The organism is Paraburkholderia sp. MM5477-R1, assembly GCF_050436385.1.
GTDB classification, from domain to species: Bacteria; Pseudomonadota; Gammaproteobacteria; order Burkholderiales; family Burkholderiaceae; genus Paraburkholderia; species Paraburkholderia tuberum.
The window spans coordinates 57,672-113,882 of record NZ_JBNDMC010000001.1 but is presented as its reverse complement, the minus strand read 5'-3'; the positions used below and the strand labels follow the sequence as shown (position 1 = coordinate 113,882).

Sequence of the window (56,211 nt, the reverse complement as noted above, 5' to 3'; positions counted from 1 at the left end):
GACGCTCGCCTGCATGGCGGCCTGATCGCGGGCCGTTCAGCACCGGCTTGACGTACGACCAGTTGCAGGGCACTTCGATTGCGACGCAGAGCAATGCGCGGTAGCGCGCGCTGGTCGGCGTGTCGTACAACTTCGGGCCGGTCACGACACTGGCGGGCCCGCGCTGGCTGAACACGTGCAATGCGGATCTGCCTCCGAGCTCGCTGCTCTGTTCGGGTGGCGTGACCTAGAGGGTGAATGCGCCGCTTTCCGTTTCCGCCAGCGTCTATCACACACAGTTTCGCAATCCGCGCGGCGGCCCGACGATGGGGGTATTGCTCGTCGACTACTCGCTGTCCAAGCGCACCGACGCGTATGCGAAAGGGGCGCATGTCTCCAATCGCTCATTTTCCAATGTCGGTATTCGCGGCACGGGCGTGGACATTGCACCAGGCATGAACCAGGCGGGCGTGACCATGGGCTTTCGCCACGCCTTCCAGGCGGCTTTGACGATGCGCTCCAATGCCTCTCGCGCGGGCTAAAGCGCTATGATTATTACCGGTGTGGTCCCAATAACAGCGAGGAAGGCATGGCAGCAGCACGTACTTCGGGCAAGGGCAAGGGCGGGGTCCCGAGCGAGGACCCCATTCTGCGGCATTGGCGCGAGGCGGTTCCGGATGATCGTCTTGCTCACCTGGTGAAGGATGCGGGCCGCGCGATGATTCGCGGTCTGCAAATGCGCCTGGCGCAGCATGAAGTCTCGTTCGGCCACTGGGCGTATCTGCGTGTCCTATGGGTCACCGACGGGCTCACGCAGAAGGAGCTCAGCGACGAGACGGGCACCACCACGCCCACCACGTTCAGTGCGGTGTCGGCAATGGAAAAGCTCGGGTATGTCGAGCGCCGCTACGAGCCCGGCAATCGCAAGAACACGCACGTCTATCTGACGCCGCGCGGCCGGAGCCTGAAAAACAAGCTCGTCCCGCTCGCGGAAGAAGTCAACGAAATTAGCGTCAGGGGCCTGAAAACCACCGAGATCAGTGTCGCGCGGAAGGTTCTGCTGACGATCATCGAGAACATGGCGCGCGACGAATCGGAGTCGGACAACCCGGCGTTGCGCATTCCGTCGACGCGGGAAGTGGGCAACCTGATAGCGGCACGCGGAGAAGAAATAGATCAGGAATGAGGCGCAGCTCGGCGCTTCAGGTCATTCCCGAGTAGCATATTCATTATGGATCTAATAATATTGGCGGGCGTGCCAAGTCCACTACAGGCACGACGGCAGGCCACGGCATGCTGCTCTTTCGCTCAAAAAAATACGGATCTGGAATGGATGGAATGACCCGCGCGGCGATGACGCGCAACGTCCGCGATGCGCTCGCGGAAGATGTCGGCGAGGCTGACTGGACGTCGCTACTGATCGACCCCGACGCTTCAGCCGAAGCCGTCTTGACCGTACGCGAACCCGCCCTGTTGTGCGGCAGACCGTGGTTCGATGAAACACTCCAGCAGGTCGACCCGCACATCACGATTAACTGGTTTGTCGGCGAGGGCGAACGGATGCACGAAGGGCAGACCGTCTGCCGGATCGCTGGCCCGGCGCGCGGTATGCTCACCGCCGAGCGTACCGCGCTCAACTTCATTCAGTTGCTTTCTGGCGTGGCCACCGAGACAAGCGTGATGACGCGGATCGTCGAAGGCACGTCTGCGCGGATTCTCGACACGCGAAAGACGCTTCCCGGCTTGCGCCTGGCGCAAAAGTACGCAGTGCGTATTGGCGGCGGCGAAAACCATCGTCGTGGGTTGTACGACGGCATCCTGATCAAGGAAAACCACATTGCGGCGGGCGGCGGCATTGCGGCGACCCTTCGCGCCACTCAAGCATTGGGTGCGGGTGTGCCGGTGCAGGTCGAAGTGGAGACGCTCGATGAGTTGAGCGAAGCGTTGGCTGGGGCGCCGCGGCGATTCTGCTCGACAATTTCTCAATCGAGACGATGCGCGAGGCTGTGCGTGTCACCGCAGGGCGCGCCGAGCTGGAAGTCTCGGGCGGTGTGACCGAGCAGACGCTGCGAACTATTGCCGAGACCGGCGTGGACCGTATTTCGATAGGTAAGCTGACGAAGAACGTCAGGGCGATTGATTTTTCATTGCGTTTCACGGCGTTCGCCGGGTAGCGAGATCGCGGCGCATATGTGCGCCCCGTTTAAGGAAGCGCCGATAAAAAATCCCTCGTTGTGACTGCGCATGGCTCAGCTCAAAACGAGGGCAACGAGGTAGTGCCGTTCAGTTAAGCGAAACGCGGCGCGGCGATGTTTTAACTTGCATCGCCATGCTGGTTGATGATCTGCGCCTTCTTGTCGAATCGCATCTGCCGTATGAATGGATCGAGCCTGCAGTACGGGGAGTGGCAGTGCCAGCGTTCGCCGGCGTCGCCTTCCCGCGCAACAGGTGATCTGGCTTGTAATCGCGCTCGCGTTGTACCGGCATCAGTCGATCAGCGAGGTCGTCGGTGAACTGGACCTCGCGCTACCTGTGGCCGATGCGTGGTTTGTCAGTAAGAGTGCCCTCAGTCAGGCGCGGCAGCGCGTGGGCGCGGGGCCGCTGGCATGGCTTTTCACGAATCAGCCAGAAACTGGGTTGCGCAGGATCAGGACCAGTACCTCTTCAAGGGATTCTCGTCGTTCGCGATGGATGGCACCACGCTGCGCACCGCCGACAGTGCCGCCAACCGCAGACATTTCGGCGCCTCTGCCGCCGCTCATGGCCGCGTTGGCAGCTATCCCAAACTGCTCGCGGTTACGCTCACCGCGCTTGCCACGCATCTGGTGCGCGATGCAGTGTTTGGGCCTTACGACATCAGCGAAATGGTCTCGGCGCGCGAACTCATTGCCCGTGTGCCGGCCAATTCCATCACCGTATTCGACAGGGGGGTCATGTCGGCCGGACTCCTGTGCAATCTGGTCTCGGGCGGCGAGAACCGGCATTTCATCATTCCGGCCAAATCCAATCTGCGGTGCGAGGTTGTGAGCGGGCACGACGGTGACCAGATCGTGCGTATGCGAGTCTCGCCGCAGGCCCGCACGAAGTGCCCGGAGCTGCCCGAATCCTGGCAAGCGCGCGCGCCGTGCTTGCCGTGTATGCAAGTGGGCGGCAACGGACGCTGCTGACGTCGCTGACTGATCGAAGAGATTTCAGGGCCGCCGACATTGTCTCGTGCTACGGGCGCCGCTGGCAGATAGAGACCAGCTACCACGAGTTCACGCAGTCGATGCTGGGTATGGAGCTGACCCTTCGCAGCCAGACCGTGGAAGGGTGTCTATCAGGAATTCCGGGGCACGCTGATCGCCCACAACCTGATACGTCTGGAGATGGCCAAAGCCGCACTCGCGGCCGGACACGCCCCCGATGAACTGAGCTTCGTCCGCGCGTTCCACACCCTTCAGTACGAAATGACATGGGCAGCCATGACGCGCTCGTACGGCAAACTGCCCGCGCTGCTCAAGCGTCTGCATCAGCGGCTCAAACAACTTCCCAATGAGAAACGGCCCGGGCGCAGTTGCGCTCGAGCCGTCAAATCGCGACCGTTTCGCTACACCGTTCGAGTCCTCAAGAGAGACCTCGACTGAATGGCATTTAAAGGGCAACGAGGGCTTTTTGCGCTTACCTCGAACTGTTAAAGCGCTACATCTGCGCCCGTTTCGCTCGACTTCAGAATCGCGATACAGATTTCCAGCGTGCCCTTCGCCCATTCGCCATCGTGAAGGGGCGAGCGTCCGTCGACGACCGCGCCATATAACTCGTCGATGACTTCGGCGCGCGGTACGACGGCTGCAGGCAGTGGCAGCGTTTGCCGCTGCTCGTCGCCGTAGATGACGATCGAATCGGGCAGCGGGCGCAGGTCCGCATTCTCGCAAGACACGATGACCGGGCCGAAATGCTGATGAAATTGCTGCGGCTCGGCCGCGGCAGCCGTTAGCGGCTTGTATGCCGATCCGCCGTAGGTGCCGGCCGCCTTGAGCTTTGCCTCGTCGCCCGACGAGGCGAGGGTTTCCAGACGGCGGCGGGCACTGCCGTATGTGTCGGGGCTTGTGCGCTCGCCCATCTCGCCGATCCAGCCGCTCCACTCTTCGGTGTTGAAGTGGCCGTAGCCGTTGTACGAGAGCGAGGCATAGGCCCCGTTCTCGAACCAGATCAGCGCCGAATAGGCCCCCTCGGTCGGGCGCGACGGATCCCATCGGCCGACACTCGCGCGCAGCCGGATCGCGCGCGAACCGGCGAGCATGCGCACGATGTCGACCTGGTGCGCCGCCTGGCTGAAGACGGCACCGCCGCCTTCAGCCGTCGCCAGTTCCTCGGGCCGGCGCGGGCGGTACAGGTAGTCGGTGTAGTTGACAGCCTGAATCATTTTCACCGCGCCGAAATCGCCGCTGCTGATCAATTCGCGCGTACGCAGGTACGGCGTATCGAAACTGTGGCAATGGCCGACGATCAGGTGCACGTGCGCTGCAAGGCATGCAGCGATCATGCGATCGCAGTCCGCAGCGGCGAGCGCCATCGGCTTTTCGACCAGCACGTGCTTGCCTTTTGCCGCGGCAACTTCAGTGTGCCGCGCGTGGAACTGGTGCGGACTCGCAACGTAGATGATCTCGACGTGGGGGTCATCCGCCAACTCTGCCACGTCCGCGTAGGTGGGCGCCGCGAAGTCGGCGGCGAACTGCCGCCGCGCATCGTCACGCGGATCGCACGCAGCGACGAGCTGGACTCTGGGGTCGCGCAGGAAGGTCGGCAGCATCAGCGAGAATGCCCGTCCCAGTCCTGCGACCCCGATGCGCAAACGGCGCTGCTCCATGACCGTGTGCCTCCCGTTATTGCTTGACCTGATAGTCCGTTGCGAGCACGGACGGCTGGTCGGCCGGTTCGGCATTGTTTTTGCTAACGTAGCGCGCGGCATACGTGCGCCAGTCGATTTCCTTCGGCACGACAGCCTGGTACGAGCACACATCCCGGGAAATCGCCTTTGCACCGGTGCCAATTGCTTCGCCATCCTTCTCGAATTCGTCGATCGCATCGATCATGCGGCGACGGAATTCGACGATGGCAAAATCGCTGGCGCCGAGGCGCTCGTCCGAGCGGTTCGCGATCGGACCCATGGTGACCCACATGGCGATGTCCTGGTTCGGGAAGCCCGAAATACCCGTGAAATTGCCAGCCTTCATCGCCTGACGGTCCTGCCAGAAGCGGTTGTCGTGATTGCGCAGCGGACGATAGTACTGGTCGAGATCAACACCGACCTGCTGACGCAGGAACTTGCGCCACGTTTCATTTTCCGGCGTCGTCTCCGGATCGCCCCAGGCGATGAAGTAGAACGCCGTATTCGTATCATCCATCGGCACGTTGATGTTCGCGACGTTGTAGAGATTGTTCGGCGGAATCAGCACCGTGCCAGGCGCCACGAACACCGTCGAGCGCACGTAGTCGTGCGTACTGGCATTGAAGATCGGGCGGCGCAGCGCGGCGTAACGGAAGCCGTAGTCGGTACGCTCGACCTGCAGGCGCGGGGCCTTGTCTGTGGAGGGGCGCAGCCAGTTCTTGTCGGTCGCTTCGGCGCCGCCGACGCGTGCCGGTACGAAGTCGGACGAATGCAGGCTGGAGCTGTGTGCGGAGTCGATCGCGCCTTCGAGGATTTGCGCCCAGTTGCACGGCAGCAGTGCTTTTGCGATGCTTACGCGGGTGTCGGCGGTCGGCGCCCAGGCCGGCGGCACGAATTCGGGGATGGCATCTTGCGGGCCCATATATGCCCACACCATGCCGCCCCATTCCCGCACCGGGTAGGCCTTGTGCTTGACCTTGTCGGTCATGCAGCTCGCGGCCGGCTCGGACACCATTTCAAGCACGTTGCCTGAGACGTCGAACTTCCAACCGTGATACAGGCAGCGCAGGCCGGCGTCTTCATTGCGGCCGTAGACGAGCGATGCGCGACGGTGCGGGCAGTACTCGTCCAGCACCCCAACGCGGCCTTCCGAGTCCCGGAATACGACGAGGTCCTCGCCAAATACGCGCGCTTTGACAGGCGCGCCATCTGGCTCGCTGACTTCTTCGATCAGGCACACCGGCGTCCAGTGGCGGCGCATCAGTTGGCCCATCGGGGCATCGCCTTCGACGCGGCACAGCAATTCGTTTTCTTGGTGGTTCAGCATGTCATGTCTCCCGGCGACTGGGTCGCCTTCATCAGCAGGTGTTGCTCTACTATATTAGAGATCTAGGGAAAATGGCAAGCGCCTTTCAGGGGCATCCGGGAAACTACGCATGGTCAGACGTGCCGCTGGACCAGGAATATTCGATCCAAATAAATAGGTGGGATTCATCGCCTATGGAACTGATTAGCGAGGCGCTGGCTGCGCTTCGTGCGATGCGCTTCGGTCGGGCCGGCTATGTTGTCGTCATCGATCCCGGGAAGCACGCTGGGATGAATCCGTTGAAACCGGAAACGGAGGTATACCGGCGCGAAAGGGCGCGCAACGATAAGCGGCGACCGGGTGCTGCAGATCGCGGTATCGATAAGCCTGAAGACTTGAAGGGCAAGCGCATCGCGTGCCTGAATGCCGGCCGAATCGTTCCACCCGGCTAGCCTCGAAAGACTTAAGGATTTAAGCCGCGCTGACGGTCGAATGCTGGGGAATTCGCGGCGTTCTATGTTTCGCGGCTATGATATAGATCTTGATAAAGCCGGATTGATCGAACATGACGGACTCTGTATTGAAAGATGTCGAAGCCCCTGTGCGGGAAAGTGACAACAGCCTTGTGTGGTCGGACGCACGGCTACTCGGCTTCACGCCGATGGATGACGTGCATAAGGAATTCTATGAAGTCGCGCTACGGCTCGTGACCTGCTCCGATGCGAACGCCCTGTCCGCGATAGCGGAATTCGAAAAACATGCCGTCAGCCATTTCGAGCAGGAAGATGAATGGATGCGCACGACAAACTTTCCCCCGCGCGATTGCCACATCGACGAGCACGAAGCCGTGCTGAAGTCAGTCCGAGACGTTAAAGCAGCGGTCGAAGCAGGGCAGGCCGGTTGCGCGCTGGTGCATGACATCGGCATGCATCTGTACAACTGGTTTCCGGGACACGCCGACTACCTGGATTCGGCGCTCGCCGCATGGATGACGAAACAGAAGATGGGCGGAAAGCCTGTTGTCTTAAGACGGACGATTTGAAGACGATCGAGCCGCTGCGGCAGGTCATCGTTCGAGGCCTGGGGAAGTGGATCGATTACTGACGCAGACGATGGCGGCCTATAACCTGAAGCGCCTGAGATCGTTGGCCGCGCTGTGCTTGCAGGGCTCCTGATGCACCGGAACGGGCGCCGTGAGGCGCTTACCGTTAACCGGTTCGCATTGAAATCCGGCGATTGAACAGAAACCGAGTGCTGCGCGGCGATCGTCCTGAGCGGCGAAAGGGGGAATGCGTCAAGGCGAGAAGCAATTCAACGGCCTGCTGCTTCCGCGCGAGCGAGGTTTTCGATAATGGCGACAAGCGTCTTGCGAAGGAGCGTGACGTCTTTCGCCGGAATGTCGGCCAATGCGATGTCGTTGACCTCCTCGGCGGCTGGCACCAGCACTGCGCGCAACGCCGCACCCTTCGGCGTAAGGAACACGCGGACCTGCTTGCGGTTGTCCGGCATTTTCTTGCGCGTGACATAACCGAGCTTTTCCATCGACTGTAATGCTGAGAAGGTGGTCGGCTCCATGACGCCGGCCTGCTCGCTCAACTGTCGCTGAGTGATTCCGTCGGTTTGCCAGAGGATCCGCAAGAACGTCCAATGACCGTACATGACGTCACGCTCCTTCAAACGGATCTGTAACGCCTTCGACAACCCCCGATACGCATCCTTGACCAGGTGTGCTATGCGTTCATCGGCGGCCGCCGGCTTGCGCGGTGTGGATTTCGCCGCACCCATTTCGACTTTGGCTGGTTCCTGTTTTGTCATGTGTGTGCCTCTACCCCGGAAATCGCAGTAGCAGTGATTATCGCAAATCAGCTCCGGGTCCGATTCAGTAGACGGCATATTAAGCTGATTGACGCTGGGCGCATCGCTGAAGCGAACGATATGGGCGATCTGAAGCGCGGGTACGTATCGACGCAGAACGCTTATAGCATACGTGTAAGACTCAGCGCCGCCGCAGCCCCAGCAAAGATCGCGCCGGTCGTCAATGCGACAGGCCCGGCGTGACTCGGCGCAACCACCAGGATAAGTGCGGTCAGCACCGCGCCGAGTGTCTGGCCCAGCGTACGTGACGTGCCGATCATACCGCTTGCGTTACCCGTTCGGCCCGGCGGCGCGACTGCGAGAATTGCCCGGTTGTTCGGCGTCTGGAAAAGCGCGAAGCCTGTGCCACACACGGCCATCCGCCAGCCGATATCGAACGATGCAGGGTGCGCGGGCATCAACGCGAGCAACGCGAGACCGAGCGCGAGAATCGCGAGTCCGACACCACCGAGCGCTCCTGCCTCGTAGCGGTTCGACAGCGTGCCAGCGAATGGTGCCACGACAATAACAGCGACCGGCCACGGTGTAATGAGCGCGCCAGTCTCCATCGCACTGCGGCCGAGTGCGTCCTGTAGCATGAAGGGCAGCGACACAAACGCAAGCATCTGCGCGGTGAATGAGCAGATGGAGGTGAGCACGGCCAGAAGAAATGCGGGCTTAAGCAGCAGATCGACGGGAAGCAGCGGCTGTGTGCGACCCCGCTCGCGACGCACGAGCAGCCATGCGCAGGTTGCTGACGCAGCCAACTGGATCACGACACTTGCGCTGATACCGTTGCCATGACCCATGCGATCCACGCCCAGCACGAGCAGGCCGAACGTTGCCGCATTCAGCAGCGCACTCCCGTAGTCGTAGGCCGCTTTCGAAATAGGCGGGCGGGGCAGCGCCATGAAGCTGACGAGGAATGTGATCATTCCAAGTGGCACGTTGATTGCGAACAGCCATGGCCACGGCCCGACAGAAAGGATCGCCGCTGCAATCGTCGGACCGGCCGCGGTCGAAATCGAAACGACCGAGGCGCTGATGCCTACACCCCGGCCGAGCAGCCGCGACGGATAAATCGTCTTGACGAGCGCGGTATTCACACTGCTGATACCGGCCGCGCCAAAGCCCTGCAAGACGCGCGCAACAATGAGCATGTCTAGTGAGCTCGACATCGCGCACATCAGCGATGAGCACGTAAAGATCGCGAGCCCCGCCATATAGACGCGCGCATAGCCCACACGGTCGCCTAGCGACGACAGCGGCAGCAACGACATGATGATCGAGAGCTGGTAAGCGTTGATGATCCACACCGAATCCGAGGGACTGGTGTGCAGCGTTTTTGTAATAGTTGGCAACGCTACGTTTGCGATCACGCTGTCAAGCATGCCAAGTGCAGTCGCGAGCGAGATTGCAAGTATGCCAAGATATAGGCGACTGCCCGTCAACCCGTCATGATGTGTCGTGGTCTGAGGCATAACGTGCTACTGGGTAGCGCGAGGTTGTCGTTGATCGCGAGCAGCGTTTCACGCGTGATCGCAACATTCCTCGCCGGAATGCCAATGAGCGCCATGTCGTTGACTTCCTCGGCAGCCGGTACCAGCAACGCGCGCAATGATGCGCCTTTGGGCGTGAGGAACACGCGAACCTGCTTGCGGTTGTCTGGCATTTTTTGCCGTGTGACATAGCCCAGCTTCTCCATCGACTGCACTGCCGAGAAAGTCGTGGGTTCCCTGACGCCTGCCTGATCGCTCAGTTGCCGCTGAGTGATTCCGTCGGTCTGCCAGAGGATGCGCAGGAACGTCCAGTGACCGTACATGACATCGTGCGAGCGCAGGCGCGCTTGCAGCGCACTCGACAGTCCACGGTATGCATCCTTGACCAGATGTGCGATGCGTTCGTCACTACCCCTGTGCGCCGCTGCAACCGGACCGCGCGCGGATTTCGTTGCATCCATGAAATTAGTAACCTAAGTAAAACTACCGATGGTATGAACATGAGATATTGACTTCTCAAACGAAGATCGCGAATTGAATCCCATAAAAGACGCGTTTACCACTAGTTAGGCCCGGGTTGACGCTGATGCGTCCAGTGCTAATATATTAACTTAGGTGACTAACTATATCAAGGCGGGACGCCCCAGATGGGCATTCTGCTTGACGCAGGACAAGAATTTTTAACGGGTGGAGACAGAATGAACGCGGTCAAATGGATAGCTGTTGCCGGATTAGGTGTGGTCGGCAGCACGGCTTTTGCGCAAAGTAGTGTGACGCTGTACGGTTTGCTTGATGTGGGAATCAACTACACGAGCAACGCAAACGGCAAACCGCTTGTCAACATGACTTCGGGCATGCTGAACGGCAGTCGCTTCGGGTTACTGGGCAAGGAAGACCTTGGTGCCGGGCTCGCTGCGGTATTCCGGGTTGAGAACGGATTCGATATCACGAACGGCAAACTCGGTCAGGGTGGCTTGATGTTCGGCCGTCAGGCCTGGGTCGGGCTGTCGGACAAGCACTACGGCACAGTGACGCTGGGTCGCCAGTACGATTCGATTGTCGATTTCGTCAACCCGTTTGCCGTTGCCAACTCGTGGGGCGGGCCGCCCCTTGCGCACCCTGGTGACGTTGACCAGATGGCGCACACCAATCGCACCAACAATTCCGTCAAGTACCTGAGTCCAGAATTCTACGGCTTTCGTGTAGGCGGCATGTACGGGATGGGCGGCACGGCGGGCGACTTCACGCGCAACCAGATTTATTCGCTCGGCGCAGACTACAGCCAGGGTCCCTTGACCGCGGGCATCGGCTACCTGAACGTGCGTCAGCCTAACGTATCATTCTGGGGCGACACGGGCTCGCCGGCTGCCACATCAAACGGCGTGCCAGGTGCGAATTTCGCGGGTTCGCCTGTGACAACGGGATTTGCATCCGCGAATTCCTTGCAGGCGATCGCGGCCGGTGCAGCGTATCAGCTCGGGCCGGTGAGGCTCGGCGCGAACTACTCGAATACGCAGTTCCGTGGCCTCGGCAAGAATTCGGCTGGACCGGTGCCCGCTGGCGGCATCAGTGGCACGGCAACCTTTAACACGGGCGAAATTAACGCCACGTGGCAGGTAACGCCGGCCGTCCTGCTTGGTGCGGCGTATCAGTACACAAAGACATCCGGCGTCAGTGGCCATACAGGCGCGTCGTACAATCAGGCGGGACTCGCTGCGCAATACGCGCTTTCGAAGACAACGCTGCTTTATCTACTCAGTGTCTACCAGAAGGCAAGCGGTACCGATTCGACCGGGCACGATGCTGTCGCGTCGATCTACAACATCACGCCATCGACAACGAACCATCAGGTGTACGTGCGCCTCGGTATTCAGAAGCGGTTCTGATGTTTCAGTCGCGGTGATCCAGTCGGGAACCACGCAGCGTAGGATCCCGGCCACATAAAAATATATGGAGACGTGATGCAGGAGCTTACACCCATCAACCGTCGCAGGTCATTTGCGCGAGGCTTGCGGCACGCCGTGATCATCCCCTGGGTAGGTAGTGCGCTTTTACTCCCGGCTATGTCTGCGGTTGCCAAAGCATTGCCGCAGATTCATGTCACGAGCGGCACGATTGTGGGTGAGACTACAGCCGATGGCGAGATTCATATCTTCAAGGGTGTACCGTTCGCGGCGCCGCCGGTCGGACCGTTACGCTGGCGCGCGCCGCAACAGGTGCAGCCATGGGCTGGCGCGCGCACGGCGACGGCATTCGGTCCGACCTGCATCCAGAGAGATGAACCGCCCGATTCGATGCAACGTCGTCTATTTTTCACGGGTAGCGGCGAGCTGCGCAGCGAGGACTGTCTGTACCTGAACGTCTGGGCTGGCGCAAACTCGGGAACGAAGCGACCCGTAATCGTCTGGATTTATGGCGGCGGCTTTCACGGAGGCATGTCGTCGAACCCTATGATTGATGGCAAGGCACTCGCACGCGAGGGCGTTGTGGTGGTCTCGTTCAATTACCGCGTCGGAAGGTTCGGCTTTCTCGCCTTGCCCGAGCTAGCCGAGGAATCGCCACAACATAGTTCGGGCAATTACGGGCTCCTTGATCAAATCGCTGCGCTTCAGTGGGTCAAAAATAACATCGCAACGTTTGGCGGCGATCCGGATAATGCGACGGTGGCCGGGCAGTCGTCAGGGTCTATCAGCATCAGCTACTTGATGGCATCCCCGCTGGCGCATGGATTGTTCCAGCGCGCGATTGGCGAGAGCGGTGCGAGTTTCGGACCACCTGCGCATGCAGCCGCCGTTGATGCGGTCCAAGATCTGCATAGTGCAGAGCAGAGTGGTATTGCGTTTGCACACACGCTCGGCGTATCGACACTTGCCGAGCTGCGTGCACTATCTGCGGATGCAATACTTGCTGCGCCCCCCTTCGTCAAACCGGTTCGACTCCGCGTGGCCGGTCATCGATGGGTATATGTTGCCGCGTTCGCCTGAGGAAACATTTCGGCGCGGCCTGCAAAACGATGTCCCGCTGATGACGGGCTCGAATGCAGACGAAGGCACGATGTTTGCGCACGTGTCGAACGCTCACGATTTCATCAGTCAGTCCAAAGAACGTTTCGGTGGAAACGAAACCGCCTATCTGCGGGTATATCCCGCCGGCAACGATGTGGAAGCGACCGTTTCGAGCGAGGGCAGCTTGCGCGATGATTGGTTCGGCTGGCAAAACTGGACTTGGGCGCGCCTTCAGGCGAGCACGGGAAAGAACAAAGTCTATTACTACTACTACGACCAGCCGCTACCTGTTCCGCAGCAGCAGATATTTCACGAGAATCCGGGTTATGCTTTCAAAGCCTCGCATGGCGCTGAGATTCCCTACATTTTTCACACGCTCTCCATACCCGGCGGCCCTGTAACGGCCGCGGATACGCGTCTGTCGGGAATCGTGTCACGTTACTGGATCAACTTTGCGAAGCACGGCCATCCGAACGGCAGTGGCTTGCCATTATGGCCGGCGTTTCAGTCGCGTGCGCCGCGTGCGATGTACCTAGTGGTCTGCGTCAAACGGATTGCATCTTATTCAGCTTGGTGCGGGCACGCGTGACTTTCGCCAGAATGTCGGAAGCTTTAGCGGTCCAGATGAAGGGTTTTGGATCACCATTGTGCTTTTCAATGTACTGCTCGATCGTGCTGACCAACTCGGGTACCGAGCGAAAGGCTGACCGCCGTAGCTGGTTCTCGGACAGATCACGAAAGAAGCGTTCGACCATATTGAGCCAGGAAGCGCTGGTGGGCGTGAAATGCATGTGAAATCGTGGGTGCTTGGCCAGCCACGCCTTCACCTCGGGATGCTTATGAGTGGCGTAGTTGTCGGCAATCAAATGTAGTTCCTTACCCTTGGGGGTGCTGCGATCGATCTTGCGCAGGAAGCCCAGCCATTCTTGATGACGATGCTTCGTCTGGCACTGGCCAATGATGCTGCCATCGAGCGTGTTCATCGCGGCGAACAACGTCGTCACACCATTGCGCTTGTAATCGTGCGTCATCGTCTGACCTCGACCTCGCTTCATCGGCAAGCCAGGCTGGGTCCGGTCCAGAGCCTGAATCTGGGACTTCTCGTCACAACTGAACACCAGTGCGTGCTCAGGTGGATCGAGATAAAGGCCGACGATGTCCTCCAGCTTCTCGGCAAAGTGCTTGTCGTTCGAGACTTTGAAGGTTTCTATCCGATGCGGCTTGAGTCCATGCGCCTGCCAGATGCGCCTCACGCTCGCCTCGCTGACGCCGGCCACTGCCGCCATGCTGCGCGTACTCCAATGCGTCGCGTTATCGGGACGCTGCTGCGTGGTCATCGCCACGATGGCCTTGACCTTGCGCGCAGAGATCTTCGGCTTGCGCCCGGGTCGCGTCTCGTCCCGCTCGATCCCCGCCACACCGTCCGCGATGAAGCGCGCTCGCCAGCGCGCCACCGTGCCTCGCCAGATACCCAACTGCACACCGATCTCTTTGTCTGTGTGGCCCAGTGCCGCGAGCAATATCATCTTGGCACGCTCGGCCAGTCGTACCGGAACCCTCCGCCCAGCCGCCCACGTTTCCAATTGTTTGCGCTGGCCTTCGCTCAGCTCAACTTTTGCCGCGATTCTCATGGGTTCTCCCTCATCACCTGGAAGGAGACTCGCAAATCGCGATTAAGTTGCATTATTTACGACGCACTACACTAGGTCCAACCATCGGTCCGGGCGCGATACATGATCGCGCGCAGTACGATTTCTGGGACAGCTATTTCGGCTGGAAGTCTTTGAATCAATAAAGAGAAACGCCGGGAGATTTCCGGCGTTTCGTTTTTATGGAGGGTTTTTAGAGGCGTTGTTGCAGAAATCACGGCGGTCGGCGATGACGTTTGCGCACAACGCTGGGGTTGACCAGGATGTTAACTTCACTCTGAACTGCGTAGATTCTCGACTTTTTCACCGAGAAGATGCGCAAGGACGAACGCAAGGCAAGCGAGCCCAAAGGAACGTACCGCGTCAAGAACTGGCGTGAATACAACGCGGGCTTGATTGCGAGAGGCGATGTGACCATGTGGATTGATGAAAGCGTACTGACGCAGCTGCCCGAGGCTGGCTTTGCCAGGCGCGGCCGACCGCGCATCTACAGTGATGCGGCAATCCAGATGCTGCTCGGCCTCAAGCAGGTTTTTCATCTGCCGCTGCGCGCTGTGCAGGGCTTCGCGCTCAGTCTGCGCAAACTCGGCTATCCGGGCTTGCCGGTGCCGAACTACACGACCTTGAGCCGCCGCGCACAGACACTGAAGGTTGTACTGCCAACGCGGCGCGCCAACGAGCCCTTGCACCTGGTAGTCGACAGCACCGGCCTGAAGGTCTACGGCGAAGGCGAGTGGAAGGTACGCAAGCACGGCTGGTCCAAACGTCGCACGTGGCGCAAGGTGCACCTGGCGATGGATGCGAACACGGGCCAGATTTGCGCCGCGCTTATGACCCATCAAGACGAAGGCGATGGCGAAGTTCTGCCCGATCTGCTCGACCAGATTCCTGCAGATGTGGCAATCGATACCATCGGCGGCGACGGTGCCTACGACACCAAGGCATGCCATGCGCGAATTGCGGCGCGCACAGCGGTCCCTTCGATTCCGCCACGTGAAGGCGCGACGCCGTGGCCAGTGAGCACGCCGGGCGCGGCTTGGCGCAACGCTGCCATCGACGCGATCGCGGCAAGCAGCAGACGTGAATGGAAGCAGGCGAGTGGCTACCATCGTCGCTCGCTGGCAGAGGCCCTGATGTACCGGCTCAAGATCCTCACGGGCTCCTGCCTGTGGGCTCGCGAGATTGGCTCCCAGGCAACCGAAGTCTCGATTCGTGCAGGCGTGCTCAACCGCATGGCGGCCATCGCACGCCCGCAGTCCGTCCGTATCGCCTGAGATCGACATCACAGAGGGCATGTTGTCTCTACGCCTGATTTACGCAACAACGCCGTTTTTAGATGCTGAAGCTCTCGACACTCGACGGATGGAACAGTTCCTTTGCATCGAGTTGGCGGCTCGACAGCCCTTCCTCATGATGCCGCTTTAGGAAGCGGTTCACGGTATTCTCATTTGCGGCGAAACCATACGACCAGAAGTCATCACCCATGAGTTGACGTGCTGCGCGTAGCTGGTTTTCGATGAACGGCAGTGTGACCTTGGTAGCGGATGTGTCGGTCAGCCGGTGCAGGGCGAGCGCTTTCGATTGCTCGAACGCCTTCATCACCGACATCGGTAGCCACGGATGCTGATCGACCAGCGTGCGACGAATGCCGAGCGTGTGCATGATCGGGAACAGCTTCGTGCGTCGGTACCAGTCAGCAGCGCTTGCCTGCGGATCGTCGAACAGATACTTCACATTCGGGGAGCCGAGATCGAAATACGATGGTGCACGCGGGCCGATCAGCGCATCAATTTCACCCGCTTCGAGCATGCCGGAAATCGTCTTGCCTTCGGGTGCGTTCTCCAGCTTCACATCCGCAGGCAGGTTCAGTATGATCTTCTCAACACGCGTGGGGTCTTCGTAGCCGCCGCGAATCCAGTGAATATCCGAAGCCTTCACGCCGTATTCCTCTTCGAGGAACAGACGCACCCACACGTTGGCGGTCAGTTGATATTCCGGCACGCCGATACGCTTGCCCTTCAGGTCTTCCGGGCTGTTGATGCCGACATTTGCGTTGACGTACACGGACGTGTGACGGAACGCGCGCGATGGGAAGACCGGCACTGCGATGTAGGGTGAAGTTCCGTTCGCTGTCTTGACTGAGTAGCTGCTGAGCGACAATTCGCAGATGTCGTAGTCTGCGTGACGGAATGCCCGGAAGAAGATTTCTTCCGGTTCCTGCAACATGAACGTCGGATCGACCCCCTCGATCTGCACTTCGCCGTCTACTAGAGGGCGCATACGGTCGTAGGGACCGACCGCAACCGAAAGCTGCAATTTACTCACACTGACTCCTTTTAAAGGTCAAGTACCAGTTCATCTGACTTCGCGCGCGACACGCAAATCATGATCGCGCTGTCATGTTCGTCGTCATCGAGCACGAAATCACGGTGATCAGCCTCGCCAGCGCAGAGCGCGGTCCGGCAGGCTCCGCAGGTTCCCGCTTCGCACGAGCTGGGCGTTTCAACGCCAGCCTCACGCAACGCTGCCAGAATGCTCTGTCCCGGCGCAACATTCACGCACACGCCGCTGCCTTTGAGTATGACGGTGAAGCTGCCGGATTGATCGCCGGGAGACGTGCTTGTGCCGAAATCCTCGAAATGGACCGCCGACGACGGCCAGCCCGATGCGCCATCACGCACAGCCTGCATGAGCGGGCGAGGACCGCAGCAGTAGAGATGCGTATTGCCTTCGCGCGTCGCAAGCAGCTTGGCGAAATCAAGTGACTGTTCAGTGTCGCCGTGATCGTGGTGAATCTGGACACGGTGCGATGGCAGCGCAGCAAGCTCTCCGAGGAAGGCAGTCGTTTCAGGCGAACGCGTGCAGTACACGAGCCGGTAGCGTGCGCCGCGTGCATCAAGCTCGGCCATCATTGCGCGCATAGGTGTGATGCCGATTCCGCCTGCGATTAGCAGGTAATCGGACGCTGCATCGGTGAGCGCGAAGTAATTCTCCGGTACCGACACACTCAGGCGGCTGCCGATCGGCACGTCATTGATCATGCTGATAGAGCCGCCTCGGCTGTTCGGATCGAGCTTGACCGCGACAACATAACGATCGCGCTCAGACGGCGCATTGCACAGGGAATAACGGCGCGCAACGCCACCCGGCGTTTCGATCAATACGTGCGCACCGGCAGTAAATGCCGGCAGCGGCTCGCGATCGGGTGAGCGAAATTCGAACTCGTAAATGCCGTCTGCAAGCAGAGTTTTGCCGGTAACATCAAGCGTCAGTGTTCGATTCATGATTGTTCAGGCCGGTCGGTTCCGGCGTCCCCTGAAGGTGGGTTAGATGGCCTTCGGCGCACACTGGTGCGCCAGCGGAATTTCGCAGCCATTTCGCGATGAGTGCAGTGCAGACAGGCAGATTTCGAGGTTGGCGAGTCCCCATTGACCATCATGCAGCGCGGGGCGGCGTCCGGTGATCGCGTCGTAAAATTCGGCCATCACGCGTTCACGCGGTGATGTGTCCGTGCGCAGCTTGAGTAAAGACATACCCTCATCCCTATAGACGAGCAGTCCCTCGGGGGACTGGCGAATTTCCCCGCGCTCGCAACTCACGAGCGTGAGGCCAAAGTGTGGCTGGAAGGGCGCGCGGCCGGGAATAGCGTGTTTCGCACGGGCCTGCTTGGCGCGCAACTCGTCTTTGGGGGCTATACGGGCGCGCGCAGCGGTCGGTGCATTGAAGCCCCATTCGCCAACGCCACCGACCAGCTCGGTGCTGGAGAAGCGGCCGTAGCCGTTGTATACGGCCGTTGCAGCAGCACCATTCGAAAATTCGATGAACACGATGTGCGCACCGGTCGCGCTGCGTTGCGCGTCAAAATCGAACGTCTTCGCGCGCACGGTACGCGCTTCACCGCCGCACAGTAGCCGAATGATGTCGAACTGGTGCGCGCCTTGACGGATCGTCACGCCGCCGCCTTCATTGTCATTCAGTTCATCCGGGCGGCGCGGCCGATAAATCCAGTCGCTGTAGCACCACGTGTTCACCATGCGCACCTGGCCCAAGTCACCGCTCGCGATAAGGCTGTGCATCAAGTGGACCGGTTCATCGTAGCTGTGAGAGTGCCCGACCAGCAGCACAACATCTGCCTTCGTGGCGGCTTCCACCATCGACTGCGCGTCAGCCAGACTGACCGCCATCGGTTTCTCAACCAGCACGTGCTTGCCTGCTGCGCAAGCCAGCTCCACGTGCTCGCGGTGCAACTGCGTAGGCGAGCCGACGTACACGGCGTCAAGACCGGGATGCATCAGCATTGCTTCGATCCGGGCGTAGGTTGCTACGCCGAATTCCGCAGCGGCTTCCGTGCGGATTTGCTCGACAGGATCAACGATAGCGGCCAGTTCGAATTCCGGGTGCTGGGCGAGGGACGGCAGGAACGCCCGTGCCGCTGCGCCGAATCCGACCATGCCAAGGCGCAGACGCCCTGTTGGATTTGTGATGGTGTTCATGAATTCTCCAGGTACCAATGCTGTAAACTTAGCGAACTAAGCTTCCTTTGTCAAATAAGGGGTAGTCTCTACTCCGTAATCCTCCTCCGATTCCTGCGGAATTGACGACGTATTGATCTTTCGTGGAGTTCTTCGCGGGATTCAACGAGTAGGTGTTTACCTGCATTGTTACTTAGGCGCCTAAGTTTAATATGCAAACGAAGTCAGCCGGCAAACCATTTCACCGCAACACATTGAGGGAACCTGTATGTTGACCGCAGAGCAGAACGTAGAACTGACGCGCGTAGGACGCGGCACGCCGATGGGCGAATTGATGCGCCGTTACTGGCAGCCAATCGGCGCGTTGTCGGAACTGGATGGCAAGTGGACGAAGCGCGTGCGCCTGCTGGGCGAAGACCTCGTGTTGTTCCGTGACCGTCAGGGCAAGCTGGGGCTCATCGCAGAGCAATGCCCGCACCGCCGCGCATCGTTCTTCCACGGCATTCCGACTGAGAACGGCATTCGCTGCCCGTACCACGGGTGGGAATTCAACGGCGCAGGCGACTGCCTGAATCAGCCCAATGAGAAGGACAACCCGGAATTCCGCAAGTCGGTTGCAACGGACTCGTACCCGGTCGAGGAATTGGGCGGCTTACTGTTCGCGTACATGGGACCGCCCGAACTCAAACCCCTGCTGCCGAAATTCGACGGCTTCGTGGCCGAAGGCGCGATTCGCATGATGGGCCGTGCGGAGCTGCCGATCAACTGGCTGCAGATCATGGAGAATTCGCTCGATCCGATTCACACGGAGTGGCTGCACGGTCACCACTATGAATTCCTGAAGGAGCAGGAGGGCATGAAGGTCGCCATCAGTACGCACCACGAGAAGATCGACTTCAAGGAATTCGACTACGGCATGACCAAGCACCGTCTGCTCGAAGGGCATTCGGAACAGTCGGACGATTGGCAGGTCGGCCACCCGATCGTATTCCCGAACATGCTGGCAGTCGGCAACGGCAGTGAAGCGACGCGCTACTACTCCTTCCAGATTCGCGTGCCGGTAGATGACGAAAGCACGCTGCACCTCTGGTACAACGCGTACATCCCGCCGAAGGACGCCGAAGTGCCCAGGCGTCTGTTCGACAAGGTGTACACGTACAACGTGCCCTACAAGGATGCCAACGGCGAATTCATCGTCGACAACGTTGACGGTCAGGACATGATGGCCTGGATCACGCAGGGCACGATCGCTGACCGCACTGCCGAGAACCTGGGTTCGACGGACATCGGCATCGCGATGTACCGCAAGATGCTGCGCCGTGAAATTCGCAACGTACAAGAGGGCAAGGACCCGAAGGGCATCGTGCGGGATGCGGCGAAAAATCAGTGCATCGTGTTGCCAAACGAGAAAGACAAGCACCACAACAGCGATGGTTTCGCCAGCTTCATGCTGCGTACTCATGCGAAGTACTCGCCCATCGCACGGGACATCGCGAAGGTGTTCGAGGGCGACAGCCATGGCGAGAAGCATGGCGAAGCGGACTTCGTGTATTAAGTAAGAACACCTATGCCCGGTCTTGGCCGGGCGCAGGTCTAAAAGTATATAGATCAGACGGAGACAAGCAATGAGAGAGCAAGCAAATCAACGTTGCTGGCACTGGATCATGTCAACAGCAGTGGCCCTATCTACCGCGTGGCTTGGTACCGCGTACGCCGAAAGCACGCAGGATTTCTATAGCGGTCGCACGGTGAACATGGAAATCGGCTATTCGGTCGGCGGCGGTTACGACATGTACGCGCGACTGCTCGCCAAGCATCTTGGCAATCATCTGCCCGGCAAGCCGACCATCACGCCGCAGAACATGCCGGGTGCCGGCAGTCTGAAGGCGGCAAATTACCTCTACAGCGTTGCGCCGAAGGATGGCGCGACAATAGGCACGTTCGGCCGTACGATGCCGGAGCAACCGCTGCTCGGTGAAGCGGATTACGATTCGCGCAGACTGGTCTGGCTCGGCAGCATGGACAGCGACGTGTCGTTGTGCGTGACGTGGCATACGTCGCCTATCAAGACGTTTCAGGATCTGATGACCAAGTCATCGCGCTTCGGCGGTCAGGGTGCGGGTTCCGATCCGGATGTGATGGCAAACACCATCAAGAATCTCTTCCACGCCAAGCTGCAACTCGTCACCGGTTATCCGGGCAGCAACGAAAGCGCGCTTGCGATGCAGCGCGGTGAAATCGACGGCGAATGTGGCGCGTCCTGGAGCACGTTGCGCATGCGTCACCCGGACTGGCTGCGCGACCACAAGGTCAACTTGATCGTGCAGATGGCGCTTGAGAAGCATCCCGACCTGCCGAACGTGCCTCTGCTATCCGACCTTGCGTCCGACGCAGAAACAAAACAGGTGCTAACGGTTATTGCGGCAAGTCAGGCGCTCGCGCGTCCGTTCGCGGCGCCTCCCGGTATTCCTGTCGATCGTGCCGACGCGCTGCGCAAGGCATTCGCGGATACGATGAAGGACCCCGCGTTCCTCGCGGATGCGAAGGGTTTGAGCATCGAGGTGCGTTACGTTCCGCCTGAGCAGATCAGCAAGGTGCTCGATGATCTTTACAAGACTTCGCCAGATCAGATCGCGAAGGCCAAGGCCGCAGTCGGCGGGCGCATGTAACGCAGCAAGCGCAGCAGATAGTTTGGCCTGGGCACGGGCAATACTGCCCCCGCTGCGCAATTGAACAAATAATCAGTTCACCAATTACACAAGGAATTTTTATGACGCTCGGAGAAGCTCAACAGCAGCTTATCGACGCAGGCCTCATTCTCGAAACGAACGGTCAGGGAGATTTCACGCGCGGTCACGTGTCGGTGCGCATGCCGGGCGATCCGTCGCAATTCATCATGAAGCCGCACAGCTACGGTTTCGATGAAATCACGCCTGAGAATATCGTCGTGTGCAACCTTGACGGCGAGAAGATCGGCGGCGGCGGTCGCCGTCACAGCGAAGTGTTCATTCACTCGGAAATCTACAAGGCCCGGCCGGATATTACGAGTGTGATCCACACGCACCCGATACATGCGGTTGCGCTGTCCGCGACGGGCAAATCACTGAAGATGATCAGCCAGCCTGCCTGCACTTTCGCAGATGGCGTGCCGTATTACACCGACACGGTGAACCTGATCCGCACTCAGGATATGGGTCGCGGCGTCGCTCAGGCGCTCGGCAATGCAAAAGCGGTGCTGATGCGCAACCACGGTGTGGCGGTTGCCGGACGCACGATCGAGGAAGTGGTGATTCTCGCGCTTGCGCTCGATGAGGCCTGCCACATCCAGCTTCTGACGGAAGCAGCAGGCGGCGAGGGCGAGGTGTTCTCGGACGAAGATGTGCAGCGCCTGCATGATCAGGTGACGCGACCGGAACAGTTCACGATCAACTTCGATTATCTGCGCCGCAAGGTGCAACGCGCTCGGCGTTGAGCGGTGGCGACAGATTAATCGAAAAGATACTTGCGAGCGGCGCTGCAAATCGCTGATTCTGGCGAGCGCAGCGCCGCTTTGTCACCGGTAACACAGTACAACGGAGACAACACATGTCCGTTCATCATGATTTGACGCGTACACTGCGCGCGCGTGTTCAACCGGAGCAGCAACCATGCTAGATGCTGCCCTTCAGGCGTTCGTCGTCGTGATGGACCCGCTGCGCCTGCTCACGATGCTGGGCGGCGTCCTGCTCGGCCTCGGGCTCGGCGTGGTGCCTGGCCTGGGCGGCATCGTCGGCCTCGCGCTGCTGATTCCGTTCACCTATCACACCGACGGTTACACCGCTTTCGCGCTGCTCCTGGGTATGGCGTCAGTCACTACCGTGTCAGACGTGATTCCGGCCGTTTTATTCGGTGTGCCGGGCACGGTCGGTGCTGCGGCAACTGTGCTTGACGGTCACCAGATGGCGCGCAAGGGACAGGCGGCGCGTGCGTTCGGCGCGGGCTACATGGCATCGCTTTCTGGCGGCATTTTTGGTGCACTGCTACTCGCGCTGCTGTTGCCATTTCTGCGCACGGTTGTGATGTACGTAGGCTCAGCCGAATTGCTGGCCTTCTGCATTTTTGGCCTTTCGATGATCGCAGTGCTGAGCGGTAAAGCGCCTCTCAAGGGGCTTGCGGTTGCGTCGTTCGGATTGATGTTGTCGCTTGTCGGTTCCGATCCTCAGACCGGTACATTGCGCTGGACCTTCGGTTCGTTCTATCTGTGGGATCATCTTCCGCTCGTGCCTGTCGCGCTCGGTATCTTCGCGATTCCTGAACTGGCGGACATGGCGATCGAGCGTACGAGCATCGCACGCGATACAGAGGGTGCGGCAAGCGTCAGCGGTAGCCAGTGGGATGGCATTCGCGACGCAATGCGCAACTGGTGGCTTGTCGTGCGTTGTAGTGGGCTGGGTGCCGTGCTGGGTGCCGTGCCCGGTATAGGTTCAGCCGTGATCGACTGGATGGCATACGCCCACGCGCTGCGCACGGAGAAGAACGTCGAGAACTTCGGCAAGGGCGACGTTCGCGGCGTGATTGCAGCGGAAAGCTCAAACAACGCCAAGGAGGGCGGTCACCTGATTCCGACGATTGCATTCGGCATGCCTGCTGGCGCATCGATGGCGCTACTGCTGAGCGCGTTCATGATGCACGGGTTCACGCCCGGCCCGGAAATGCTGACGAAACATCTGAGCGTGACCTACGCGATTATCTGGACATTGGCAATTGCGCACATGATGGGCGCGCTCATCTGTCTGTCGGGCAGCAAGCTGTTTGCGAAGCTCGCGACTGTGCGTGTCGGTGTGCTGCTGCCGCTGATCCTCGCGATTCTCTTTCTCGGTGCGTTCAACGCAAGCATGAGCTGGGGTGACCTCTGTTCGCTCGTGCTATCCGGTGTGTTCGGCTGGATCATGAAACGTCTTGGTTGGCCTCGTCCGCCGCTGATTCTGGGTTTGGTTCTCGGTACCATGTGCGAGCGCTATTATTTCATTTCCACTGAGGTGTACGGTGGGGAGTTCTTTGCGCGCCCGATCGTGCTGATCGTACTGCTGGCCGCGCTGTGGGTCGTGATCGGCCCGGCAGTGCGTCGCGGGTACCGAAATCTGCGCAACAAGCGGGCAACGAATGCCACGCAGCAGCCGAAAGGCAAATGGGTCGCGCGCCGCTTCGATCACCAGACGCTGTTCGCGCTCGTGATGGTGGTGATTCCGGCTGCTGCAATCTGGTCAGCACAGGACTGGAATTTCGGCGCGAAACTGATGCCGCTGACGGCAGCGACAGCGGCTCTGCTGTTCTGCACGCTGATCTGTCTGCGTCAACTTGTCACGGTAGAAGGTGGCGTTTCTGCCGAAGAAGCCAAGACAGGCGACAAGCACGAAATACCGTATCACGCAGACCCGGTGCCTGCGCATCTGGTACGCGCTCGCGCCCTGCGCTTCTTCGGGTGGATCACGGGTGCACTGGCGCTCGGGTATTGCATCGGCCTGCTGCCTGCGCTGTTCGTCCTCGTGCTGCTGCTGACGCGTTTCGAGTTTGCCGAGCGCTGGCGTACTTCCGTGCTGTTGGCGGTAGTGACGACGGTTGCATTGTGGGTGATCTTCGGTCGCATTTTTGCGATTACGTGGTCGCCGTCGATACTCGGCAACATGTTACCGGCGCTGCGGAATGTGACCGGCGGGATACTTTAAGCTTCGCTGAGGATAGCGAATCCGCCGGATTATCCCGGCGTTTTTCAATTTGGAACGCGCTTCCTAAAAAATGAACGGTATCAATGCTCCGTTGCAGGACAACAGCCTTGTATGGTCTGATGCACGGCTGCTGGGTTTCACGCCGATGGATGATGTGCACAAGGAATTCTATGAAGTCGCGCTACGGCTCGTGACCTGCACGGATGCGAACGCCCTGGCCGCGATCGCGGAATTCGAGAACCACGCCGTCAGCCATTTCGAGCAGGAAGATGAATGGATGCGCACGACCAACTTCCCCCCGCGCGACTGCCACATCGACGAGCACGAAGCCGTGCTGAAGTCAGTCCGAGACGTTAAAGCAGCGGTCGAAGCAGGGCAGGCCGGTTGCGCGCTGGTGCATGACATCGGCATGCATCTGTACAACTGGTTTCCGGGACACGCCGACTACCTGGATTCGGCGCTTGCCGCATGGATGGCGAAACAGACGATGGGCGGAAAGCCCGTTGTCTTCAGGAGAAAGATCTGAAAGGCCTTGCCAGTTCTGCATCGCGGTCAGTGAGGGCTGTGTGCGGTGAGGCTCCTGCCGCAGCACGTCGACGCGCAGCTCCGCTCGGTACCCGCGGCGACTGCCTGCTGCGCGCGCCGTCATTCCGAACGATTGCCGGTAGCGTGTGAGCTCCGTCATCAGCTCGCGCGTCGCCGGGATCAGCCTTTCCCCGTCCCCTTGCCGTGGACGGTCAGCCACCAGCGCATCGCGCCATCGGCATCGCGCCGCACGAAGAACTGGCCCATCGTGTTGCCGCCGACCTCGGCGATGCGCAGACCCCCGAGATAGAGCAGCGTGAAGAGCCAGCGCACGCGGTGATAGTGCGCGCGGGCGCGCGCGGTGTCCTGTGGCATCGACGCGATGGTGTCCTTCACCCTCTGCCACAGCCCAGGTTCGAGATAGCGGGTAATGCGAGGCGCAGTCTGCCGCGCCCGCTGGCGTGAGAGCGCGAGTGGGTTACCGGCCAGATACCCGGCCTGCACCAGCCACGAAAACAGCACGTTCAGGATGACCATCGCCTGCCGGGTGCTGGCGGGGGAAAGCGGGCCGTAGAAAGGCCGCCAGCGCCACCCACATCGAGGCCGGCTGCGGGTCTGCCAGAATGCGCTGATAGCGGACAAAGTCCTCACGAGAAACAAAACCCTGATCGGCACGTAACCCGGTGAAATGGATATAACGGCGGCAGACCTGATAACTGCGCCGCATGGTTTCTCCGCGAACGCCGGGCCCGGCACGGGTCTGGAATGCTCGTGAGTGAGCGACGACAGCGGTTTGCCTGACTGCACGAGGGACCAGAGCAGCAGCCGCTCCGCTTCCTTGCGGTAGCTCTCGAAGGTCGTCGGCTTGTCGGCGAAGCGTGCGAGCCATGCCCGGATGGCCTCGAGATCGTTTGACGCGGCGATCTGCGCGTGCCCGACGCTCGCGCGGTTTGTTCCCGCGCGACCGTCGAGGCCTGCGGGAATCGCGAGCGTTTCAAGCGGGGCCGGGTGCAGCGCGACGAGGCTATCGGAAGGCGGGCTCGGCATAAGGGTGAGCTTTTTCGGGAACCGGCGCCCACAGGGCGCCTGCCGGACTGGAAATCGTCATGAAGCCCATTTAACTTAACATTATAGGGATAATGTCAAAATACGATACCTCCAGCGTTAGATACAGAGCGGTTTACGTTGTATTATTTGCCAAATGTTACGCAAACCACACCCATGCCCGACGCCCTGCCTGATGAAACCCGCCTGGCCGCTGAAATCGACCGCCTGAAGGCCGAATTCCCGAAGACGCGCGAGCTGTACCGCGAGGTCTGCGCGCTGCTGTTCTTCCGTTTTGGCATCACACCGACCGCGAACCGGCTTTACCAGCTGGTGAAGCGGGGCAGCATGGGTACGCCGACCCAGGTGCTCGGTGAATTCTGGGCCGAACTGCGCGAGAAAAGCCGCGTGCGCATCGAGCGTCCGGACCTGCCCGCCGACCTGCAGGCCGCCGCCGGCGAACTGGTCGCGACGCTGTGGACCCGGTCCACCACATCCGCTCAGGCCGAACTCGAGGCACTGCGCGTCGAAGTGGAAGGACAGCGCACGGACGCGGAGCAGCGTGTCGCGGCAGCGCGTGGCGAGCTCGACCGGACGGAAACGGCGCTCGAGCAGCGCACGGCGGCGCTGCTCGCTGCGCAGGTCGAGGTCCGCGAACTGGAGAAGGCACAGGCCGAAGGCCACGCGGCGCGGCAGGCGTTCGAGGCCGAGATCGGACGGCTCAAGGATGAGGTGGTCGCGCGCGACCGCGAACTCACAAAGGTGCGGGAAGGCTTCTCGCGGGATCTCGAGAAGCTGCGCGAGAGCGCGGAGCGCGCCGAAGAGCGGCTGCGCGCCGCGGAAAAGCGCGCGCTGCTGGAGATCGACCGCGAGCGGAGCGCGGCCGCGAAGCTGCAGAAGGAGCTCGATGAGGCGACGAAGCGCGCCGACCGACGCGAGGCGGATCACCGCAGCGTGATCGAGGGCCTGCAGGCGCAGCTGGGTGACGCGCGGCATCAGGCGGGCATCCTGCAGGGGCGACTCGATGCCGTCGAGGCCGCGAACGGGACGCTGCAGCATCAGCTCGCAGCGGCGCGTCAGACCGATGCCCGCCCAGCCCGGCCGGCCCGAGCGAAGGCCGCGCCTGCCCGTCCGACCGCGGCACGCCCTGCACTGACGCGCCCCATGCGGCCGCCGGCCACGCCGGCCACGCCGGGCGCGTCGCGCAAGGCATCTGCAACACCCGCGTCACCGGCGACGGCAAAGAAACCTGTGGCGCGTCGCAGGCGGGGGTAGGCACGATGGAAGACAGGAACAGCCGCCGGCGGAAAGGCCGCAAAGCCCCGGCCTGCCCGCCGATCAGCGCGCTGATGCGTTATGGCGAACGGATCGTGCGGGTGGTCGCCGAAGCCAGCGGCCAGCGCGTGATCATCGAATCGGTCAACGAGGACGGCCGCGCCTTCCGCAGCACCGTGAAATGGGCTAGCCTGAGCGCTCTTCACGATCAACTTTTCTGAGCGCGATGACCCTACCGCAGACCATGCAGCAGCTCGACATCTTCGCCGACAGTCGGGACGTCATGTTACGCAACGACGTGCAGGAGCAGTTGCAGGGGCGCCATGTGGCCGCCGCGCGCGTTGCACTGGATCTGCTGCGCGTCGAATTTCCGGACGATGGCGCGCTGCCGGCAATGGTCGTGCTGGTTCGCGAACTCGGGCGCGCATCGACAGCGCCGCTCGCTGACCATGTGGCCTTGGCCATCGCGCGCCGGCACCTGGACGACGAGGTGGCGCCCGCCGCCTCACGGGTACTGCCCGCGCACACCGTTCACGCCTGGCTCGCACCGTGCTGGCGATCGCTCGCCCAGCGGGCCGCGGCCCTGGAATTTCGGGGCGCCGATGCCGACAGCCATGCTGCGCCGCTCTGGCTGCTGGCGGCCGACTGGGTGCTCGCCAGTGAAGCGGTCGAGACCATTGAGTCGTGGTGGCGCATTCCGGCACCGCTCGCGTGGATGCCGTCGCCGCCGCAACGGGGCAAAGCAAGGCGGTCGCAGCCGAGACGATCGACGCCTTCATCGGGACCGTGACGACGGCGGTGACGAAGGGCGATGCCGTCCAGCTGATCGGCTTCGGCTCGTTTTCGACCGGTGCCCGCGCGGCGCGCACTGGCCGCAATCCGGCCACCGGCGCCGAAATCCAGATCGCGGCCGCGAAGACGGTGAAGTTCACGGCCGGCAAGGCATTCAAGGATGCCGTCAACGCGGGCTGATGGCCAACGCGCGGCCGCCCGCTCACACAGGCCGGTTGAAAAAACGGGATCCCGCCGTCATAATGAAAACATAGCGGCGCTGCGGTTTAAATATGCCCGGATCACCTGCGACAAATTGGCGTCGGCGATCGTAAGCGTACTTTGAGTACGTCAGGTCCGGGTACCGCACCTTTTCCAGTAGCCTCCTTCGGGAGGCTATTTTCATATGGGCGCAACGATTTGGGCGCAACGATCTATCTCGACGAAAGCGGCTGCCTCGGCTGGAAACTGGACGCGCCCTACCAGCGGGGCGGCTCGAGCCGCTTCTTCACGCTGGCCGCCGCGATTATCCCGGACGGTGCGGAGCCCGTTCTTGAACGGGTGGTGCGCGGCGTGTACAAGCATCGAGGTCGCTCGGCGGGCAACGAGCTCAAGTCCGTCCTGCTCTCGTCCGGCGAGCGGATGGCTTTTGCCGGCGAACTCGCGAAGATCCGGGCCAGGCATCCCGACATCCGTTTCGTCACGATCACGGTGCGCAAGGAAAAGGCGAACAGCGCATTCCGGCGCACACCCAACGGCCTGTACAACTTCATGGCGAAGCTCCTGCTGCTTGAGGTCATGAGCGAGTACGAGTCGGTGTGTTTCATCCCTGATGCGCGTTCACTGAAGGTCGAACTGAAACATTCATTGCACGAGTACCTGTGCACCGAACTCGCGGGCAGCGGCGCCGAGACCATGCTGCAGACCACGCCGTGGGAAAGCAGGGACAGTTTTTCCCTGCAGTTCGTCGACTGGATGGCGGGCATCGTCTGGGCGCATCATGAGCACCGCAACGGCGACGCCTACAAGTCGGCATCGCCGAGTATCGCGCAGCGCTGGCTGTTCTTCTAACCGCCACGCGCGCCTCCCCGAGGCAGCAAGGCGCGCCCTGGATGGGCTATCGTACGTGCCAGTTACGATTACGGCTGTTCGGCTGTAGCGCACGGCCTGACGTGGCGCAACGCGTTGCTTGACGGCCACCGGCTAGTGGTCGGTCGTGAACTCGCGCGGCACGACCTAGTGGTCACACACACGTGTGTGAGATCAGGTGTTATGTCAAAGCAAACAATCAGATTAGTGCGTTTTGTAGTGCGCCAAAAAACGCACGGCGCACCATAACCATGCCGCCCTGAATGCCCCCTTACCGGCCAGCAATCCTTTCCTGCCATGGCAGTCCTTCGAGGGGGATTGAAGGAGAGACGATCGCGGTGCCCGCGTTATCAGACTGCGTCGAGGAGCGCCCGCGGAAGCAGGCGCCCCTCGACGAATGTCGCGCTCTTGCGCGCCGTCTCCGAAATCATTTCGCCTGTCGTTTCGTCTCCTTGATCAGCTTGCGTGCGTTGTTGGTAATCTCAAAATCTCTCTGGCAGATCGGTCTGCCGGTGGTGTCGTAACCGGTCGCAAGTTGTACCTTGGCCTGTTCGTACAGCATCTCGAGCAGCGCCAGTTTTTGGGCCGACGACAGGTCGCCAAGAGTGCTAACGGATTTGCGCGTCATGTCGGCTCCTATGTGTTCTGGGGATAAACGGTCGCGACCCGCTTGTTCTTCCGGTACACGTCTATTGCCTTGTCAATATCCATCTCGACCAGCTCCGTGACGATGCGTGAGATCGATACGTCAAGTGCGTCGATCTCCACGTAGGGCGCATCACGGTCACGCTTGATCTCGATCCTCATACGCGTTCGCAGGTTCGCGCCCACGTGGTCGCCGAGCTGCACCACGCGCGACTCGGTACGCGTGGTCCGCTGTCTCACCTCACGCAGCAGCTCGATCATCTCGTCGTACTGGATGCCTGCCACGTCTTGCTGTTCGTTTTTCAAGATGGTCTCCTTGATCAGCCTTTGGGCATTGGGAGCAGCCAAGTGCTCCCGGAATGTCTGCACATGCTACTGCCGTGCATAAGCCACGATGTCCATGCCCATCCCAGTTAGGTCGGGACCGGTCATGTGGCGGTATCCATGCTCCGTGTCGTGACCAATAAGGGCAAGCAAGCGACAGCCGTGTTCTGCCATTACGCAGGTTGCTCACGTGCGGGTGATGGGCGAACGTTTTGTAGTCGACTACAAAACGTACGTCTGGAAAGAATGGGGATCCGCGCCACGACACGCGGAGACGAAGTGCGCGCAGGCACTGCACTGCATGCGAAAATCGGTAAACCGAAGCTGACCGGCTGCGGGCAAGCTCCGGGGCGGATCAACGAAGAAGACCAACGTGCAATCTGTAGTCACAACAAATTGCACGCCAATCACAACGCGCGTGGATAGGATTTGCCGGGGCCCCCTCGATGTTTTATATAGGATAATGTCCTCTATCACATATAGGCTGGCCATTAAAAACGGCAATCAAGGTGCTGGCCGTGATGACACATGGTTGGAGCTTTGTCTTGCGGAGAAGCACGGGGACGAGATCGCGCGAACCGAAATCATCGTCGGCCGGAATGGCCATCGAATCTGAGCCGCTGCAAACAGCACTCGAAAATAGAGCTGCTCGTCCGACGAGTCGTCGGTCGCCGCCTGACCGAATGGCGGTCGGTCAATCGCAAGCAGGCGTTCGCCGATAGAGTGCGAGGGTCGTTCATGGCCGAACTGAGACGGACGTTCTGACACCGTCGGTCAAATCAAGTCAAAACTTCTAGCGCTTAGCGGTGTGCGGCTTTTTTCTTCATCGCCGTCATCCGCCCCGGTGGCCCGCACCCAATGCACGCATCCGCGCTCTGCCTGTGCTTGCACTGTAAGCACCTCGCGACGCGCCGTCCGCAACGCGGCGCCCGCGTGAGGCATGATCGGGAATCGGGTTACGTGTCAGCAGACGCCGATGGGCCAGACTGCCGAGGCAGCTTCGTGGCCACGTTCCAGGGCAACAGTTCGTCGATGCGGTTAATGGGATGGTCAGCGATATGGGTCAGGACGTATTCGAGGTAGGCGCGCGGGTTGATCCCGTTGAGCTTGCATGTGCCGATCAGACCGTACATCGCGGCTGCCCGCTCGCCTCCGCTGTCGGAGCCGGCGAACAGGAAGTTCTTGCGGCCCAGACTCACACAGCGCAGCGCGTTTTCGGCCAGGGCGTTGCTGATCTCGGCACGGCCCTCTTCGCCATACAGCACGAGCGCATCCCACTGGTTGAGCGAGTAACGGATCGCTTTGGCCAGATCGGATTTCTTCGACAGCGTGGCGAGCTTGTCCGTCATCCAGGTCTTGATGGTCGCGAGCAGCGGCACGCTTTTCTCCTGCCGCACGCACAGCCGTTCAGCAGCGGGTTTGCCACGGATGTCCGCCTCGATGCCGTAAAGTCCACCGATCAGTTCGAGCACCTCTCGGGTCGCCTCGGTAGGCGTTCGGGCATGCACGTCGTAGAGGTACCGTCTCGCGTGGTCCCAGCATGCAGCTTCACGGATCTTGCCGCTCTCGTACAGTTCGTTGAAGCCACTGTAGGCGTCGGCCTGCAGGATGCCCTCGAATCCAGCGAGATGGGTCTGGGGGTGGATGCCTTTGCGGTCGGGCGAGTAAGCAAACCACACCGCGGCCGGTTCGGTCGAGCCCGAACGGGTGTCATCGCGCACATACACCCACAGGCGCCCGGTTCTTGTCTTCTTCTTGCCCGGCTCAAGCACCGGGATCGGCGTGTCATCCGCGTGCAGCTTCGACGGTGCCATCGTGTGGCGGCGAAGCGCCTCGGTCAGCGGCACGCAAAGGGCCTCGCACTGGCCGACCCAGCGTCCCATGCTGGCCGGATCCAGCTTCACGCCGTCGCGCGCGGCAATCTGCGACTGCCGGTACAACGGCGCGTGGTCAGCGTACTTCGAGACGAGGATGTCGGCCAGCAGGCTCGGATGGGCAATGCTGCGCGTGATCGGCAGGCCGGGCATGGACGGCTGCGAGAAGTGGTGGCCGCACGGACAGACCGTCTTGCGCCGGATCGTGCGAATCACCTTGAACATTGCCGCGACGCGGGCGAGCTGCTCGGACACGTCTTCTCCGAGCGGCTGCATGGCGCTGCCGCACTTCGGGCAGGTCGCGTCGGCGTCGAGTACGCGTTCTTCGCGTGGCAGATGCGGCGGCAGCGCTTCTTTCGGCGATGCGTCGCCCACAGGCGTGCTCGCGCTTGATTCGTGGGCGCGTCGCACATCAGCGACACCACGCTCACCGGTCAAGTCCTCGAGCGCGGTTTCGAGCCGCGCGACCTCCCGGTCCAACTGCTCGGACTTGCGGCCGAACTGCATGCGCTTGAGCTTGTCGATCTGCGCCTTGAGCTGCTCGATCTCCAGATCGCGCTCGGCAAGCTGGGCACGGGCCTCGATCAGCAAGGCCCGCAGGGTTTCAACATCGTCAGGAAGTTCGGCGCCGTTCGACATGCGGCGCAGTTTACGAGCCTTCCTCGCGGTTTACAACATCGACAGTGCAGCGGTGCGACGCGGCTGCCGCCAATCGATGCCTTCAAGCAACATCGACAGTTGCGCCGCCGTCAGATGGACCTTGCCGCCATCGGCGTGTGGCCAGACGAAGCGACCACGCTCAAGCCGCTTCGCAAGAAGCCAGAGCCCGTCTTCGGTCGCCCACATGACCTTCACGAGATCGCCGCGCCGGCCCCGGAAGATGAACACGTTGCCACCCAGCGGATTGTCCTCGAGCGCCGTCTGCACCTTTGCCGCCAGCCCCTGGAACCCGCAGCGCATGTCGGTGACGCCTGCCACCAGCCAGACGCGTGTACCCGTGGGTAGAGAGATCACGATCGCACGCTCCCCAGGACGACGCGTAGCGTGTCGGCGTCGACAACGCCGTCGACCTTGACTACCACGTCACCGAACCGGATCTCGATCGTCCCGGCTCGTGCAGTCCGGTTGCAGACGTCCCTTGCATCTGGGGGCATCGCCACGCGCTGCGGCGGCGTCTCATGAACCACCGCCACTGGAATCAGGCACGTCGTTTCCGCCTGCAATTGCTCGCGATAGCGACGCCGCCAGGTGAACAGCATGTTTGCATTGATGCCATTGTCCCGCGCCAGCTTCGCGACCGACGCACCAGGCTCACATGCCGCGGCCGCAAGCCGGCGTCGAAACTCGCGATCATAATTCGGGCGTCCCTTGCGGCTACCCGGCTTGGCTTCCGACTCTGTCACAGTGATGTCCATCAAATCGAAAATGATGGGCACCACTTTGATGTCGGTTCTCGCCGCCGTCTACGACGGTCGTCGTGAGGTGCTTACCTTGCACTTGCTTCTGCTCGTTCTACAGGCATAGGGCATGTGATCCGCCCGCAACGTCACCCCCAATGTTCGCAAAGACGGCAGGGGCGGTCAGTCGCGGCGTCCGGGTAGCGGATGTGGGACATGGGGTGCGTAACACTGTATGAATGTACAGTGTATCTGGGCCCGGCAGCAGTATCATTGAGTTATCTCAAAAATTCGAGGTGGCGCTATGCGCTACTCGGCACAGATAGAAGCGGACTATCGCAAATATGTGAAGGCGTTCGGCCCGGACATTGGTCTCCGCGAGTTCGCGCAGCTGTACTGGGAGCGCTCGAAGAAAAAGAAGGTCAAGATTCCCAAGGCCGTCGACGCGGCGTTTGCCGACCCGAACAACGAAATCGAGCGCGAGATCAAGGCGCTGATCGACGAATTCAACCTGGAGCAGACCGCGGCACTTGAGCAGGAAATGTTCAAGCAGCGCGCGCGGCTCACAGACGCCGAGCGTCTTCTCCAGTCCAAAACAACCAAGGCGGCCACGGAAAGCAGGCGCATCGCAACGGACAAGATCGACGCGGCCCGGCGACGCCTGGACGACATCCGGCGGGTCGAACTGAAGGATCGTGATTCCCGGATTTTCCCTGGCGGCTATGCGCCCGTCATGGTCATCGAGGACGGGCATCGGGTAATCAAGCCGATGCGGTACCAGTGTCGGCCAGCGGGCAAGCCGCCGTTCTACGACACGAAGTACCCCGGCACGTACAACGCGCGGAAGGCTTCTGGAAGCAGCTATTCGGCTACTCGCACGGGGTGATGATCGTGTCCGCGTTCTATGAGAACGTCAGCCGGGCAAAGATGGAGGGCCGCGTGCAGGAGGAGGGCGAGGAAGCCGAGAACGTCGTTCTTGAATTCCGCCCGCGCGCCGGCGGCGAAATGCTCGTTGCGTGTCTGTGGTCGCGCTGGACGGCGCCCGGCGAGCCAGACCTTCTGTCGTTTGCAGCGATCACAGACGAGCCGCCGCCCGAGGTTGCCGCGGCGGGCCACGACCGCTGCATCGTGCCGATCAAGCGCGAGAATGTCGACGCGTGGCTAAACCCCGACCCAGCCAACCTCACAGCGCTATATGCAATTCTCGATGATCGAGAGCGACCGTATTACGAGCATCGCTTGGCGGCGTGACGGGACACCGGTGCGGGTGTCAACCCAGTGCGACCCTATCCCGATTATTAGTTTGTAGACTATTCAACAGCCGACCACATCAAAATGAGGCGCGTCTCGTTTTGCAGCGCGCGCTTTTGCTCGCGTTAGGCTACGGCTGAAAGATTTAAAAAAACAGATGCGCGAGAGCGCGGAGAATCCGTAAAATGATATACCCAGCCGCTAGAAGAACAGCTGAACTAATAAAGCCTAGAGCAGCGGTGTTCACTCGTCCAATAGTGACGTGAAGAAAACCGAAAAGTCCCTGAATCCAAGAGAACTCCAGGATATCTTCTCCGCTCCGTCGAATAATGTTGTTGCTTCCGTTTCGACTGATGTCAGCCGCCAACGGGACGGCCAAGATGCCGATAACAAAAAGTATAATGAACAACATTTTCTCAACCCTTTGTAATGAGCACCAACACGTAAAGACCGAGTAAGAAAGCGCCAATGATACTGTTCAATAGGGCCAAAAAGCTCTCGCCATGAGCCTTCCCTTGCTTTATTGCTGCAGCTATGCGGCCAGTGACCAGTGTTCCTACCAAAGCAAAAACAAGCAAGATAAAAAGCTGTGTTGATCGATTTGCAATTGGATCAGACGCCAAAGTTGGCATTGACCTCAGCACCGATACATTGCTGACGCCCGGAAATAGATCAATCGTCGCGACGAGCTGCAATGCAAGGGCCGTAAGCAGAGCGCCAAAAGTCAGTACACAGTTATCGTAACCGAACTTGTAAAAGGCAAACTCCCCCGCAACTATATCGCCGACGACAGACTTTATGATAAGGCCACTCGCCGTAATTAAAAGAATAAGCCATGCCTTACCTTTGATTGGCGCCATCCAACCAAACTGTACAGCAACATATGGTAAGACCACAACGAACAGAATTGTGACCACTATTCCAACGAGAAATTTATAGATATTCATGGCGGTCTTTTCGGATTCGGTAGTGACCCGCGGCGCAGCTGATTGACAGTCTAGCTTGAAATGCTGATTCAGACTCACAGAAAAACGCGATGGCGTTTTCGCCAGGCGCGGTTACCCAGCCATCCATAGGACCCCAATGACAACGGGCGATGGATCTGACCTCCTGTAGCCTCGAGCTCGGCGCGTTAGGTCGGAACCCCATCATTAAAGTCCCCTATCTTTGTCCGTGGTGAACGGTCGGACAACTCTGAAATTTTCGCGCTGCCGGCTACCGTCGACGTGGACGCTCCTCGAGTTCGTCATCAGCCCCGATCGCTCTGAGCCAATGCACGCATCCGCGCTCTGGCTGTGCCTGCACCTGCTTCTGCCCGTTCCACAGGCATAGAGCATGCGATCCGCCGACGATGTCGCCGCCCCAATGTTCGCAACGGCGGCAGTGGCGGTCGGTCACGGCGTCGGGGTATCAAAACTGAGCCACGATGAGATACTGTATAAAACACAGTATATGAGGCTCCAAGCAGTATCTGCAGCGATCAAATACGAGCCACCGCCTGAGGATGCTGCGGCGGGCCGCGACCGCTGCAACGTGTCGATCAAGCGCGAGAATGTGTAGGTGTCGCTGAACCCCGATCCGATGAACCTGGCTGCGCTATATATGCGATTCTGGATGATCGCGAGCGACCGTATTGTGAGCATCGGATGTCGGCTTGACGAGGCGCCAGTTTGAGCTATCGTGGGATGAGTGAGCGCGCGTTACAGATCCGAATCCAGTAATACATCAGGGCGTGGACTGGTGAGCCCCAAGCCCGATAAAACTTGTGGCGACGTTGGTGAAAACCGGTGCCTGCGAACATTATGCCGAAAATCAAGCGTGACGAGACTGTGCTTCAGCGAGCGGTTTTCCTGCAGGATGCGCCGGCCAATGCGTCGCCGTCAGAATCAGACAATAAATCGGATTTCTCGGCCTACCTGACCGGTTCGGCATTGCTATTTGGCGCCTACTTCTATTTTATCTCATGGATGCACCTGTATTTTTACTATCGTGAGCTCGGAATTTCGCTCATGTCGCTGGATATTCCGATCTATTATTTTCTTGTTTATTCGTACAGTGCGATAAATGTCCCATCAAAAACCACTTATATTATCGTGTTTTTGGTAATTTTATTTTTTACTATTCTTGATAGAAGATGGTCATGGGATAAGAAATCATTAGTGATTGAAATCTTCCATAGAGTATTGCTGACAGGTTTTATACTTTTGGTCTTTATCTTCGGATACATGATCGCACGAGGCCAAGGCCTCGATCAGGCGAGGGAGGCTCGAAGAGGTGGCTTGAGGACTGTGCACATTGTCTTTAAGAAGGAAGCGCTAACAAATTTGCCAGACGAAATTGCATCCTCAGACAGAGAATTCGCGATGAAATATATTACAGAGACCAAAGATAACCTATATGTGTTGGTGCAACCAGGAATTCACCTTGATCCACGCCCCATCGGTTATACATATATCATTCCGAGAAAGGGCCTCGCATATGTGAAAATAGATCTCACAGGACACGAGTATGTTGATCCAAACTGTATTGTTCCCTTTTTTTGCGAAGAGAAATCCGAACCAAAGGCGGCCGAAAATGCTAGGTAGAATATGTTTTTATTCCTTATCCGTTTTCTGCGCAGTACATGCCTACGCCGAGGACCGTCTGATTTTCACTGCGACGCATATAGAGTATCTCGGCAAGCGAAATGACAACACCACGTTTATTACGTGCGATCTGCGTACCATTCCCATCGGAAATGGAATAATAAAGCCCACGGAAGAAACTTGTAAATCCGATGACCCCCAGCTGAATGTCGGCGGGTTATTTGCAAAAACAGAGGGCAAACCAATCAGCGTGATTGACCCGGTTAAGGTCAAGAGTGTGGACGTGAAAAATTACACCCTGGTTGGGACCGATGCTGACAATAGAACTGTCAAGCTTGAATATCCACGAAAGGAGGCGTCGCCGAACAGCGTCGAACTGACAGATATAAAAGCGGGCGACAAATTGAAAGTTGTCATTTTCAAAACCAGCGAACAGAAATTCCCCTGGACTCCTCTGCTTGTGACGCCGGCTTCGGAGGTGTCCCGCCAATGATGGTCTTTCATCTTTAGGTTCTAAGCATGATTCAGTTATGGCCGTGGCTGGTGCTGGTGCTGGGATTATTGGGCGCTGGAATTACTTCCCACATGGATATTGTTTTGCCATTGCCGCAGCAACGAACGAAACCGCGGGCAAATTTCGGTCGTCTGGAAAGAACATCAAGTCTTCTTCGACGGCCTTCTTGACAATGAACTCCATCGCATTTTGCGACACGTTATCCGGCAGGCAAAGGTGAATCTTGCCAGCCGATCCGCCGGCCGCACTGAAGCCTTCCGTCACGCCGAGGATGTAGAACCCACATGCGTTGCGGTCGGCATCGTCAGGAGAAGTACAGAACTTCTGGAGATCCGAGACTGTCATCTGGCCAGCCTCTGCGATGCTCGCTACGGAATCAGTCAAGAAAACTGCAAGTGCGCAGAGTGTCGACGCCAATCTGTTCATCGTTTTTCCAGTTCACGTGACCGTGGTGACTGACAACGTCGACTCATCGCGATCAATCGACGCTCGACGCCGACACCGAGAGCGGGTCTCCGCAGTTCGCCAACGTCCACCATCAGCCCAGCGGGCATGCAGACGCAATAGCATAATTTTGTGGCGGGCGCTGCCGAGTTCTCAAGCGCGCTGTGCATAGGGAAATGACAGCTTTTTGCCAGCATCGCCTTTCGGAGCGCCTGTTTGCTAGGAATTGTAGGGGTTCGAGTCCCTTCCTTGCACCACTATCGGTAGTCAAGAAAAACCGGCCCTTCGTCATTTTCGGGCGCCAGCCAGACTTCGGAGTGGGGACGTGTCCTCTTCGCCGCGACTGAGACGCAAAAAGCCCGCTCGATGGCGGGCTTATTCCGAAATCCTCGTTTTCGTTCCGAATTTCACTTTGTGAAATCCACGAACTTCGATAAACGATTGATTCTAATCAATTCTTTGGGGTGGCTGATGGGACTCGAACCCACGACGACAGGAATCACAATCCTGTTAGGACGGCATTTCCCGACGTTGACTTAAATTTACGAAAACACCGAGAACCCGCACGCACGGGGAAACTCATGGTGTTTTGGTTACATTATCCTATTGACTTGCGTTGATTGCTTGCCACACAATCGGGTTACATGGCGGTTACATGGAATCGTGTAACCCGGTTCTCAGGGTGGCAAGCGGTGGCAAAGGTCAATTTCACGGCGGCTCGGGTCAATGGGCATACCTGCCCCGCTGGCAAGTCACAATCTTTCCTGTGGGACAGCGATACTCCAGGCCTAGGGTTGCGTGCGACTGCTGCCGGTTCCAAGGCTTACATTTTTCAGAGCAAGTTCCACGGCGCGACGGTGCGCGTGACCATCGGTAGCCCTGAATCGTGGCCCATAGAGTCTCAGTTTGAGAAGGTCGACGGCGAACGACGGGAAATTACGCGCGGCGCTCGACAAGAGGCCCGCCACCTGCAAACGCTGATAGATCGCGGTATCGACCCGCGCGAACACGCCGCCGAGCAGCGCGCCGCCCATGAGGCTAGAAAGGCTGAGGCACGCCGCAAGGATGCGTCTCTGTCGGATGCGTGGGCGGAGTACATCGAGGCTCGACGCACGAAGTGGAGCGAACTGCACTACCGCGACCATGTAACCCTTGCTAGCGCGGGCGGGCAACCGAAGAAGCGCGGCAAGGGTCTTACTGAGCCGGGGCCACTCGCGGCGCTGATGCCGTTGCGGCTGGCAGACCTGAGCGCCGACCGCGTGGGCGAATGGCTGGCGGACGAAGCCTCACAGCGTCCGACTCGTGCTCGACTCGCCTTCAATCTTCTGCGCATCTTTGCGACGTGGTGCGAATCGCGGGGCGAATATAAAGGGCTGATTGACGCCCAAGCAATTTCCACGCGCATTTCAAAAGATACGCTGCCAAAGCAGGCCGCAAAGACGGATTCCATTCAGCGCGAGCAGCTTGCCGCATGGTTCGGAGCCGTTCGCCAGCTCGGAAACCCGGTCATGGAGGCATATCTGATCGGCCTGCTGTTGACCGGTGCGCGCCGCGAGGAACTGGCCGAACTGCGATGGGATGATGTGGATTTTCGCTGGCGGTCCGTGCACCTGAAAGACAAGGTAGAGGCCGCTGGCCGCACGATTCCACTGACGCCGTTCTACGCCAGTGTGCTGCACGAACTCAAACGCATCAATGAGACGCCGCCGAACGTGCGCCAGATGCGGAAGCTTGAACGCGAAGGCAAAAACTGGGAGCCGTCGCCGTGGGTGTTTTCAAGCGCAACTGCTGCCGATGGACGGCTTGCCTCACCGAATCGAGCATTGCATCGTGCGTGCGAGGCTGCCGGTATTCAGCCGGTCACGCTACACGGCCTGCGCCGTTCGTTCGGTTCGCTTTCCGAGTGGTGCGAAGTGCCTGTTGGCGTGGTGGCGCAAATTCAAGGTCATAAGCCGTCCGCGACCGTCGAACGGCACTACCGCGTGCGTCCGCTGGACTTGCTGCGTAGCTGGCATGACCGCATCGAGCAATGGATTCTGGCTGAGGCGCGCATCGAGTTTGACGCCGAGCAGGCCACACCCGGATTGCACACTGTCAGTCAGTAATCTGCAAACATAGCAAAAAAGAGATAAACTGAAGTTTTGGCATGTCGAGTTGATACACGAGGCCGAAGCCGAATTGCTGGCGCTACTGCCCGATATGCGCGCCCGGTTTCTGCACATCGCGGAGATGCTGGCGGAGTTCGGGCCGCAGCGCGTCGGGATGCCCCATGTGCGCCCGCTAGAAGGAAAGCTGTGGGAAATCCGCATGACGGGCCGGGATGGCATCGGCGGGCGATATACGTCGCTCGGACGGGGCACCGCCTGGTTGTGCTGCACGTGTTCGCGAAAAAGACGCAGAAGACCCCACGCCGAGCCATCGAAGCGGCCTATGCACGGATGAAGGAGAACTGAACGTGACTGACCTTGCAACCCTGAAGAAGCGCCTGCTGGCCGACCCGGATACCCGGGCCGAGTATGAAGCGCAGACACCGGAGTTTGCCATTGCCCGAGAACTCATTGCGGCTCGCGTTCGGGCTGGACTGACGCAAGCCGAAATTGCGGTGCGGATGCAGACAACGCAATCGACCATCGCCCGCATGGAAAGTGGCCGCGCCATGCCCTCGCTGCGCACGTTGGTGCGCTATGCCGAGGTGACGGGTTGCCGTGCCGTGGTGCGTCTCGAAGCTGCCAGGTAGCACGACCGCCGCCTGACGGCTTCAGGAAAAGCGACGGCGCGGGTGCGCAAACACCAACGCCGCCTAATCAACACTGCAAACTAATCGGAGCTTGCAAGCATGGCTGATACCAATTCTAGTGCGCAACACGGAAGTACCGACCACTTCCCATCGGACTTGGCGAATTCGCTTGGCCTTCGGGGCGCGTCTGATGAAGCCATTATCGGGTGGGTTTGCAGTCGATTCGAGGTTATCGAGCAGCAGATACACATCGCCGCATCAGTCGCGCGTGGTGGTTCGTCCCGAGCTAGCGCCGTCGATGCGATGGGCGACCCGCTTGACTCCACATCGGCGGGTATTTTCGATGCGATTGTTCAAGCGCTGGAAGACATCACCGCCCAAAACGAACTGCGCGCTGGCTTGACCGAGCTTCGTCGTGCTGTGACCGAGCGTGCCACCAGCGGCACGGCCTGATATCCGGTTTGCCGGGCCTAGGGTAGCTCCCGAACGTGCGCAAACCCTGCCGCACTGGCCCGGCCTCTTCATGAGGGAACTTGTAGAGCTTGCCGTATGAAACAACCGCTGCCATTCCAAACGCTGGATTATGCCGCTGACGTATTGAATGAAATTTGCCGTGACCGGGGTTTGCCCGAAAACTCGTATTCTGTCGAGGCATTCTTGCTCGATGCACAGAAAGGCCGTGTGCGCCTGACGGTTGTTCTGCCCGGAAACGTTCTGATAGACCGGAAAAATGGTGCATCGATACCGTCCGCAAGATTCCGTGCCGTCTTTTTATCCCCCAAGGTCAATCACCCCGAGGAAATGCCTTTTGGTCAGACATTCCCGAAGGGTGCGGAGCACTTTTACATCGATGCGGTTACGGCATACAGCCTATCCGTGCGTCCATCGGGCGTTGAGTTGCGAGCACTAGAGAATGTTCGCCCCGATGGCGGCGTGGACGTTTACCGCACTGCTGAGCCTCTGATAGAGGTGGGCGTTACCGATTTACGAATCAGCTTTGGCGAGCTACGTAAATACGCTGTCAAGTTGCTTGCTGCCCCGGACGATGCAGCAGATTCCCATGAAGCCAGCAAGCCGAGCCTTGCCGCCGAGCCCAGGCCGAACGGTGCGACGATAGCCGACGAAACACCGGGTCGCGCATCCGAGCAGGCGACCGACAGCGCGCCACCCGCCGCCGCTCATGACATTGCGTCCGCAACCGATGCGGGCGAAGCTATCGGAAACGAGATCGCCAGAATTCAGATGGGCCGTAATACGAAAGAGGTCATGGACGCCTACATCCAGAGTCGCGCGCGCCACATATACGCCAATCAGTGGCTATACGCTGACCATAAAACGCGCCCGGACACCAAACAGGGTATCGCCGCAATCATTGCCACCGAGATGGAGAGAAACAAGTATAGGAGCGACCGCGACAAAGTGCTGGGTGCCTCGACCATCGTAAAAGAAATTCCGAAGGGGCTCACCGGCGGCCGCGCGAAAAACGGCAAAAGGCGCTAGCAATCCGAATCGGCGCGCCGATTCAACCCTACGCCGATTTAATACGCCGATTCGAAAATTGCCGCAGAGGCCCGCCAGATAAGGCTCTAGGAAGATGCGTTGATTGCTTGATAGGCGTATGCACCGATTTTGAAATCTAGTCTGTTCTAACTACAGACGAGGTTTCAGATGCCGATGGCTGTTTCCCTGACGAGCAGTACCGACCTTCCCGAAGTCGTGACGACTGAGGATGCCGCCGCCGCACTCAACCGCAAGCCGCAAACCCTGCGCAAGTGGGCCTGTCTTGAGAACGGCCCGATTCGCCCTGTCCGTATCAATGGCCGCTTGGCATGGCGCGTGTCTGACCTTCGCGCTCTCCTTGAAGGGAGTGCGAAATAGTGACCGCGAAGAATATCCGGAATACGTCAGCGCGCCATGCGTGGACCGATGAACTGGTCGCGCAACGTGCCAAAGAGTTTGTCCGTTTGAAATCGGCCCGCCGCTTCGCCCAAGGTGAATACAAGTATTCCTGCGAACGCTTCAAAACGCGCCGTGGTATTGACTATCTCGACGTGAATGACCCGAAGTTCCGCCGCGCGACGAGAAAGGCATACGAGGCGTTTCAGGAAGCCCGAGCCGCCGAGCGCAACGCACTGCGCCGCCTCGAAACTGCCACGCGCAACTGGTCCGCGTCCGCTCTCAATGAGCCCGCCAAGGCTCCCGAAGCCACGCAGACGGCGACACTGGTGGACGACTTCGCGCTTGTGCACGACATCGCCAATTCAATTCACTTCGCGCCTAACCAGGATGCCAAGCGCGCCATTGCGCATGAGTTGTGCACGTGCTTGCTTGGCCTTTTGCGGCAGGTCTGAAATGGCGCGCATTCGCTCAATCAAACCTGAGTTCTGGACCTCAGCACAAATTATGGACCTGTCGATTCCGGCTCGTTTGCTGTTCATCGGCTTGTGGAATTTTTGCGATGACGCAGGAATTCATCCGGCGAGCGAGAAGCGCCTGAAGGCTGAGGTTTTCCCGGCTGACGACGTTTCGGTTTCGGATGTTCGCGGACTGATAGCCGAACTGGCGCGCGTCGGTTTGCTGACGGAATATGCCATCGACAACGAATTGTATTGGCAAGTGACTGGCTGGCATCACCAAAAAATCGACCAACCGACGTTCAAGCATCCGCGTCCTGACGGGTCTGTTCCGGCTGCTGCCGCGAAGCGCCGCGCGAACCGTATGGTCAACATCCCAGCACCGCCCATCGAAGCAACTTTCGATGAGCGTGCGTCAGATGTTCGCCGAACACCGTGCGAACAATCGGCGAACGGTCGAGGAGCGTTCGGGGACTGTTCGCCTACGGAAGGGAAAGGAGTCGAAGGGAAGGGAAAGGAAGCTATAACCAACACTGACGTGTTGGTTGTCGCCAGCGATGCCGACGAACATGCAAAGGAGAGACCGCACGCGAAGAAACCGGACTGCCCGCACCAAGGAATCATTGCCCTGTATCACGAACTGTTGCCCGCCAGCCCCGCTATCCGCGACTGGACGCCGACGCGCGCCGCCCACCTTCGCGCCCGCTGGAACGAAGATGGAAAGCGCCAAAGCCTTGAATGGTGGCGTCGATTCTTCGCCTACGTGGCCGGATGCGGCTTCCTGACCGGCAGGGTCACGTCCAACGGGCGCAAGCCGTTCACGGCGTCCCTCGACTGGCTCCTAAAGGCGGAGAACTTCGCGAAGGTGCGCGAGGGTCACTACGAAAATGAGAGGACCGCATGAGCACGAATGACATGCGTCGGGCCATGCTTCATTCGGTAGAAGCCGAGCAAAGCGTTATCGGTGGTCTGCTGCTCGACAACGATTCAATCGACCGCATTGGCGAGTTGCGCACCGAGCACTTTTATCGCGCCGACCATCGGGCGATTTTCGAGCAGGTCACGGCGATGATTGCTGGTGGCGGCGCGGACGTGGTGACGGTATTCGCGCAGCTACAGGCGAAGGGCAAAGCCGACCAGGTTGGCGGGCTCGTGTACCTGAACGCGCTGGCACAAAACACGCCGAGCGCCGCGAACATCGCCCGATATGCCGGGATCGTGCGAGACCGGGCGCAAAAGCGCGGATTGCTCACGGTGGCCTCCGAGATACGGGAATCCATTGGCGCGACGCCCGATGACGCCGCGACGCTGATAGACCGCGCGGCATCGAAGCTCGAAGAGCTTTCTGAGGGCGTGGTGAAGCGGGAGCCGAAGCTCGTCGCACAAGGCTTGGCCGAACACCTGGCCGAGCTTGAGCGCCGCTCTAGCGGAACATCACCGGCCTTTTCAACCGGCTTCCCTGATCTCGACAAGCGATTGAACGGCGGGCTGCGTCCGGGCTGGCTGGCGATTCTCGCCGCACGTCCGGGCGTGGGCAAAACGGCACTTGCGCTGAACATTGCCGCACATGCCGCCGAGAACCACAGCGTTCTGTTTTGCAGCATGGAGATGCCCGAAGCCGAGTTGCACGACCGGCTTCTCGCATCGCTTGGGCGTAACTCGCTCGCGCGCGTGATGGAGGCACCGAGCGACGATAACGAGTTTTGGGGACGCGTCACGGTCGCCGCGCAGAAGGTCACGGGCTTGCATCTGCACATTGACGACCAAGCCGCATTGCGATTGCAGGACGTGCGAGCCAAGGCCCGGATGGTGAAGCGTAAGCACGGCCTCGACCTGTTGATTATCGACTACCTGCAATTGATGACCGGCGACGGCACCAACCGGAACGCCGAGATAGAGGGCATATCGCGCGGGCTGAAAGCGCTTGCCAAGGAGCTGGGCGTGGCAATCCTTTGTTTGGCGCAACTGAATCGCCGTGTTGAGGACCGGGGCGGGATGCCGAAGCTGTCCGACCTCCGCGATTCTGGCGCTATCGAGCAGGACGCGGACACCGTGATGTTCATCCATCGAGAGGAGGTTTCAAACCCGGAAGCGGGCGAGCAGTGGGCCGGATTCGCTCAGGTCCGCATTGCGAAGTTCAGGCACGGCGGGACGGGCGACATTGCCCTGTCCTATCGCGGCGAGTTTGTGACGTTCGAGAGCCATTCGGGACCGTGGCCGACACAACCGGTTAGCCGACCAGCTCGGAACCGTGGATTCGACTAATAGCGCGGCGGCGCGCTAGCAGCTGAGGATTCGATTGAGTAAGGCGAGCCAGACGCAGTTTCATCGCCGTGGCGGGCTTCGCGCGGGTGTGGTGAGGTCCGTATGCCGCGCACCATTCGAAAGGCGTGCAGGCCGTTTAAATGCGTCGGCACATCGTCATTGACTTAGGATAACTAACTCACTTAGGAGAATTTCATGGGACACGAAAAACCAAAGGCGTCGTCTGGGATGGTCGCGCAGGTGCGCCGCCTCCAAAACGCTCGGTCTGTCTTGCGCGCTATCGAACAACGCACTCGGACGCACCGCAAATCGGCGACCGACAAGCCTGTCGATGTGGCAAAGCGCCTTGCCGCAAATCAATCTGTCCGCGTCGTCGTGCGCCGCATGCTCGACGGGAGCACCGATGAATGACCATCGCAAAATGCCGCGACGGTTCGCCCGCCGCGCGGCTCGACTAAACGCCCTTTGTCGCCGACTTGGCCTCACGCCGCTCAGTGACGAGCGTATCCAGGCTTCGTTTGAATCCCGCGAACGGCGGCGCGCAGAGGTCCGCAAGGCGAACGACCGCTACGCCGGATGCCTGTCCGTGACAGCGACTGCGCAAGGTCTCGGTGTGCGTAGAACTCACTTGTTCGAACTGCTCGAAGAATGGAGTTGGCTCGCTCGGGATGAGGTCGGGGCGACCTGGCGCGCGACGGATGATGCTCTAGCTGATGGATGGGTCGTGCAGCGCGGGCCTGAGTCGATCTCATGGGTTCAACTAACGCCTTCCGGGCAGGGCGAAATCGCGCGACGCTTGGGGTTGGACCCAAATGCAGACGGCGATCGGTAACGCCGTGAGGCGGCGCGCAGGCTACGAGCATGCGGGTTTTTATACCCGAACGCGCGCCTGCGCCCGCACGTGAGTATTTGCCGTGTCACATACGGCGCTCATTCGTCAGCGACTGGGCTGAAGCCAACGCCGCTCGCCTATCGTGCGCTCACCGAAGAATCGCCGGGGATTGAAACAGGCATTCGGTTCTGCGGTCGATTTTATTTGTGCGATGCAGCAGTTGCTTGTGCAGACGCAATCGGCCGTCCAACGACGCGGTTCGGCCCAGATTGTGTCAAAACGCATTTTGGAGCGCTAAAATTTGCCATCCGATAGCGAAGGATGAGCAAGATGAAACGGTTCGTTCAAGGCGACAATCGTACGCAAAGCTTTCTCCTCCCTGAAGCCCTCGATGACTACGTGACGGACACCAATCCCGTGCGCGTAGTTGATGTCTTTGTCGATGAGCTTGATCTGCATAAGCTTGGGTTTGAAGGCGTCGAACCAGCATTGACCGGTCGGCCGTCGTATCACCCCGAGGTGATGCTCAAGATCTATATCTACGGTTACCTGAACCGTATTCAGTCGAGCCGCCGCCTTGAACGCGAGGCCCAGCGCAACGTCGAACTGATGTGGCTTACAGGCCGCCTTGCACCGGACTTCAAGACCATTGCGCGGTTCCGTAAAGACAACGGCAAAGCGATCCGTAGCGTCTGCCGTCAGTTCGTCATGCTATGCCAGCGTCTGGACCTCTTCGCCGAAGCGATCGTTGCGATTGACGGCAGCAAGTTCAAGGCGGTGAACCACCGTGACCGTAACTTCACGAGCGCGAAGCTTGAACGACGCATGCGCGACATCGAGTCAAGTATTGCTCGCTATCTTGAGGCGATGGACACAGCGGATCGTCAGGAGCCTGCAATCGCGAAGGTCAGGACGGAGCGACTGCAAGACAAGATTGCGGCCTTGAAGGAGCAGATGCGAGGCCTCAGGGAGATCGAGGTCCAACTCAACGCAGCACCCGACAAACAGGTATCGCTCACGGATCCAGATGCCCGTTCGATGAAGACTCGAGGTACGGGGGTTGTTGGTTACAACGTGCAGACTGCAGTTGACGCAAAGCACCACCTGATCGTCGCGCACGTCGTTATCAATGATGGGATCGATCGTGATCAGTTGACGTCAATGGCGAAGCTTGCCCGTACAGAGATGGCCGTGGACAAGCTCACTGCAGTTGCGGACCGGGGCTACTACAAGAGCGAGGAAATACTCGCATGCCATGAAGCTGGAATAAGCGTGCTCGTTCCGAAACCGGTGACATCGAGCGCAACGGCTAATGGCCGCTTCGGCAAGGATGACTTCATTTACAACGCACAGACGGACGAATATTGGTGCCCGGCGGGCCAGCGGCTAATCTGGCGATTCTCAACTGTTGAGCGCGGTCTGAAGACCAGTAAATACTGGAGTTCAAATTGCCAGCAATGCTCACTAAAGGGGGATTGCACTCCAGGCCCTCAACGTCGCGTGGCACGCTGGGAACACGAAGATGTTCTCGATGAGATGCAGGCGCGACTTGATCATGCGCCTGAGATGATGCGCATCCGGCGACAGACTGTCGAGCATCCGTTCGGGACGATCAAGGCATGGATGGGCGCCACTCATTTCCTGACACGGACCATCGAGCGGGTGAGCACAGAAATGAGCTTGCACGTGCTTGCGTACAACATGAAGCGGGTGATCAAGCTACTCGGTTCAGAAGCGTTGATGACAGCGATGCGGGCGTGAGCCCTGTTGAGGTGCTGCGCCTTCGCAATACTTTCGCTGTGATTTGACGCTCGGATCGCCGCAATCGAAAAGTCGAGACCTGCGTCAAGCCAGGTTTCGTTAATTCCCAGTCGCTGCCCGTTTTGACACGCTCTGGGCCATCAACAGACATTGGTCAGCACTTGCCGGCGGACGTGCGAACGGCGGGTTCACCGCCGACAGCGGTCCCCCAACGAACGGTGTATTCTGGAGGACGCTGGCCTCAACGAGCGCGATGCATGTCTCGCTTCTCGCCTCATTATATGAGGGTTATCATGCGCAACCTTCTACCTTCCATGCTCGCATCTGTCCTGTTCGGCTTCGCGGGCGGCGCATATGCAGCCCAGACCAACGATACCGCCAATCTGAGCGGCGCCAATGATCAGGTCAGGAGCGGCCAGACCAGCGTCACCTCGTCCGAGTCGGGACAGGCCCAAACAGCGGATTCCGCAGCGAGCTTGCCGACCCTCAGCGCTGGCTTCCACGTTTCGGTTTATGCGAATGTCCCCGAACCGATGAAATTGTCATTCGCGCCGGACGGGGCGCTCTACGTGGGTCGGCAGGGAGGAAGCAACAACCGGATTCACAAGGTTGAGCCCTGCGGCGGATCGGTGTCTGAGTTTGGCCCGCCCCAAGTTGACCCGGATGCAGTGCTGTTCGACGCTTCCGGACGGATAAGCGGCGTGCGCAATTCCGTGCTCGTCGGAGGCGGTGGCATTCTGGCCGCTATCTTCAGGGACCAAACTTCCGCGGTGATATTTAACTCCGGTTTTGCAGATGTCGATGATATGAAGTTCGATCAACGAGGACGCCTAGTGTTTTCCGACGACTTCCCGCGGGTCCTTGTGAGCAATGGTGGCTCTCCCACTGTATTGTTTTCCACCCCGAACCGGCCCAACAGTATCGCAATCGCCGACGACAACCGGATCTTCCTGTCGATCGCCGACGGGACGATCCGGATTTACAACGCCGACGGGAGCGTGGCGGACAATGCGTTTGCGACCGGCTTGGCCGGATTCAATACCTATCTCGCCTTCGGTCCTGCCGAAAGGGAGTTCGGAAAGGCGCTCTACGTATTGAATGGCACTCAACTGCTTACCTACAACAAGCGTCGTCAGGCCGCAATCATTGGATTCGGCTTCAGTATCGGCCCCCCATCTGGCACCGGCTTTGTCTTCGGTCCGGATAAGTCGCTCTACGTTTCCGATTATTACAATAACCGGATCCTCAAAATAACTAAGGGCGATCATGAACGTTGGCATGAAGGCCCTCGTTGCGCGAACCGCTGACAAAGATTTCTTGCGCCGGACATCGTCCTGTCTGTCACCGGTGCATGGAGGTGTTACCTACAGCCGGTATCAGGTTCGAAAGACCTGCGGACGCCGGGTGTTCGACGTGACGAGCACGCCGCTCCCGGCCGCCGCCCGGACACGGATCAGGTGAATCCGAACAAATGTAACTGTTGGTCGCGGTCGCGCTTTTCTTCGGGCACGTATTCATCGCGACCAAGCTCGGTTACCCAAGCGCCTTTTATCTCTAACTGGTCGGCAAGAGGCGCCCGTACACCATGTAGCGCACCCCGTTGCGCAGGTCCAAGTTCCCCGCACTGCACCTTGCGCGCAACGTCAAGCCAGTCGTTCTGTATCTCATCTTCAACCAGATCAGGTGCGGGACAACCGATAATCCATTGACCGAGAAGGCTTCTTTCAGAGATCCAAACCTTCGCGGATTCAGCGTTCAGTGAAAGCTTGACCATCGACGTATCTACGGTGGGATCTTTTTTAGAAGCAAACGTAACGAGGCGATTTTTAATTAAATCGAGGAGAAGTCGGTTCTTGAAATGTCCGTGTTCTGGACTTTTATAATATTGTGCACGAATTCCCATCTTGCCATTGAAGAAGATATCGAGAAGGCCGACATCGAGCTGGATATGCCATGAGCCGCGCTTGCAGTTTTTCTTAACGAGATCCGGGTTATCTCGCGCTTGCTCCAATTGGAAGCAAACGGCGCACAGCGGCGCATGCTCCAGCGCATCGCGAATCTCGTGTGCGACATCGTCGAACGGCTGATCGCTTTCAAGGTACGCACGGCCTTTGATTCCCTTTCCGTACGTCCACGGCTTACGGTCTGTCATATTAGACGCTCCGATTATCAAGGCTGGAGTCAGTCTAGCCCGTACCGGTGTCGCCTGCCGCCCCACTGGGGGTTCACAACATCGATCACAACTGGCTGCTTGACGATCAACGGCGGCCGTCCAAATGGTCTCGGTTCGAACGACCGCTCGGGGTCGCGTGCCGCCGATCCCGGTCATACGAGATTCGATTCGCATATGCCGTTTGCATTGGACAGTGACCGGCCATGAACGGCCAGTCGACATACCTCCGTGAATTGCTGACAATCGCTTTCCGAAGCGTCGCCAGTCGCGAATCGGCCATGTACGGCATGCACTTGTCGCTCGCTGGCGCGCATCAATCAGCCCGCGTCTGGCGGCGCGTCTTCTGCTTTCCCGTGAATCGCATCATGTTGAAGGAACTCGGCATAAGCCGCTTTCTGTTCCGGATCCTTGATCTGATCTGGACTAAGACCCAACGCCTTCATTGTCGGATACAAGTTTCGCTCGACCCTTGCCGCCCGTTCCGGGTTCTGAGTCAGGAAAGGGTCGTTTTCCCAATGATCGTTGGTATATTGAAAACTCTCTTCCTTCTTTTCCGAATTCATATCTATCCCCTTGCCAGCATTCGCCGTCCGTCAATCAGCCCGCTCCGGGTCTCCAAATTCGTAATCGTACTCGTTGACCCCACAATCACGAACACCGCAAAGCCAGTGCGCCGGCACGGCGGCATAGGCTGGGTGAAACTCCTCAAGACCGAGCTTCCTGTCGCAGACTGGACAGTACGTTGTGGTCATGTTGGTTCCCTACTGCTAGAGCTACCATTGAAATCGTCTTTCCATTGAGCATTCGCTTTTCTCAGTGTTGGCGTGTGAGCCTATTGTAACGATTACAAAAGGAGTCGGCGGCGAGTGTCGGCTGTGGAGGAAATCGAAGGGCCTCTGTGGGTCGCGTGATGTCGGCCGCGGCCCCGCGAGGCTCTTGATACGGCGAAAGAAACTGGAATGACGGTAGTTCAATAGGGCATTACGCTAGACGGAAATGCTCTTTTTTCGGGCGTTGACCTCATAAGCGGTGGAGCGAGCATTTACGAATCCACAACTGCGGGGGCAACCGTCGACAAACTTCCTTTCGCGAGCGGTAAATTTACGCCAGCCGGTGCGCGATTGCTCGTTCACTAGCCTCATCTCTCTGATCCAAAGGGCTGGACGGAATGGGTTCCCATTACAGTGTGGATCTACAGGCCGTGGTACGACGCGTTCAGAGAGTTGGTGATGGTCGTCAGAGTGGATCGTCGATGTCGCGAGGGTGAGGATTGTCGAGAGGTGCGCGCTGTTCGTGCAGCAGTTCATTGAGGGGAATCTGATAGTGCGCGGCGATACGCTCGCGTAGATCGTCGATGAGTTCGACGACGGCCTGATCGGCGGACCAGTTGTCAGGGATCAGGAAGTCGAGCCCGTGAGTGATGCGCGAAGGCAGGTGAAGGTGCTTCATGGTTTCTTCTTCTCCATGCGTGCCGCACTGCGTGTGCGCTGCTCGGCCCGTTCACGTGCCTCCTTCGCCCGGTAGGATTCGCCTTCGATCGCGACGACTTCGGCGCGATGCACCAGCCGGTCAACCAGCGAGACGACGCAGGCGGCGTTCGGAAACACCTCCGACCATTCTGCGAATGGCCGGTTTGTCGTGACCACGGTGCTCGCTGCGCCATACCGGCGGCTGATCAGTTCGAACAGCAGGTCGGCGTGGCGGTTCGAGTAGGACAGGTATCCGACCTCGTCAATTACAAGCACGTCAGGCGTGGCGTACCGGTGCAGCCGCCGGCGTAACGCCGAGTCACTGTCAAGCGCGGCGAGCTCACCGAGCATCTGGCCATTGGTTGTGAACAGCGCCGTGTGCCCGTTGACGAGCGCCTGATAGGCGAGATTCAGCGGCAGGGTCGACTTGCCCACGCTGTTGATGGTCCCGTGTTCGGCTGCCTGGGTTTGAAGCTGTTCAGCCAGGTCATGCGAGGATACCCGGGCATAGGCGAGGGTCGGCGCTAAGGTGTTCACGTCTGCCGCCTTGGCCTGGGCAAGGCGAATGAAAAAGACCCGCCGGTGTAGCGGGCCTTGCATTTTTCAGCAATTCAGGCGGCAGCCCCGTGTTAGGCCAGGACGTCAAATAGTCAAGTTAAATGTATTGCTCCACAAGGTTCCGGTGAGGTCGCCAGCGTCTTGCCTCTCGTCGTTTGCGGAAAATGCCAGATGTGTACCTGCTGGAAGCGCAGGCAACGTTAGCTTCGCATCGAGGTTTCCCGCTGCATCCGAATTCGCCGGAAAGGAATCCGACTGCAGTGTGTCGGAGTTAACGACGCGAATGTGGACGGCGTGGCTGACCAGGAAATTCTTACCCTTGACCTCGAATTTGTCGCTCACATCCCGTGCAACGCTATCGATCACTGGCTTTGCGGTGACGGCAAACTGCGCCGTCGTTGACGGCCCGCGTATTTCGAAGCCCGGGTCGCCGACAAAGCCGGTGACCCGCCAGACATAACTCACACCGAATGCCAAATTGATAGGCAGCGCGTATTGTGTGTTGGGAAGCGCCTGGTTGACGATCAGCCCGCCGCCAAATCCGCTAGCCGCAGGAGCGAGCTCGACGAGGAACTGGGTAGCCTGGTGGACCGTCCCTGCGCCCGGATCTCTCCATTTCAGGGTCGGGCGCTGCGGCTGGTTAGTCCCGTTGTTAGGCGGGGCCTCGATCGTTGGCGCGAGCGGCGTACGGTCGATCACCTGGACGACCGGCCCCATGTCGGTGAGCAGGTTGCACAGGATTTGCCTCGCATAGGCGTGATAGCCAGGACGGATCATAACGTCGATTCCATCCGCCGACGGATGAGCGATGCCGTCCTTGCCGGTTATGTCGCTCGATATGTATCCGGTCTCGCGCGTATAGAGCTGAACCAGTGCGCCCGGGAACCCGGATTTGACATCTACCACCCGGCGGTCGGCAAAGAGCGGCTCAATGATGTCGGGCATCGGCAGAGCGACGACCGCGGCGACCGACGGATCGGGATCGTTGTCGGATTTCTGCATGCCGCCGCCGCAGGCAATCTGCATTACATGAATGGACTGGCCGGCCTCCAAGGCTGATGCGAGCGCAATCTCGGCTTCCACACCCGGATAGGTCCGCCACTCACTGATCTGACCTCGCGTGTCCGAGAACGCCGCCAACACCGCACCGGGATGGACGTTGTCAACCCACAGCGTCATGCTGCAATCCAGCAGGGGGCCTGGAATGTGACAGGGGGCGATCGTTTCCGGTGCTGACGTCACCGGCATAATCTGGCTGTCCCGCGTCACACCGCACAGATCGGCCGTGACAGTTACAGGCACGCCGTTGTCAGCGAGCGGATCGATCCACATATCGAGCGTATCGCCCGAGGCCTGCCCGGTACCCACGGTGACGGCACCCTGTCGAGCGGTGACCAACGTACCAGACCGAACGGAGGTGACCAGCATGCGTATCGCGCCAGCGCAAAGGGGCGTGGCGATAACAGGGAGAGCGGGATTGGCCGGCAGAATTTGCTTCTTCAGCACCGCGCTTTCGAGTCCGCAACGCGGCATGCGCGCCTGGACCGTGACTGTCTGGCCGGCGACGAGCGGCGGAGTACCGAACGTCATATGGTCGATTGGCGCGTCGTACAGCCTCGAGGTTGCCGGATCGGGCTCATTGCTTTGGACGGTGATCTGGCAGCCATCCGGGTAGCTGTTGACCTTGACGGAGGTCGTGCAGGCCATCGGGTCTTCCAGAAACACGTTACCAAGTTGAGCCGGCTTGTCCGCCGGCGGACTAGATACTGGTGGCCCGGGAACGCCCCGCACGATCTGGTTTGCCACTATAATTTCGCCGACTCCAATCGACGGAACCTTAACCACAGCGCCACCGTCGACTGACGTCTGCTGCCCAATTACGGCGGCGCCACTACTCAACTGAATGTCTGCACCGGGAACGATCCCCCCCAGGAATAGGGAGGTTCCGCACTGATAGACATGTGAGATGAAGCGGTGGCCGGTGAATGGCGGTATCAGCTTCTGGACAATTGTCGGAAAAGGAGTCTGGCCACTCGCGTCGCCGTTGAGTTCCTGACTGGTCGTTATCGAATCGTCGGGATTCAACGTCGTTCCCGGATCGAAATCGAAAATCTGGTCGGCAGCGACTGCAGGCTGATGGCATATAGCCGCGCCATTCCGATATACAGTGACTGCGGCGTTGACGATCTGGTTACACAACCTGACGGACGTACTCAACGGCGAGAGGGCGCCAACAATGTTCGGAGGGGAAAGTGCCATGTTTCGTTCTCCATAACAACTACGTTAACCATATCGCGATACAGATTCTCCTTGCGAAACTTACTTACAGTGTTGATGGAGGGTAGTCGACGAATCGTTAAAGTCAAGTAATACTATCGTAAGAATGTTTGCTGCCCACGTATCCGATAGCCGATGATCTGCCAAACGTACACCGGACGAAATCATTCGTCGCCCCCCACCGTAGCCTGCGTGCTCGCCCGCAATGAATCTTTCAGTCGAAGCCTCCACGCTTCAAGATGCCAACGGCGTCCATGAACCCGACGCCAAACAGATGCATCACGAGGTCAACTGCGCCCCCTCCGTCCTTCTTCGCCCGCGTGTCGTAAGACTTTGGGCCACGCAGCAGAAGCTCGAATTCTCGCCCGCCCGCGCGGACGTGCCGTCTTTCAGTCTCAACTGCAGTTGTGGGTTCAAAAGTTATGTCGCGCTTCGCATGGCCTGCGACCGCGTCGATTGCCTTGGCGCATCGAGACTTCGAAGGCGCTCCAACACTTCCGGCGGCAAAGGACGCATATTTTCCTCCCTCCCTCGTGCGGTCCTTCGATAGTACGGCACAGCCGGGTGCCGGGAATGAAGCCAAGCTGATACGTTATTGTTACTTAAACTTACTACATTCTAGCTGTGGGTTTCTCATGCGTGCTGAGGTGAACTAAAGTCTGAACAGAGCGAACGGTGTTGAGTAGCAGTCTTTCAGAAGGTGACCTTCCGGGTAGGGTCGCGTGCCGCCGATCGCCGGAGCCGGCGGGCGCAGCCTGAGAATGCGGACCGCATGAGGCAGAGGCCGGCCAGTTTCTGCCGTCCGCACCAGTCATCGGGCAGTCACGCGAACGACTGGTCAGCTTCTGAAAGCCGTCAGATACTCATGGCGAAGATATCGACGTTCGCACCATGGCTGACAACGGAGACTAGCAGCAAGAACCCAAAAGCAAACCGACGCGAACGCTCGGACTAGCTGGTTTGCACGGAAACGTACCGTCGCGCTAGCCAAAAACATGCTTGGAAACTGTCAGTGCTAAATCGGAGAACATTTTTCGAACACCAGACTGTTTGGTCTTTTGAATGTGCGCTGTCCCACATATTCGGTTCGAAAAAACACGTTACATAGTAACAACCGGTGTGAGCGGCCAATGGAAGTTCACCTTCTCTTTTTTAAAGACGCACCGAGGCAAGCGTATCGAACTGGTAAGAAGGAAAAATCCGAGGAGCTCATCATGATGGATCGTTCACCCGTTGTCATCACGTCTGTCAGCCCCCTGCAGGGCGAGGAGGGCACGCTTGTTACGCTCAAGGGTTCGGGCTTCGCTGAGCACGTCCGAAACAACTGCGTTGTTATTGGTCGCATGGGCTGGGTCGATGCTCATTTGCATTTGTCGCCGGCACAATCTATGGTGTTTACGTCAATGCCTGAACAGGCCGCGCAAGCTTGATCGGTAAGACCGATGATCGATAGGGGAGGCAGGGGTTGCCGCCACCGCCCATGCGTCGCGTTGCTGTGGGTCGTAGTCCATTTGGACGTGAGGCGCTACACTGGTTGGGCGAACTGGGCAAGTTGGCATGGGCCGGACCTCTGAACGTGTTGTCCCGGATTCGGCACAAATCACAATACTCTCGTTCGTCTTAATCGATAAATTCTTTAGATGGCGTGCCCTTCGGAGCGCGAAACCGTTTCTGTTCGGACTAATATAGGATTACTAAGCGGTAGGTA

The 56,211-nt window shown here is 59.3% G+C and carries 53 protein-coding genes, 1 tRNA gene and 7 pseudogenes (1 of these 61 cut by a window edge); 37 read left to right on the top strand and 24 right to left on the bottom strand.

Translation table 11 applies throughout. The features are described from left to right. Window positions 1-181, bottom strand: partial view of a hypothetical protein gene (locus tag OKW35_RS00565; RefSeq protein WP_429550920.1) — the 5' portion only. Its footprint begins 65 nt before the window's first position; only the first 181 of its 246 coding nucleotides appear in the window; its start codon is at window positions 179-181; the stop codon falls past the left edge of the window. Between the two features lie 52 nt (window positions 182-233). Between OKW35_RS00565 and OKW35_RS00560 the strand changes: the two genes are divergently transcribed. From OKW35_RS00560 to OKW35_RS00545, 4 genes and pseudogenes are all read left to right on the top strand, one after another. After that, the gene (locus OKW35_RS00560; protein WP_429550919.1) at window positions 234-521 is read left to right on the top strand and encodes a hypothetical protein; all 288 of its coding nucleotides are present in this window, start codon (window positions 234-236) and stop codon (window positions 519-521) included. 47 nt (window positions 522-568) lie between these two features. Further along, window positions 569-1,165: a MarR family winged helix-turn-helix transcriptional regulator gene (locus tag OKW35_RS00555; RefSeq protein WP_429550918.1), complete on the top strand. Its 597-nt coding sequence runs from the start codon at window positions 569-571 to the stop codon at window positions 1,163-1,165. Between the two features lie 143 nt (window positions 1,166-1,308). Next, window positions 1,309-2,153: pseudogene (nadC, locus tag OKW35_RS00550) on the top strand (carboxylating nicotinate-nucleotide diphosphorylase). Window positions 2,154-2,308: 155 nt separating this feature from the next. Beyond that, window positions 2,309-3,605: pseudogene (locus tag OKW35_RS00545) on the top strand (IS4 family transposase). 47 nt (window positions 3,606-3,652) lie between these two features. Here the strand turns inward: OKW35_RS00545 and OKW35_RS00540 are convergent. Together OKW35_RS00540 and OKW35_RS00535 are read right to left on the bottom strand one after the other, a co-directional pair. After that, window positions 3,653-4,828: a Gfo/Idh/MocA family protein gene (locus OKW35_RS00540; protein ID WP_429550917.1), complete on the bottom strand. Its 1,176-nt coding sequence runs from the start codon at window positions 4,826-4,828 to the stop codon at window positions 3,653-3,655. A gap of 16 nt (window positions 4,829-4,844) precedes the next feature. After that, window positions 4,845-6,176 carry a Rieske 2Fe-2S domain-containing protein gene (locus OKW35_RS00535; protein ID WP_429550916.1) on the bottom strand — a complete coding sequence of 444 codons (1,332 nt, stop codon included), beginning with the start codon at window positions 6,174-6,176 and terminating at the stop codon, window positions 4,845-4,847. Window positions 6,177-6,349: 173 nt separating this feature from the next. On the opposite strand from OKW35_RS00535, the gene OKW35_RS00530 reads away from it, so the two are divergent. From OKW35_RS00530 to OKW35_RS00520, 3 genes and pseudogenes are all read left to right on the top strand, one after another. Further along, window positions 6,350-6,607 (top strand): hypothetical protein, encoded by a 258-nt coding sequence (locus tag OKW35_RS00530; RefSeq protein ID WP_429550915.1) that lies wholly within the window; start codon window positions 6,350-6,352, stop codon window positions 6,605-6,607. A gap of 113 nt (window positions 6,608-6,720) precedes the next feature. Further along, window positions 6,721-7,197: a bacteriohemerythrin gene (locus tag OKW35_RS00525; RefSeq protein WP_429550914.1), complete on the top strand. Its 477-nt coding sequence runs from the start codon at window positions 6,721-6,723 to the stop codon at window positions 7,195-7,197. Continuing rightward, window positions 7,197-7,330, top strand: a pseudogene (locus OKW35_RS00520) (IS5/IS1182 family transposase); the annotation flags it as partial. The gene OKW35_RS00525 and the pseudogene OKW35_RS00520, both read left to right, overlap by 1 nt. A 136-nt stretch (window positions 7,331-7,466) precedes the next feature. Here OKW35_RS00520 and OKW35_RS00515 read toward each other — a convergent pair. The 3 genes from OKW35_RS00515 to OKW35_RS00505 all read right to left on the bottom strand — a co-directional run bounded on the left by OKW35_RS00515 (window position 7,467) and on the right by OKW35_RS00505 (window position 9,969). Beyond that, a complete protein-coding gene (locus OKW35_RS00515) occupies window positions 7,467-7,940 on the bottom strand; it encodes a MarR family winged helix-turn-helix transcriptional regulator (protein ID WP_429550913.1) in 474 nt (157 codons plus the stop codon). Window positions 7,941-8,131: 191 nt separating this feature from the next. Then, the gene (locus OKW35_RS00510; protein ID WP_429550912.1) at window positions 8,132-9,490 is read right to left on the bottom strand and encodes an MFS transporter; all 1,359 of its coding nucleotides are present in this window, start codon (window positions 9,488-9,490) and stop codon (window positions 8,132-8,134) included. Then, window positions 9,457-9,969, bottom strand: a complete 513-nt coding sequence (locus tag OKW35_RS00505; RefSeq protein WP_429550911.1) for a MarR family winged helix-turn-helix transcriptional regulator — start codon at window positions 9,967-9,969, stop codon at window positions 9,457-9,459. Before OKW35_RS00505 ends, OKW35_RS00510 begins: the two co-directional genes overlap by 34 nt. A 237-nt stretch (window positions 9,970-10,206) precedes the next feature. Here OKW35_RS00505 and OKW35_RS00500 point away from each other — a divergent pair, with 237 nt between their 5' ends. The 3 genes from OKW35_RS00500 (at window position 10,207) to OKW35_RS00490 (ending at window position 13,102) form a co-directional block, all read left to right on the top strand. After that, on the top strand, window positions 10,207-11,394 hold the full coding sequence (locus OKW35_RS00500) for a porin (RefSeq protein WP_429550910.1): 1,188 nt from the start codon (window positions 10,207-10,209) through the stop codon (window positions 11,392-11,394). Between the two features lie 75 nt (window positions 11,395-11,469). Further along, complete coding sequence (locus OKW35_RS00495; protein WP_429550909.1) at window positions 11,470-12,492, top strand: carboxylesterase family protein; 1,023 nt, start codon at window positions 11,470-11,472, stop codon at window positions 12,490-12,492. Then, window positions 12,473-13,102 (top strand): carboxylesterase family protein, encoded by a 630-nt coding sequence (locus OKW35_RS00490; RefSeq protein ID WP_429550908.1) that lies wholly within the window; start codon window positions 12,473-12,475, stop codon window positions 13,100-13,102. Before OKW35_RS00495 ends, OKW35_RS00490 begins: the two co-directional genes overlap by 20 nt. Here OKW35_RS00490 and OKW35_RS00485 read toward each other — a convergent pair. After that, window positions 13,059-14,144 (bottom strand): IS630 family transposase, encoded by a 1,086-nt coding sequence (locus OKW35_RS00485; protein ID WP_090811495.1) that lies wholly within the window; start codon window positions 14,142-14,144, stop codon window positions 13,059-13,061. The two genes, OKW35_RS00490 and OKW35_RS00485, sit on opposite strands and share 44 nt — an antisense overlap. 332 nt (window positions 14,145-14,476) lie before the next feature. On the opposite strand from OKW35_RS00485, the gene OKW35_RS00480 reads away from it, so the two are divergent. After that, a complete protein-coding gene (locus tag OKW35_RS00480; RefSeq protein WP_429550907.1) occupies window positions 14,477-15,436 on the top strand; it encodes an IS5 family transposase in 960 nt (319 codons plus the stop codon). A 58-nt stretch (window positions 15,437-15,494) separates the two neighbouring features. Here the strand turns inward: OKW35_RS00480 and OKW35_RS00475 are convergent, their stop codons facing one another. From OKW35_RS00475 to OKW35_RS00465, 3 genes are read right to left on the bottom strand one after another with little or no spacing between them, the layout of a single operon-like run. Next, window positions 15,495-16,487 carry an ABC transporter substrate-binding protein gene (locus OKW35_RS00475; RefSeq protein ID WP_429550906.1) on the bottom strand — a complete coding sequence of 331 codons (993 nt, stop codon included), beginning with the start codon at window positions 16,485-16,487 and terminating at the stop codon, window positions 15,495-15,497. Window positions 16,488-16,498: 11 nt separating this feature from the next. After that, entirely contained in the window at window positions 16,499-17,446 is a 948-nt protein-coding gene (locus OKW35_RS00470) for a PDR/VanB family oxidoreductase (RefSeq protein WP_429550905.1), read from the bottom strand. A 42-nt stretch (window positions 17,447-17,488) separates the two neighbouring features. Then, a complete protein-coding gene (locus tag OKW35_RS00465; RefSeq protein WP_429550904.1) occupies window positions 17,489-18,655 on the bottom strand; it encodes a Gfo/Idh/MocA family protein in 1,167 nt (388 codons plus the stop codon). A 247-nt stretch (window positions 18,656-18,902) separates the two neighbouring features. Here OKW35_RS00465 and OKW35_RS00460 point away from each other — a divergent pair, with 247 nt between their 5' ends. From OKW35_RS00460 to OKW35_RS00440, 5 genes are all read left to right on the top strand, one after another. After that, window positions 18,903-20,189, top strand: a complete 1,287-nt coding sequence (locus OKW35_RS00460; RefSeq protein ID WP_429550903.1) for a Rieske 2Fe-2S domain-containing protein — start codon at window positions 18,903-18,905, stop codon at window positions 20,187-20,189. Between the two features lie 109 nt (window positions 20,190-20,298). Beyond that, window positions 20,299-21,303 carry a Bug family tripartite tricarboxylate transporter substrate binding protein gene (locus tag OKW35_RS00455; protein WP_429550902.1) on the top strand — a complete coding sequence of 335 codons (1,005 nt, stop codon included), beginning with the start codon at window positions 20,299-20,301 and terminating at the stop codon, window positions 21,301-21,303. Between the two features lie 101 nt (window positions 21,304-21,404). Next, on the top strand, window positions 21,405-22,106 hold the full coding sequence (locus OKW35_RS00450; RefSeq protein WP_429550901.1) for a class II aldolase/adducin family protein: 702 nt from the start codon (window positions 21,405-21,407) through the stop codon (window positions 22,104-22,106). Window positions 22,107-22,281: 175 nt separating this feature from the next. Beyond that, window positions 22,282-24,339 (top strand): tripartite tricarboxylate transporter permease, encoded by a 2,058-nt coding sequence (locus OKW35_RS00445; RefSeq protein WP_429550900.1) that lies wholly within the window; start codon window positions 22,282-22,284, stop codon window positions 24,337-24,339. A 70-nt stretch (window positions 24,340-24,409) separates the two neighbouring features. Continuing rightward, complete coding sequence (locus OKW35_RS00440; RefSeq protein ID WP_429550899.1) at window positions 24,410-24,865, top strand: bacteriohemerythrin; 456 nt, start codon at window positions 24,410-24,412, stop codon at window positions 24,863-24,865. Window positions 24,866-24,979: 114 nt separating this feature from the next. Here OKW35_RS00440 and OKW35_RS00435 read toward each other — a convergent pair. Further along, window positions 24,980-25,911 (bottom strand): annotated as a pseudogene (locus tag OKW35_RS00435) (tyrosine-type recombinase/integrase); the annotation flags it as partial. Between the two features lie 174 nt (window positions 25,912-26,085). Between OKW35_RS00435 and OKW35_RS00430 the strand changes: the two are divergent. The 5 genes from OKW35_RS00430 (at window position 26,086) to OKW35_RS00410 (ending at window position 29,025) form a co-directional block, all read left to right on the top strand. Beyond that, window positions 26,086-27,183, top strand: a complete 1,098-nt coding sequence (locus tag OKW35_RS00430) for a DNA-binding protein (protein ID WP_429550898.1) — start codon at window positions 26,086-26,088, stop codon at window positions 27,181-27,183. 5 nt (window positions 27,184-27,188) lie between these two features. Next, window positions 27,189-27,404, top strand: coding sequence for a hypothetical protein (locus tag OKW35_RS00425; RefSeq protein ID WP_121325512.1), 216 nt, complete (start codon window positions 27,189-27,191; stop codon window positions 27,402-27,404). 23 nt (window positions 27,405-27,427) lie between these two features. After that, window positions 27,428-27,973, top strand: a complete 546-nt coding sequence (locus OKW35_RS00420) for a hypothetical protein (RefSeq protein ID WP_429550897.1) — start codon at window positions 27,428-27,430, stop codon at window positions 27,971-27,973. Beyond that, window positions 27,895-28,155, top strand: a complete 261-nt coding sequence (locus OKW35_RS00415) for an HU family DNA-binding protein (RefSeq protein WP_429550896.1) — start codon at window positions 27,895-27,897, stop codon at window positions 28,153-28,155. Before OKW35_RS00420 ends, OKW35_RS00415 begins: the two co-directional genes overlap by 79 nt. Window positions 28,156-28,374: 219 nt before the next feature. Beyond that, the gene (locus OKW35_RS00410; protein ID WP_429550895.1) at window positions 28,375-29,025 is read left to right on the top strand and encodes a DUF3800 domain-containing protein; all 651 of its coding nucleotides are present in this window, start codon (window positions 28,375-28,377) and stop codon (window positions 29,023-29,025) included. Window positions 29,026-29,470: 445 nt separating this feature from the next. Here the strand turns inward: OKW35_RS00410 and OKW35_RS00405 are convergent, their stop codons facing one another. From OKW35_RS00405 to tnpA, 5 genes are all read right to left on the bottom strand, one after another. Next, window positions 29,471-29,671: a hypothetical protein gene (locus OKW35_RS00405; protein ID WP_429550894.1), complete on the bottom strand. Its 201-nt coding sequence runs from the start codon at window positions 29,669-29,671 to the stop codon at window positions 29,471-29,473. 8 nt (window positions 29,672-29,679) lie between these two features. Continuing rightward, the gene (locus tag OKW35_RS00400) at window positions 29,680-29,994 is read right to left on the bottom strand and encodes a hypothetical protein (protein WP_429550893.1); all 315 of its coding nucleotides are present in this window, start codon (window positions 29,992-29,994) and stop codon (window positions 29,680-29,682) included. A 974-nt stretch (window positions 29,995-30,968) separates the two neighbouring features. Continuing rightward, on the bottom strand, window positions 30,969-32,525 hold the full coding sequence (gene tnpC, locus OKW35_RS00395; RefSeq protein ID WP_429550851.1) for an IS66 family transposase: 1,557 nt from the start codon (window positions 32,523-32,525) through the stop codon (window positions 30,969-30,971). A 30-nt stretch (window positions 32,526-32,555) separates the two neighbouring features. Next, the gene (gene tnpB / locus OKW35_RS00390) at window positions 32,556-32,900 is read right to left on the bottom strand and encodes an IS66 family insertion sequence element accessory protein TnpB (protein WP_026225368.1); all 345 of its coding nucleotides are present in this window, start codon (window positions 32,898-32,900) and stop codon (window positions 32,556-32,558) included. After that, entirely contained in the window at window positions 32,897-33,289 is a 393-nt protein-coding gene (gene tnpA, locus OKW35_RS00385) for an IS66-like element accessory protein TnpA (RefSeq protein ID WP_429550852.1), read from the bottom strand. The genes tnpB and tnpA overlap by 4 nt, the downstream gene beginning before the upstream one ends. A 298-nt stretch (window positions 33,290-33,587) precedes the next feature. Here tnpA and OKW35_RS00380 point away from each other — a divergent pair. Further along, window positions 33,588-34,534, top strand: a pseudogene (locus OKW35_RS00380) (SOS response-associated peptidase family protein). 416 nt (window positions 34,535-34,950) lie between these two features. Here the strand turns inward: OKW35_RS00380 and OKW35_RS00375 are convergent. Beyond that, window positions 34,951-35,481, bottom strand: coding sequence for a hypothetical protein (locus tag OKW35_RS00375; RefSeq protein WP_429550892.1), 531 nt, complete (start codon window positions 35,479-35,481; stop codon window positions 34,951-34,953). An 840-nt stretch (window positions 35,482-36,321) separates the two neighbouring features. Between OKW35_RS00375 and OKW35_RS00370 the strand changes: the two genes are divergently transcribed. Beyond that, a complete protein-coding gene (locus OKW35_RS00370) occupies window positions 36,322-37,119 on the top strand; it encodes a hypothetical protein (RefSeq protein WP_429550891.1) in 798 nt (265 codons plus the stop codon). Continuing rightward, window positions 37,109-37,612 (top strand): hypothetical protein, encoded by a 504-nt coding sequence (locus OKW35_RS00365; RefSeq protein ID WP_429550890.1) that lies wholly within the window; start codon window positions 37,109-37,111, stop codon window positions 37,610-37,612. The genes OKW35_RS00370 and OKW35_RS00365 overlap by 11 nt, the downstream gene beginning before the upstream one ends. An 81-nt stretch (window positions 37,613-37,693) precedes the next feature. Here OKW35_RS00365 and OKW35_RS00360 read toward each other — a convergent pair whose 3' ends face one another. Continuing rightward, complete coding sequence (locus OKW35_RS00360; protein WP_429550889.1) at window positions 37,694-38,059, bottom strand: Rap1a/Tai family immunity protein; 366 nt, start codon at window positions 38,057-38,059, stop codon at window positions 37,694-37,696. Window positions 38,060-38,537: 478 nt separating this feature from the next. After that, a tRNA-Ser gene (locus OKW35_RS00355) sits at window positions 38,538-38,631 on the bottom strand. Between the two features lie 138 nt (window positions 38,632-38,769). Between OKW35_RS00355 and OKW35_RS00350 the strand changes: the two genes are divergently transcribed. From OKW35_RS00350 to OKW35_RS00295, 12 genes and pseudogenes are all read left to right on the top strand, one after another. After that, a complete protein-coding gene (locus OKW35_RS00350; RefSeq protein WP_429550888.1) occupies window positions 38,770-40,182 on the top strand; it encodes a tyrosine-type recombinase/integrase in 1,413 nt (470 codons plus the stop codon). Window positions 40,183-40,231: 49 nt separating this feature from the next. Next, window positions 40,232-40,530 (top strand): annotated as a pseudogene (locus OKW35_RS00345) (type II toxin-antitoxin system RelE/ParE family toxin). Window positions 40,531-40,532: 2 nt separating this feature from the next. Next, window positions 40,533-40,814 (top strand): helix-turn-helix domain-containing protein, encoded by a 282-nt coding sequence (locus OKW35_RS00340; protein WP_429550887.1) that lies wholly within the window; start codon window positions 40,533-40,535, stop codon window positions 40,812-40,814. A 99-nt stretch (window positions 40,815-40,913) separates the two neighbouring features. After that, window positions 40,914-41,267 carry a hypothetical protein gene (locus OKW35_RS00335; protein WP_429550886.1) on the top strand — a complete coding sequence of 118 codons (354 nt, stop codon included), beginning with the start codon at window positions 40,914-40,916 and terminating at the stop codon, window positions 41,265-41,267. 96 nt (window positions 41,268-41,363) lie between these two features. Continuing rightward, the gene (locus OKW35_RS00330; protein ID WP_429550885.1) at window positions 41,364-42,314 is read left to right on the top strand and encodes a hypothetical protein; all 951 of its coding nucleotides are present in this window, start codon (window positions 41,364-41,366) and stop codon (window positions 42,312-42,314) included. Between the two features lie 168 nt (window positions 42,315-42,482). Further along, a complete protein-coding gene (locus tag OKW35_RS00325; RefSeq protein WP_429550884.1) occupies window positions 42,483-42,692 on the top strand; it encodes a helix-turn-helix domain-containing protein in 210 nt (69 codons plus the stop codon). Further along, entirely contained in the window at window positions 42,692-43,165 is a 474-nt protein-coding gene (locus OKW35_RS00320) for a hypothetical protein (protein ID WP_429550883.1), read from the top strand. Before OKW35_RS00325 ends, OKW35_RS00320 begins: the two co-directional genes overlap by 1 nt. A 1-nt stretch (window position 43,166) precedes the next feature. Further along, window positions 43,167-44,072, top strand: coding sequence for a hypothetical protein (locus OKW35_RS00315; protein WP_429550882.1), 906 nt, complete (start codon window positions 43,167-43,169; stop codon window positions 44,070-44,072). Further along, window positions 44,069-45,433: a replicative DNA helicase gene (gene dnaB / locus OKW35_RS00310; protein WP_429550881.1), complete on the top strand. Its 1,365-nt coding sequence runs from the start codon at window positions 44,069-44,071 to the stop codon at window positions 45,431-45,433. The genes OKW35_RS00315 and dnaB overlap by 4 nt, the downstream gene beginning before the upstream one ends. Window positions 45,434-45,628: 195 nt before the next feature. Beyond that, on the top strand, window positions 45,629-45,844 hold the full coding sequence (locus tag OKW35_RS00305) for a hypothetical protein (RefSeq protein ID WP_429550880.1): 216 nt from the start codon (window positions 45,629-45,631) through the stop codon (window positions 45,842-45,844). A 751-nt stretch (window positions 45,845-46,595) separates the two neighbouring features. Beyond that, window positions 46,596-48,026, top strand: coding sequence for an IS1182 family transposase (locus OKW35_RS00300; RefSeq protein WP_429550879.1), 1,431 nt, complete (start codon window positions 46,596-46,598; stop codon window positions 48,024-48,026). A gap of 293 nt (window positions 48,027-48,319) precedes the next feature. Then, window positions 48,320-49,333, top strand: a complete 1,014-nt coding sequence (locus OKW35_RS00295; protein ID WP_429550878.1) for a hypothetical protein — start codon at window positions 48,320-48,322, stop codon at window positions 49,331-49,333. A 146-nt stretch (window positions 49,334-49,479) separates the two neighbouring features. Here the strand turns inward: OKW35_RS00295 and OKW35_RS00290 are convergent, their stop codons facing one another. From OKW35_RS00290 to OKW35_RS00270, 5 genes and pseudogenes are all read right to left on the bottom strand, one after another. Then, entirely contained in the window at window positions 49,480-50,178 is a 699-nt protein-coding gene (locus OKW35_RS00290; protein WP_429550877.1) for a hypothetical protein, read from the bottom strand. Between the two features lie 338 nt (window positions 50,179-50,516). After that, complete coding sequence (locus OKW35_RS00285) at window positions 50,517-50,762, bottom strand: hypothetical protein (RefSeq protein ID WP_429550876.1); 246 nt, start codon at window positions 50,760-50,762, stop codon at window positions 50,517-50,519. Between the two features lie 673 nt (window positions 50,763-51,435). Beyond that, on the bottom strand, window positions 51,436-51,648 hold the full coding sequence (locus tag OKW35_RS00280) for a hypothetical protein (protein ID WP_429550875.1): 213 nt from the start codon (window positions 51,646-51,648) through the stop codon (window positions 51,436-51,438). After that, window positions 51,645-52,109 (bottom strand): annotated as a pseudogene (locus OKW35_RS00275) (ATP-binding protein); the annotation flags it as partial. The pseudogene OKW35_RS00275 and the gene OKW35_RS00280, both read right to left, overlap by 4 nt. Before the next feature lie 201 nt (window positions 52,110-52,310). Next, window positions 52,311-54,485, bottom strand: a complete 2,175-nt coding sequence (locus OKW35_RS00270; RefSeq protein WP_429550874.1) for a hypothetical protein — start codon at window positions 54,483-54,485, stop codon at window positions 52,311-52,313. A 1,148-nt stretch (window positions 54,486-55,633) separates the two neighbouring features. Here OKW35_RS00270 and OKW35_RS00265 point away from each other — a divergent pair. Beyond that, entirely contained in the window at window positions 55,634-55,933 is a 300-nt protein-coding gene (locus tag OKW35_RS00265; RefSeq protein WP_429550873.1) for an IPT/TIG domain-containing protein, read from the top strand. Window positions 55,934-56,211 lie beyond the last annotated feature (278 nt).

Coding starts and splice junctions, on each gene's coding strand:
- OKW35_RS00445 (WP_429550900.1), top strand. CDS start 22,282: ATGCTAGATGCTGCCCTTCAGGCGTTCGTCGTCGTGATGGACCCGCTG.
- OKW35_RS00530 (WP_429550915.1), top strand. CDS start 6,350: ATGGAACTGATTAGCGAGGCGCTGGCTGCGCTTCGTGCGATGCGCTTC.
- OKW35_RS00465 (WP_429550904.1), bottom strand. CDS start 18,655: ATGAACACCATCACAAATCCAACAGGGCGTCTGCGCCTTGGCATGGTC.
- OKW35_RS00300 (WP_429550879.1), top strand. CDS start 46,596: ATGAAACGGTTCGTTCAAGGCGACAATCGTACGCAAAGCTTTCTCCTC.
- OKW35_RS00535 (WP_429550916.1), bottom strand. CDS start 6,176: ATGCTGAACCACCAAGAAAACGAATTGCTGTGCCGCGTCGAAGGCGAT.
- OKW35_RS00305 (WP_429550880.1), top strand. CDS start 45,629: ATGGGACACGAAAAACCAAAGGCGTCGTCTGGGATGGTCGCGCAGGTG.
- OKW35_RS00485 (WP_090811495.1), bottom strand. CDS start 14,144: ATGAGAATCGCGGCAAAAGTTGAGCTGAGCGAAGGCCAGCGCAAACAA.
- OKW35_RS00315 (WP_429550882.1), top strand. CDS start 43,167: ATGGCGCGCATTCGCTCAATCAAACCTGAGTTCTGGACCTCAGCACAA.
- OKW35_RS00430 (WP_429550898.1), top strand. CDS start 26,086: ATGCCCGACGCCCTGCCTGATGAAACCCGCCTGGCCGCTGAAATCGAC.
- OKW35_RS00515 (WP_429550913.1), bottom strand. CDS start 7,940: ATGGGTGCGGCGAAATCCACACCGCGCAAGCCGGCGGCCGCCGATGAA.
- OKW35_RS00285 (WP_429550876.1), bottom strand. CDS start 50,762: ATGAATTCGGAAAAGAAGGAAGAGAGTTTTCAATATACCAACGATCAT.
- OKW35_RS00330 (WP_429550885.1), top strand. CDS start 41,364: ATGAAACAACCGCTGCCATTCCAAACGCTGGATTATGCCGCTGACGTA.
- OKW35_RS00360 (WP_429550889.1), bottom strand. CDS start 38,059: ATGAACAGATTGGCGTCGACACTCTGCGCACTTGCAGTTTTCTTGACT.
- OKW35_RS00405 (WP_429550894.1), bottom strand. CDS start 29,671: ATGACGCGCAAATCCGTTAGCACTCTTGGCGACCTGTCGTCGGCCCAA.
- OKW35_RS00365 (WP_429550890.1), top strand. CDS start 37,109: ATGCTAGGTAGAATATGTTTTTATTCCTTATCCGTTTTCTGCGCAGTA.
- OKW35_RS00420 (WP_429550897.1), top strand. CDS start 27,428: ATGCAGCAGCTCGACATCTTCGCCGACAGTCGGGACGTCATGTTACGC.
- OKW35_RS00325 (WP_429550884.1), top strand. CDS start 42,483: ATGCCGATGGCTGTTTCCCTGACGAGCAGTACCGACCTTCCCGAAGTC.
- OKW35_RS00505 (WP_429550911.1), bottom strand. CDS start 9,969: ATGGATGCAACGAAATCCGCGCGCGGTCCGGTTGCAGCGGCGCACAGG.
- OKW35_RS00540 (WP_429550917.1), bottom strand. CDS start 4,828: ATGGAGCAGCGCCGTTTGCGCATCGGGGTCGCAGGACTGGGACGGGCA.
- OKW35_RS00495 (WP_429550909.1), top strand. CDS start 11,470: ATGCAGGAGCTTACACCCATCAACCGTCGCAGGTCATTTGCGCGAGGC.
- OKW35_RS00490 (WP_429550908.1), top strand. CDS start 12,473: ATGTTGCCGCGTTCGCCTGAGGAAACATTTCGGCGCGGCCTGCAAAAC.
- tnpC (WP_429550851.1), bottom strand. CDS start 32,525: ATGTCGAACGGCGCCGAACTTCCTGACGATGTTGAAACCCTGCGGGCC.
- OKW35_RS00440 (WP_429550899.1), top strand. CDS start 24,410: ATGAACGGTATCAATGCTCCGTTGCAGGACAACAGCCTTGTATGGTCT.
- OKW35_RS00290 (WP_429550877.1), bottom strand. CDS start 50,178: ATGACAGACCGTAAGCCGTGGACGTACGGAAAGGGAATCAAAGGCCGT.
- OKW35_RS00375 (WP_429550892.1), bottom strand. CDS start 35,481: ATGAATATCTATAAATTTCTCGTTGGAATAGTGGTCACAATTCTGTTC.
- OKW35_RS00480 (WP_429550907.1), top strand. CDS start 14,477: ATGCGCAAGGACGAACGCAAGGCAAGCGAGCCCAAAGGAACGTACCGC.
- OKW35_RS00280 (WP_429550875.1), bottom strand. CDS start 51,648: ATGAAGCACCTTCACCTGCCTTCGCGCATCACTCACGGGCTCGACTTC.
- OKW35_RS00450 (WP_429550901.1), top strand. CDS start 21,405: ATGACGCTCGGAGAAGCTCAACAGCAGCTTATCGACGCAGGCCTCATT.
- OKW35_RS00510 (WP_429550912.1), bottom strand. CDS start 9,490: ATGCCTCAGACCACGACACATCATGACGGGTTGACGGGCAGTCGCCTA.
- OKW35_RS00500 (WP_429550910.1), top strand. CDS start 10,207: ATGAACGCGGTCAAATGGATAGCTGTTGCCGGATTAGGTGTGGTCGGC.
- OKW35_RS00295 (WP_429550878.1), top strand. CDS start 48,320: ATGCGCAACCTTCTACCTTCCATGCTCGCATCTGTCCTGTTCGGCTTC.
- OKW35_RS00335 (WP_429550886.1), top strand. CDS start 40,914: ATGGCTGATACCAATTCTAGTGCGCAACACGGAAGTACCGACCACTTC.
- OKW35_RS00470 (WP_429550905.1), bottom strand. CDS start 17,446: ATGAATCGAACACTGACGCTTGATGTTACCGGCAAAACTCTGCTTGCA.
- OKW35_RS00460 (WP_429550903.1), top strand. CDS start 18,903: ATGTTGACCGCAGAGCAGAACGTAGAACTGACGCGCGTAGGACGCGGC.
- OKW35_RS00525 (WP_429550914.1), top strand. CDS start 6,721: ATGACGGACTCTGTATTGAAAGATGTCGAAGCCCCTGTGCGGGAAAGT.
- OKW35_RS00555 (WP_429550918.1), top strand. CDS start 569: ATGGCAGCAGCACGTACTTCGGGCAAGGGCAAGGGCGGGGTCCCGAGC.
- OKW35_RS00425 (WP_121325512.1), top strand. CDS start 27,189: ATGGAAGACAGGAACAGCCGCCGGCGGAAAGGCCGCAAAGCCCCGGCC.
- dnaB (WP_429550881.1), top strand. CDS start 44,069: ATGAGCACGAATGACATGCGTCGGGCCATGCTTCATTCGGTAGAAGCC.
- OKW35_RS00455 (WP_429550902.1), top strand. CDS start 20,299: ATGTCAACAGCAGTGGCCCTATCTACCGCGTGGCTTGGTACCGCGTAC.
- OKW35_RS00270 (WP_429550874.1), bottom strand. CDS start 54,485: ATGGCACTTTCCCCTCCGAACATTGTTGGCGCCCTCTCGCCGTTGAGT.
- OKW35_RS00265 (WP_429550873.1), top strand. CDS start 55,634: ATGGAAGTTCACCTTCTCTTTTTTAAAGACGCACCGAGGCAAGCGTAT.